Source organism: Vibrio cionasavignyae (assembly GCF_050337155.1).
GTDB lineage: Bacteria > Pseudomonadota > Gammaproteobacteria > Enterobacterales > Vibrionaceae > Vibrio > Vibrio nomapromontoriensis.
In genome coordinates, this window is sequence record NZ_JAKJSR010000018.1 from 115343 (window position 1) to 173013 (window position 57671).

Annotated in this window: 48 protein-coding genes (1 of these 48 cut by a window edge); 27 read left to right on the top strand and 21 right to left on the bottom strand. The window is 45.1% G+C overall.

Going from position 1 to position 57671, the window contains the following annotated elements; translation table 11 throughout:
* Positions 1–189: 189 nt before the first annotated feature.
* Both argF and L4D74_RS14795 read left to right on the top strand, forming a co-directional pair.
* Positions 190–1236, top strand: coding sequence for an ornithine carbamoyltransferase (argF, locus tag L4D74_RS14790; protein WP_265675720.1), 1047 nt, complete (start codon positions 190–192; stop codon positions 1234–1236).
* A 145-nt stretch (positions 1237–1381) separates the two neighbouring features.
* Positions 1382–2653, top strand: a complete 1272-nt coding sequence (locus tag L4D74_RS14795; RefSeq protein ID WP_428752900.1) for a RidA family protein — start codon at positions 1382–1384, stop codon at positions 2651–2653.
* Between the two features lie 100 nt (positions 2654–2753).
* Here the strand turns inward: L4D74_RS14795 and L4D74_RS14800 are convergent, their stop codons facing one another.
* Positions 2754–3413: a TetR/AcrR family transcriptional regulator gene (locus L4D74_RS14800; RefSeq protein WP_428752901.1), complete on the bottom strand. Its 660-nt coding sequence runs from the start codon at positions 3411–3413 to the stop codon at positions 2754–2756.
* 325 nt (positions 3414–3738) lie between these two features.
* Between L4D74_RS14800 and L4D74_RS14805 the strand changes: the two genes are divergently transcribed.
* On the top strand, positions 3739–5142 hold the full coding sequence (locus tag L4D74_RS14805; RefSeq protein WP_428752903.1) for an APC family permease: 1404 nt from the start codon (positions 3739–3741) through the stop codon (positions 5140–5142).
* 78 nt (positions 5143–5220) lie between these two features.
* On the opposite strand, the gene L4D74_RS14810 is transcribed toward L4D74_RS14805, so the two are convergent.
* Positions 5221–5730 (bottom strand): glycine zipper 2TM domain-containing protein, encoded by a 510-nt coding sequence (locus L4D74_RS14810; RefSeq protein ID WP_428752905.1) that lies wholly within the window; start codon positions 5728–5730, stop codon positions 5221–5223.
* Positions 5731–6067: 337 nt separating this feature from the next.
* Between L4D74_RS14810 and L4D74_RS14815 the strand changes: the two genes are divergently transcribed.
* Together L4D74_RS14815 and L4D74_RS14820 are read left to right on the top strand one after the other, a co-directional pair.
* Positions 6068–6370 carry a hypothetical protein gene (locus L4D74_RS14815; protein ID WP_428752907.1) on the top strand — a complete coding sequence of 101 codons (303 nt, stop codon included), beginning with the start codon at positions 6068–6070 and terminating at the stop codon, positions 6368–6370.
* A 64-nt stretch (positions 6371–6434) separates the two neighbouring features.
* Positions 6435–7034, top strand: a complete 600-nt coding sequence (locus tag L4D74_RS14820; protein ID WP_428752908.1) for a thiol:disulfide interchange protein DsbA/DsbL — start codon at positions 6435–6437, stop codon at positions 7032–7034.
* A gap of 156 nt (positions 7035–7190) precedes the next feature.
* Here L4D74_RS14820 and L4D74_RS14825 read toward each other — a convergent pair whose 3' ends face one another.
* The 3 genes from L4D74_RS14825 to L4D74_RS14835 form a co-directional block, all read right to left on the bottom strand.
* Positions 7191–8423, bottom strand: coding sequence for a DUF1552 domain-containing protein (locus tag L4D74_RS14825; protein WP_428752909.1), 1233 nt, complete (start codon positions 8421–8423; stop codon positions 7191–7193).
* 4 nt (positions 8424–8427) lie between these two features.
* Complete coding sequence (locus L4D74_RS14830; RefSeq protein WP_428752910.1) at positions 8428–11157, bottom strand: DUF1592 domain-containing protein; 2730 nt, start codon at positions 11155–11157, stop codon at positions 8428–8430.
* A 1135-nt stretch (positions 11158–12292) separates the two neighbouring features.
* Entirely contained in the window at positions 12293–13465 is a 1173-nt protein-coding gene (locus L4D74_RS14835; RefSeq protein WP_428752912.1) for a MerR family transcriptional regulator, read from the bottom strand.
* A 186-nt stretch (positions 13466–13651) separates the two neighbouring features.
* Here L4D74_RS14835 and L4D74_RS14840 point away from each other — a divergent pair, with 186 nt between their 5' ends.
* Entirely contained in the window at positions 13652–14128 is a 477-nt protein-coding gene (locus tag L4D74_RS14840) for a peptide-methionine (S)-S-oxide reductase (RefSeq protein WP_428752913.1), read from the top strand.
* A gap of 83 nt (positions 14129–14211) precedes the next feature.
* Here L4D74_RS14840 and L4D74_RS14845 read toward each other — a convergent pair whose 3' ends face one another.
* Both L4D74_RS14845 and L4D74_RS14850 read right to left on the bottom strand, forming a co-directional pair.
* Positions 14212–15423, bottom strand: a complete 1212-nt coding sequence (locus tag L4D74_RS14845) for a multidrug effflux MFS transporter (protein WP_489686468.1) — start codon at positions 15421–15423, stop codon at positions 14212–14214.
* Between the two features lie 85 nt (positions 15424–15508).
* On the bottom strand, positions 15509–15937 hold the full coding sequence (locus tag L4D74_RS14850) for a MarR family winged helix-turn-helix transcriptional regulator (RefSeq protein WP_428752915.1): 429 nt from the start codon (positions 15935–15937) through the stop codon (positions 15509–15511).
* A gap of 226 nt (positions 15938–16163) precedes the next feature.
* Between L4D74_RS14850 and phnC the strand changes: the two genes are divergently transcribed.
* From phnC to phnE (L4D74_RS14870), 4 genes are all read left to right on the top strand, one after another.
* Positions 16164–17003 (top strand): phosphonate ABC transporter ATP-binding protein, encoded by an 840-nt coding sequence (phnC, locus tag L4D74_RS14855; protein ID WP_428752917.1) that lies wholly within the window; start codon positions 16164–16166, stop codon positions 17001–17003.
* 64 nt (positions 17004–17067) lie between these two features.
* Entirely contained in the window at positions 17068–17991 is a 924-nt protein-coding gene (gene phnD, locus L4D74_RS14860; protein WP_428752918.1) for a phosphonate ABC transporter substrate-binding protein, read from the top strand.
* A gap of 130 nt (positions 17992–18121) precedes the next feature.
* The gene (gene phnE / locus L4D74_RS14865; RefSeq protein ID WP_428752919.1) at positions 18122–18997 is read left to right on the top strand and encodes a phosphonate ABC transporter, permease protein PhnE; all 876 of its coding nucleotides are present in this window, start codon (positions 18122–18124) and stop codon (positions 18995–18997) included.
* On the top strand, positions 18994–19863 hold the full coding sequence (gene phnE / locus L4D74_RS14870) for a phosphonate ABC transporter, permease protein PhnE (protein ID WP_428752921.1): 870 nt from the start codon (positions 18994–18996) through the stop codon (positions 19861–19863). The genes phnE (L4D74_RS14865) and phnE (L4D74_RS14870) overlap by 4 nt, the downstream gene beginning before the upstream one ends.
* A gap of 166 nt (positions 19864–20029) precedes the next feature.
* Here the strand turns inward: phnE (L4D74_RS14870) and L4D74_RS14875 are convergent, their stop codons facing one another.
* A complete protein-coding gene (locus L4D74_RS14875) occupies positions 20030–20404 on the bottom strand; it encodes a hypothetical protein (protein ID WP_428752922.1) in 375 nt (124 codons plus the stop codon).
* A gap of 482 nt (positions 20405–20886) precedes the next feature.
* Between L4D74_RS14875 and L4D74_RS14880 the strand changes: the two genes are divergently transcribed.
* The 10 genes from L4D74_RS14880 (at position 20887) to L4D74_RS14925 (ending at position 34626) form a co-directional block, all read left to right on the top strand.
* The gene (locus tag L4D74_RS14880) at positions 20887–22287 is read left to right on the top strand and encodes an alpha-amylase family protein (protein ID WP_428752924.1); all 1401 of its coding nucleotides are present in this window, start codon (positions 20887–20889) and stop codon (positions 22285–22287) included.
* Positions 22288–22553: 266 nt separating this feature from the next.
* Positions 22554–23114 carry an HdeD family acid-resistance protein gene (locus tag L4D74_RS14885; RefSeq protein WP_428752926.1) on the top strand — a complete coding sequence of 187 codons (561 nt, stop codon included), beginning with the start codon at positions 22554–22556 and terminating at the stop codon, positions 23112–23114.
* 192 nt (positions 23115–23306) lie between these two features.
* Complete coding sequence (locus L4D74_RS14890) at positions 23307–23963, top strand: Qnr family pentapeptide repeat protein (RefSeq protein WP_428752928.1); 657 nt, start codon at positions 23307–23309, stop codon at positions 23961–23963.
* A gap of 441 nt (positions 23964–24404) precedes the next feature.
* Positions 24405–25040: a response regulator gene (locus tag L4D74_RS14895; protein ID WP_428752930.1), complete on the top strand. Its 636-nt coding sequence runs from the start codon at positions 24405–24407 to the stop codon at positions 25038–25040.
* A gap of 96 nt (positions 25041–25136) precedes the next feature.
* Complete coding sequence (gene uhpB / locus L4D74_RS14900) at positions 25137–26696, top strand: signal transduction histidine-protein kinase/phosphatase UhpB (protein ID WP_428752990.1); 1560 nt, start codon at positions 25137–25139, stop codon at positions 26694–26696.
* A 90-nt stretch (positions 26697–26786) separates the two neighbouring features.
* Positions 26787–28115, top strand: coding sequence for an MFS transporter (locus L4D74_RS14905; RefSeq protein WP_428752991.1), 1329 nt, complete (start codon positions 26787–26789; stop codon positions 28113–28115).
* A gap of 167 nt (positions 28116–28282) precedes the next feature.
* Entirely contained in the window at positions 28283–29317 is a 1035-nt protein-coding gene (locus L4D74_RS14910; RefSeq protein WP_428752932.1) for an ABC transporter substrate-binding protein, read from the top strand.
* 169 nt (positions 29318–29486) lie between these two features.
* Positions 29487–31583 carry an ABC transporter permease gene (locus tag L4D74_RS14915; protein ID WP_428752934.1) on the top strand — a complete coding sequence of 699 codons (2097 nt, stop codon included), beginning with the start codon at positions 29487–29489 and terminating at the stop codon, positions 31581–31583.
* Between the two features lie 18 nt (positions 31584–31601).
* The gene (fbpC, locus tag L4D74_RS14920) at positions 31602–32666 is read left to right on the top strand and encodes a ferric ABC transporter ATP-binding protein (protein ID WP_428752936.1); all 1065 of its coding nucleotides are present in this window, start codon (positions 31602–31604) and stop codon (positions 32664–32666) included.
* Between the two features lie 286 nt (positions 32667–32952).
* Complete coding sequence (locus L4D74_RS14925; RefSeq protein WP_428752938.1) at positions 32953–34626, top strand: amidohydrolase; 1674 nt, start codon at positions 32953–32955, stop codon at positions 34624–34626.
* A gap of 134 nt (positions 34627–34760) precedes the next feature.
* Here L4D74_RS14925 and rodA read toward each other — a convergent pair whose 3' ends face one another.
* From rodA to L4D74_RS14940, 3 genes are all read right to left on the bottom strand, one after another.
* Positions 34761–35843, bottom strand: a complete 1083-nt coding sequence (rodA, locus tag L4D74_RS14930) for a rod shape-determining protein RodA (RefSeq protein ID WP_428752940.1) — start codon at positions 35841–35843, stop codon at positions 34761–34763.
* A gap of 189 nt (positions 35844–36032) precedes the next feature.
* Positions 36033–36710 carry a DedA family protein gene (locus tag L4D74_RS14935; RefSeq protein WP_428752942.1) on the bottom strand — a complete coding sequence of 226 codons (678 nt, stop codon included), beginning with the start codon at positions 36708–36710 and terminating at the stop codon, positions 36033–36035.
* 56 nt (positions 36711–36766) lie between these two features.
* Complete coding sequence (locus L4D74_RS14940) at positions 36767–37159, bottom strand: hypothetical protein (protein ID WP_428752943.1); 393 nt, start codon at positions 37157–37159, stop codon at positions 36767–36769.
* A 420-nt stretch (positions 37160–37579) separates the two neighbouring features.
* Between L4D74_RS14940 and L4D74_RS14945 the strand changes: the two genes are divergently transcribed.
* Complete coding sequence (locus L4D74_RS14945; protein ID WP_428752944.1) at positions 37580–39787, top strand: collagenase; 2208 nt, start codon at positions 37580–37582, stop codon at positions 39785–39787.
* Positions 39788–39914: 127 nt separating this feature from the next.
* Here L4D74_RS14945 and L4D74_RS14950 read toward each other — a convergent pair whose 3' ends face one another.
* The 10 genes from L4D74_RS14950 to L4D74_RS14995 form a co-directional block, all read right to left on the bottom strand.
* The gene (locus L4D74_RS14950; protein WP_428752945.1) at positions 39915–41699 is read right to left on the bottom strand and encodes an aminopeptidase P family protein; all 1785 of its coding nucleotides are present in this window, start codon (positions 41697–41699) and stop codon (positions 39915–39917) included.
* Positions 41696–42694, bottom strand: a complete 999-nt coding sequence (locus L4D74_RS14955; RefSeq protein ID WP_428752947.1) for an ABC transporter ATP-binding protein — start codon at positions 42692–42694, stop codon at positions 41696–41698. Before L4D74_RS14955 ends, L4D74_RS14950 begins: the two co-directional genes overlap by 4 nt.
* A 9-nt stretch (positions 42695–42703) precedes the next feature.
* Positions 42704–43693, bottom strand: coding sequence for an ABC transporter ATP-binding protein (locus L4D74_RS14960; RefSeq protein WP_428752948.1), 990 nt, complete (start codon positions 43691–43693; stop codon positions 42704–42706).
* 12 nt (positions 43694–43705) lie between these two features.
* Complete coding sequence (locus L4D74_RS14965; protein ID WP_428752949.1) at positions 43706–44638, bottom strand: ABC transporter permease subunit; 933 nt, start codon at positions 44636–44638, stop codon at positions 43706–43708.
* Between the two features lie 8 nt (positions 44639–44646).
* On the bottom strand, positions 44647–45567 hold the full coding sequence (gene oppB / locus L4D74_RS14970; RefSeq protein WP_428752951.1) for an oligopeptide ABC transporter permease OppB: 921 nt from the start codon (positions 45565–45567) through the stop codon (positions 44647–44649).
* A 94-nt stretch (positions 45568–45661) separates the two neighbouring features.
* The gene (locus tag L4D74_RS14975) at positions 45662–47272 is read right to left on the bottom strand and encodes a peptide ABC transporter substrate-binding protein (RefSeq protein ID WP_428752953.1); all 1611 of its coding nucleotides are present in this window, start codon (positions 47270–47272) and stop codon (positions 45662–45664) included.
* A gap of 214 nt (positions 47273–47486) precedes the next feature.
* Positions 47487–48266: a transcriptional regulator gene (locus L4D74_RS14980; RefSeq protein WP_428752954.1), complete on the bottom strand. Its 780-nt coding sequence runs from the start codon at positions 48264–48266 to the stop codon at positions 47487–47489.
* Between the two features lie 72 nt (positions 48267–48338).
* A complete protein-coding gene (locus tag L4D74_RS14985) occupies positions 48339–49013 on the bottom strand; it encodes a GntR family transcriptional regulator (RefSeq protein WP_265676486.1) in 675 nt (224 codons plus the stop codon).
* A gap of 149 nt (positions 49014–49162) precedes the next feature.
* Entirely contained in the window at positions 49163–50695 is a 1533-nt protein-coding gene (locus L4D74_RS14990) for an aldehyde dehydrogenase (NADP(+)) (RefSeq protein ID WP_428752956.1), read from the bottom strand.
* Between the two features lie 21 nt (positions 50696–50716).
* Positions 50717–51718, bottom strand: coding sequence for a 4-hydroxyproline epimerase (locus L4D74_RS14995; protein ID WP_265676482.1), 1002 nt, complete (start codon positions 51716–51718; stop codon positions 50717–50719).
* 134 nt (positions 51719–51852) lie between these two features.
* Here L4D74_RS14995 and L4D74_RS15000 point away from each other — a divergent pair, with 134 nt between their 5' ends.
* The 6 genes from L4D74_RS15000 to L4D74_RS15025 all read left to right on the top strand — a co-directional run.
* Positions 51853–53085 (top strand): NAD(P)/FAD-dependent oxidoreductase, encoded by a 1233-nt coding sequence (locus tag L4D74_RS15000; RefSeq protein WP_428752958.1) that lies wholly within the window; start codon positions 51853–51855, stop codon positions 53083–53085.
* A gap of 148 nt (positions 53086–53233) precedes the next feature.
* Positions 53234–54289, top strand: coding sequence for an ABC transporter substrate-binding protein (locus tag L4D74_RS15005; protein WP_428752993.1), 1056 nt, complete (start codon positions 53234–53236; stop codon positions 54287–54289).
* A 65-nt stretch (positions 54290–54354) separates the two neighbouring features.
* Positions 54355–55362, top strand: coding sequence for a bifunctional Delta(1)-pyrroline-2-carboxylate/Delta(1)-piperideine-2-carboxylate reductase (gene lhpI / locus L4D74_RS15010; protein ID WP_428752959.1), 1008 nt, complete (start codon positions 54355–54357; stop codon positions 55360–55362).
* A 55-nt stretch (positions 55363–55417) separates the two neighbouring features.
* Positions 55418–56332, top strand: coding sequence for a dihydrodipicolinate synthase family protein (locus L4D74_RS15015; RefSeq protein ID WP_428752960.1), 915 nt, complete (start codon positions 55418–55420; stop codon positions 56330–56332).
* Between the two features lie 61 nt (positions 56333–56393).
* Positions 56394–57530: an ABC transporter ATP-binding protein gene (locus L4D74_RS15020; protein WP_428752962.1), complete on the top strand. Its 1137-nt coding sequence runs from the start codon at positions 56394–56396 to the stop codon at positions 57528–57530.
* Positions 57527–57671, top strand: partial view of an ABC transporter permease gene (locus L4D74_RS15025; protein ID WP_428752963.1) — the start only. It continues 1136 nt past the right edge of the window; the window shows 145 of its 1281 coding nt (coding positions 1–145); its start codon is at positions 57527–57529; the stop codon falls past the right edge of the window. The genes L4D74_RS15020 and L4D74_RS15025 overlap by 4 nt, the downstream gene beginning before the upstream one ends.

Below are 57671 nucleotides of genomic sequence, written 5' to 3' on the forward strand. Positions count from 1 at the left end.
TGCAGATCTGTCGTGTCCATATTATTTTTATCCATCATTTGTTGCTTCAAAACCGATACCAAATTCTCATCGCAGTTTTAAGTGTGTATTTACCGTTAAATAAATCCCGTACCAGATAACGGACTAAAACTAATTACCCATAACTTTATGAATATAAAGTGAATTAAATTCTGAAATGAGGGACATGTTATGAAATTACCGACTTCTAGCGCTACTGAACTCAAAAAAGCAAACTTACAGCACATGGTGTCAATGAAAGACTTCTCTGTCGAAGAGATGGATAACATGATGGAGCTGATGGCGTATCTAAAACAAGCGCGTAAAGACAACGCAGTACCACAGCTATTTAAAGGAAAATCAGTTGGGATGATCTTTGAAGCTGGGTCAACACGGACGCGTGTGTCGTTTGAAGTTGCTGCGACGTTATTGGGCGGTCATGGCTTATTCCTATCACCAAAAGATATTCACTTAGGGGGCAAAGAGTCAATTGATGATACCTCACGTGTACTTTCTCGCATGTGTGACATCATTATGGCACGTACCAATAGCCCGGAAACATTAGATGGTTTACTTGAAATGTCGACCGTACCGGTTATTAACGGCCTAGATACTCGTTTCCACCCAACGCAAATGCTCGCCGACTTGTTTACCATTAAAGAGCATATTACCGATGGCCGTAAACTGTCTGACTTAACGCTGGCCTTTATGGGTGATGCGACTGACGTATGTCGCTCCCTAATGTTGACGTGTGCCAAATATGGTATGGGCTTTAAGCAAATTGGTCCGAAAAAATATCAGATGCAGCAAGAATGGGTGGAAATGGCGCTGAATTTCTGTGAAGAGTCTGGCGGCACCATTGAAATTACCGATGATGTAGAACGCGTGGCCGATTGTGACGTGGTTTACGGAGACAGCTTCTACTGGTCTACGCAAATGGATGAGAAAGAAGAGCGCCTTGCCGCTTTCATGCCTGATTACGTGATTTCAGAAGAGTTGATGGCGAAAGCCCGTCCGGGAGCAATGTTACTTCACTGTCTGCCCGCTAATGACAAAGAAGAAATTACACGTGGCGCATTAGAAAGTGAATATTGTGTGGCGTTTGATGAATCAGAAAACCGTCTCACGGCTCAAATGGCAATTCTAGTATACTTTACCCACAAAGATGAAGTCATTCCTACACAACAAACCATTAAATATCATGAAGATAAAATTACTGGATTCCTTAAAACCTTGTAATCAATTTATTGGCGATATTTAGCTAAAGCCAAACCAGTTTATCTTCCTTTAGCTGGTTTGGCTCTCTTTTGCCTACGATTACTCAACTTCATAATATTCATGTATTGAACTGGATATTCACGCATTAATTTGGAGATAGAATGCGATGACAACTAGTATCATTAAGATTTCAAGAAATACTGAAAAGGCTCCATTGAATGTTCACTCTTCTCAATCCGTTGCTTTTTCCCATTATAATAATATTTCTGCCCAATTGCCGATCGATCCAAACACTAATACGCTGGTTTTTGGCGGTGTCGAAGAGCAGGCCAAACAGTGCTTGAGTAATATTAAAACGATTGTTAACAGTATCGACCACACCATGAGCGACGTGGTGAGAATCAATGTCTATCTGAAAAATATTTCCGATTTAGATAAAGTGAATGAAGTCTATTGCGGATTTTTCAATATGTATGTTCCTACTCATACTTCTCTCGCTGTCGCCGCATTGCCTTTAGAAGGGGCGTTAGTACAAATGGACGCCGTTATTTCCAATGGTGAGGGAACCTATCCGCAAGAAGCGTGTGACTTAGTAAAATTGGCAAGAAATACACCAAATGCGCCAGTGACGTCATTGTCTACACAAAGCGTTGCTTTCTCTCATTACAGTCACGTGTCAGCACAGCTACCGATTGAGGCGACAACAGGTAATGTGATTGCGGGAGGAGTGCGAGAGCAAACGCAACAATGTTTAAAGAACATTAAAGCCATATTGGAAGGTATAGAGGTGCCTGTTGATGATGTTGTAAAAATAAACGTTCATCTAAAAAACCTTGCGGACTTGGATGCCTTTGATGAGGTGTATACCAGGTTCTTTCCTGACTCATCGATCGCAAGAGCGGTGAATTATATGCCTGCGCGTTCGGTGATAGTGGCAGAGGGGTTGCCCATGAATGCCTTGGTGCAAGTCGATGCTACCGTTTCTCATGGTGATGGGACTCCGCCGCAAGTGGTTGAAGATCGCCATGGTATTGTGATTAGAGCTCACAATACTAACAAAGCACCTGTTAGTGCTTTGTCGTCGCAAAGTGTGGCTTTTTCTCACTACAATAACCTTTCCGCTCAACTTCCTATAGACCCGTCGGTAGGGGCGATTGTGGCCTTTGGAGTGAAAGAGCAAGCCATGCAGTGCCTGAACAATATTAAGTCCATTGTAGAGAGTGTTGGTCATGTTATTGATGACGTGGTGAAGCTCAACGTTCAGCTCAATAACATGGAAGATTTAGCGGCATTTAACGACGTGTTACCAAGCTACTTTGATAACACATTGCCTGCAGTGACGGTAATTGGCGTGTCTAGTCTACCCAAGGATGCGGTAATACAAATGGATGCCATTGTGTCTAATGCTGAGGGAACGTCACCGACGAAATCTCAGTAAGTCATATAGTGAATATGACTAAATGGGGCACATTAACATGTGCCCCATTTGATCTGACCTTAGTCTTTAAATCTAATTTCAACACCTTGGCTATTTGCCTCTAAACAAGCTGGCTAAGATGATGAGGTTCGGCTGGCCGCTCACTTGTTGGCTCAATACGCTGTAGATACTGTGGCAAGTAAACGGAGAGATAAGCAAGCGCTAGTCTGTACCCTTCTTTTCCTGCTTCCGAGCTGATCTGGTTTCTTCCCGTTGCGTTATAAAATGTGCTGTAAACCTTATCAGCCGCCTGAAGTGCTATCGCAAAAATATTGTAGTTATTAGGTAAAGCTGGCAGTACAAAATGCTGTTGGTAAAGATTACGAATACGTTCACCCAGCGCTTGGTCATGTTCAAAGTCGGCCTTTCTTAGGTCATAAAATTTATGTTGTCCAAGCACGAGCTTCGTCGCGACTGGATTATTTTGGTAGTATTGAAAATAAGCACTTTCAATACGCCATGTAATAGCTTGCCAGTTATCAAAAAATGGCGTTTTCTCAATGTTAGCGAGCATGTGGTCAAAGTCACGAAATACATCATCAGCAATACATAGAAGTAATGCTTCTATATTAGGATAATGGTGATATACCGTTGAAGTGGCTATTTTGGCATGTCTGGCAATATCATAAATAGAAATGTTATTAATATCACTGCGTTCAATTATTTGAAATGTGGCTTCTTTTATTTTCTTAATTTTTTCTGTTTTTGTTATTGATGTCATTGTTAATATCCTACTGCCGTTGGATGAAGGGAGTTGAATTTGACCGATAGAATATATTTAGCCCATCAATGTAAGGCAAATATTAAGATAAACACTACGTCAATATATGTTGCAATGATTGATTAGAATCAATCATTTTCAAAGTAAATGCATGGCTTGTTAATACTGGTATGAAGGTCACGATTTGCCGGGTTAATGCGCCACTATTACCGATGTCAGATTCCAAGCTCGGTAATAGTGGCTATGGCTTGGTTTAATTGTCTTAAGGCTACACATAACGCCGATTAATACTACTTACCTTGCTGGTTCCATTGGAGAATCTATTATGGAAGAGAAAACAAAGAAAAAACTAGGGCTTGTCGATATTGTTCTTTTTGGGGTATGTACCGTACTGGTTGTGGATACCGTTGCGGCGACCGCAGTGGCTGGGCCGGGGGGAATATTCTGGTGGTTGGTCATTTTGATTTTGTTCTTTTTACCTTATGGCTTAATTACCGCGGAGCTTGCGACAACGTATCCAGCCGAAGGTGGGATCTACGATTGGGTGAAACGCGCATTTGGTCGTAACTGGGGAGCAAGAACGGCGTGGTTCTATTGGGTCAACTATGCCTTGTGGGTGCCTGCGGTATTTTATCTCTTTGCGGTTGTTTTAGCGCAGGTATTAAATACGGAGTTTTCACCATGGCAGATAGCCGGTGTTTCCATTGCAATGAGTTGGTTGTGCTCTTATATCAGCACCAAACCGGTTGCCGACGCTAATTGGATATCTTCTCTTGGCGCTATCTTGAAAGTGCTTATTATGTCCGTTTTGGGTATTGGTGGGCTCATTCAGGCGTTTAACGGTGAAGTGGCGAATGACTTTAGTGCCAGTGCGTTTGCGCCATCATTTCAGGTTGGTTTTGCCATTCTTTCCGTGATGTTGTTTAACTTGTTGGGTTTTGAAGTGGTGTCTGCGGCATCGGATTCCATGGAAAACCCGAAAAAAGACATTCCGAAAGCGACGGTACTTGGCGGTATATTGATTGCTTTTTTCTATCTGCTTGCCACGTTTGGCGTACAAGCTGCGTTACCTCTGGATCAAATTTCAGCGTCGGCGGGCTTGTATGAAAGCTTAGTCATCTTATTTGGTATTGAAGGTTTTACTGGTGTGGTTATTAATATTTTGGCGATTTGTTTTATGTTTACCTTGGTCGCGAATATTACCAACTGGTCAGTGGGGGTTAACTATGTGGCGCTTTACGCGGCCAAAAATGACGATATGCCGAAAGTATTTGCTACCACAACTCAGTCGGGTACGCCGAAGGGTGCCGCGATTTGGAATGGTATTGTCGCCACGATCACTATGATTGCTTATGCACTGATTGCCACATTTGGCGGTAACGAAGATCTATTTTGGAACGTATTTTCACTTGGCGCTATCATTCTATTATTGTCTTATGTGGTTATGTTCCCGGCATTTCTTAAGTTGCGTAAAATCGACGCGACACTGCCACGTCCCTATAAAGTGGCAGGGAAACCTTGGTTAATTCGTTTAATGTGCTTTGTGCCAATGTGCTTGTTGATAGGTGGCATCATTACTTTCTTCTGGGTACCGGGTACACCATTTGATTGGAGCTATTTCTGGCAAGTGGGAACGGGTATCGGTATCGCGATCTTGTTTGGTGAGGTGTATATCTATAGAACGACGAAACCGCAGCAAGACTCACAACCCGTATTGGGTGATTCATAGCGTAGAAAATCAAGCCAGAGCGAATGCTCTGGCTTGATTCAATTTGCGACAGACTGTCTGCTACTAATTAGTTGCTGCCTATTGAGGGAGCACAACTTGCCCAGCCACAATTGCGAAGACACTTGTTTGTGGCTTTTTGTCCATGTGAACGGTTGTTTTTTTACCTGCAACGTCATACGTGACATCGTACCCAGAGATTTGAGTCGAAGTGACATATTCCGTTTGGCAACGTCGTTCTGTTGTACTTACGGTGCTATTTTTTTGTGCGTTTTCTTGAATCTTTCGACCTGTCATTGCTCCGGCTACAGTGCCAACCGCAGTGGCGACAGTTTTTCCAGAACCTCCGCCGACTTGGTTACCTAATGCTGCGCCTGCAGCGGCGCCACCAAGCGTACCAAGCAGTTTATCTTCATCTTTTATGTCAGCTTGGCGCGTTACGACGACATCGTTGCAAACTTGTCGCGGCGTTTTTACGGAGCTGGTTACCGCTTCAACTAACGTGACCGTTGCGTGTGTTGGTGCTTCTTCTTTACAGGCTGAAAGGACAAGCATCCCTGTTGCTGCTAGCACCACTGCTTTCATCTTCATGGAAAATTCCTAATTATGTTTTTGTATAGGCAGTATGGTAAGGATAAAAATGATAGATAAATCAGCAGCAAATGAAGTCTGTGTCAGTGTCTGGTGAAGAGTCAGGGCAGTATGAGCATTGTGTAAAAAGGCGACACGGTAAAGGGTTATCGTTTTATATTGACTAAACAGTCCCCGGCGCTAGGTGATTTGATCATCTTAAGAGTTCACGACTGATCTTCTGTGAAAGCAAACCAGTTTTTCTATTTTTGTTGAGGTATGATGCTTGCGTCTTAAAAGTAGTTTGGTGTGCATGTTTTCTTGTCGTTGTCGCAATAGTTACCGGTGGTCTCTCTTAATGTCAGTCATGTTGCTGGTATTGAGTTTTTTTGCCGTTAGCAATGAAGCGAATGAGGCGATGTCGCACCAGGGCGCTCTCAACTTCAGCCAAACCCCTATCTCATTTACCACGAACTCACACAAACTGGAAACAGCCACGCAATCTCATTGCTGCGCTTCGTTTTGTTTGCTTAAAGTCCCCTGTGGTCAGTCGGTCACTTTTCTAAATCAACATCGAGTAACACGAGCGCTTATGCCAAAGGATGAAGCAGAAAAGGCCATTGCTCGCATTCAAACCTTGTTCCGCCCTCCTATTGCTTAATTTTTATTAATATCAATTTATTGCGAGTTTTCGCACATCATTAATATTTTTGGAATTATGCCCAATGAAAACACTATTTACTTTATTTACAGCGCTTATGCTGAGCGTGTCTGTGCAAGCGTCAACCTTTGAAGAGGGGACGCATTACACCGTTTTGGATGTTGATAAATCGACGATGCCAAAAGTGACGGAGTTTTTCTCGTTCTATTGTCCACACTGTTACAAATTTGAAGCCGTGGTTGAAAATTTAAAGCCCGCACTTGCAGAAGGGGTTAAGTTTGAAAAGGTACACGTTGCCTTTATGGGTAATGACATGGCTGTGCCAATGGCGAAATCGTACGCGACGATGGTGGCACTCAAGGCGGAAAAAACCATGGTGCCCGCGATGTTTAACCAAATCCATGAGATGAACAAGAGGCCGAACAATGAGCAACAGCTCCGTCAAATCTTCTTAGATAATGGTATTGACGCGAAAGCCTTTGATTCGGCATACAGCAGCTTTGTGGTTAACTCAATGCAGAAGAAGTTTGATAAGCAGTTTGAGGCTAGTACATTGACGGGCGTACCGGGCGTGTTGGTAAACAATAAGTACATTGTTCAGCCGTCTGGAATCAAAAGCTATGATGAATACAATGAGCTAGTGAATTACTTGCTCACCCTTTAATGGGGGTTACACATCGTTGATAAGGAAAACCAGAGCTTTGACTCTGGTTTTTTATTTGAGGCGAGAGCCCTATAACAGACCCCGAGGATGCGTTAGTTAATCGCCGGGGTAAACTATTATTAATAGGCTTGGTTTCATGATTTATGTTGAGGAGAACTAACCATGAAAAAGGCCGCTTAGAGGGGCATTTTTATAGGGAATACTGACGCCATACGCTTTACTGTAAGCGGCGAGAATTTGACCTATTGGCCCAACATTTTCCATTAATCGTCCTCCTTTTTCCGTGGCGAGCTTTGTATTGTTTCCCCCTATCAGGACAAACGGGAGATCGGATGAACTGTGCGCTTGGCCATCGTCCATTTCTGATGTAACCATAATAATGGAGTTATCAAATAAGGTACTGCCGCCAGTATCTGGCATTGTTTTTAATAGCTCTATCAAGCGCGTCACTTTGCTAAGGTACCAACGGCGATGTTGAATATAAATCGGTAGCGTTGCTGAACTATAGTGCGATGCATCATGGGGTACTGTCCTACTGACGCTCTCGACGACCTTTGAGTCATTTGAAGTGCCGAGTTGTAAAGATACAATGCGTGTTTTTTCACACGATAACGCTAGGGCAGCATTGGCGACCTGTAGGTCTGCTCGCCTGTCACGACCTTCTGCGGTACTTGAAAATATACTTGTGTTGCAGGTTTTCCCTGCGTTACCAATAGCATTATTCAATTCGGTGTTTACGTCTTGTGATGTCGTTCTGAAAGCATTCGTTTTTGCTGCTTCTAAGCCGCCAAGTTGTTGCTCTAAAAGCTCAATATCTGGAATGGATTTGGACAGTAGCGCGAGTTTTCTGCTCTCAATCGAGTTGCCCTCCGATATGTCTCCCCCAAATAAGTCGTTAAAGATGGCTTGAGGATCATCATTGTGCATGAGAGCGCCATTTAAGTTACGGCTTGTGACAAATCCGCCATGGCCCCAATAGTTCGTATCTACCCCGAGGCGTAAAGCCCTTTTGGGCATTCCTGAGGAAAAGTAGTTCTCAAAGTGAAAATCAATAGAGCCTTGACCGACATTTTCCTGCCAAACCCCTTTATAGCCATCATGTCCGGTTCCTCCGGTACTTTTACATCCCGAAAAGAACACGATATGGTCTTTGTACTGCTCCAACTCAGCGGTGCAGTCATTCATTTCTAGACCATTTGAGCTTTGTTTAGGATGCCATTTTCCTCTAGGATAACCATCAGAAAAGTTAACAAAGATAAACTTGGTATCTGAATTGTTTGTTGTGGTACTTTTTGCAAAGGTTGGGAGAGTGCAAAACCCTAATCCGACACCAGCCGCTATACTGGTTTTCAATAAGTTGCGTCGCGATTGATTAAAATGATTTGTCATGTTGTTACTCCTCGCGCTCTAGCACTGTATCGGAACTTAAGATATTGATAATTAGCTGTTTAAACTGTTCAAAAGATGCAAGCTTGTTGTATAAAGTACTATATTCAGGTGAATTAGAGCCTAATGTGTAAGTCATGTAATTTTTCACAAAGGTTTTTTTAGCATCAGTACTGATGCTCAGCGCTGTCGCCATATCACCAAGTCCACTAATTGCGACATCTTGGTTATCAATACCGCTAAGTGTCCCCGATGTCTCTAACAACACATTTGGATATTCTTCGCCGGATAAAGAGATATAGTCTTCGTAGGTACGATAACGACCATTTTTGTCTAGTACGTCATAAGCAAAGCCGATATCGTTCATTTTTACATGACAGCCCCAACAGCTTTGACTTGGCCCTGTAGCTTGAGTCCAGAAGTCACGCGTTGACACCTCACCGATTACATCATCGGGTGCGGCCCCTGAGGGGACAGATTGATTCCAGCCAAGTAAAGAGTGTTGCACCATGCGGCCACGAGGAATCACTCGAGTTTTATCACTGGTACTATATGCCACGGCAATTGCTCCTAAGCTTAGTAAACCTTTACCGCGCGTTGGTGGGATAGGGACGGCCTTGAAATCAGCGCCAAATGAACCAGATAGGCCATAGTGCTGCGCAAGGGAATGGTCGACAAAGGTTGTTGTGGAAGACATTAAATCTTCAAAGCGCCCTTGATTATCGTCAAATACAGCATGCTCAATGTAGCGCCTAAACTCCTCTAGCATGGCGGTACCGATTTCTTTACTAAGGCCTTCTCGATCGACAATGACTCGGTCATCACTAAATTCGAGCGTTTGCATCATAAAGTTAGCGAACTGCCTTTTCGCATTGTCATGGTTTAGCATGCGAGTAATTTCGTTTTTGAGAACGTTAGACTTAAGTAACTCGTTGTTCTTAGCAAGAGCCCATAGCACATCATCGGGCACGCTTCCCCATAAGGTATAGGAAAGAATCGTAGCCAGTTCATAACTGTTTAAGCTGTAGCGGTGGTTAGCATTAGAGGTGCCCACCTCTCGACGATAAAGAAAGTGTGGTGACACCAACATTGCACTTAGGTTTTGTTTTGTTGTAGACACATCTTCGCTGATATACGTTTTGAGCTCACTATCAGTGAGTGGTCGATGGAACAATTTTTCTGCGGTATTTGTTAGCCATTTAGGTAGGCAATCTGAGTCACCTTCGCCGTGTGGGCCAATGTATTTCCAATGGTCACCGGGTCGATACTCCTTCTTAATCGGTTCAATATTAGGGCCGACCCAGTACATAGATTCATAAATATCACCTTTATGAGAGACTCGAGTCCCTGAAGTTGGATAGTTGATTTCGCTGTTCCAAGGTTCAACGGAGCCGGTATTGATGTCACACCCGCTCGCGGTGGCAATATCGAGATTGTCCTGCACAAAGAGTGCGGAATTCAGGTACGCATTGAGCTTGTCACTTGTTAGGTAACCGAGGGATGGAGGGTTGTCATAGAGAGAAGACACGGAACGTTCATCTAATGGCAATACATTTGGGGGAACGTGAACCCCTAACAGATCTTGTATGGAGTTAATGTACTCTTTACGCGTTAACATACGAATATGTCGCTTGCCATAAACATCGTCACGTGGTGCGATATTTCCTAATGCTTCAGACCACAGTTCGTCCTCTAAGTAACGAGACATCGTTTTCTGACACTGTACGTCGCAAGTGACACCAAATCGAATCGCCATTTTGTTCAGCTTCTGACTGATAATGTTTGGATTGGTCGCGTATTCAGCTAACAACCCTTCACTAGGACCATCATTTAGCTTTGATTTATACCCACCATTATGACAAGCCGAGCAACTCTGAGAGTCCATTTGTTTGAAGTAAGATTCATCAGAGCTGTGCTCGTTATAGCGCCAACTTAGTGAAGCTGGGTCTGTTTCTGAAATGGCAAATGTCGCAGACATTGGATCAGGGATAGCGGACTGAGTGAAAGGCAGCACGGTGTTGTAATTGGCGTTTGGTATCGTTGCATTGGTTGTCTTGCTCCAATCAACTGAGATAATTTCGACCGTTCCTGTATCAGACGTTAAAAAGAGCGAAGCTTTATCAGGAGCATTGCTCGGTTTAGCTGGCGTTTTAATCGTCAATGAAGACGATGAGCTTTCAGCTTTACCGGTTATCTTCACTTGAGCTGAAGTTTCGTCTTCGCCATCACTGACCATGACTTGAAAGAGGTATTCCGTATCTTGTGATAGAGGAGGAATAGAAAAGTAGGCGATAGCTTGATCGTGATTGTTGATAGCGACATCGGGACCACGTTCCTGTGTCCAGTAGTAAGATAATGGGTTGCCGTCTGGATCGAAAGACTTACTCGCATTCAGTTCGACTTGTGGGGCTGGAGATTGAACGGAAACGTCACTGCCTGCGTCTGCGACTGGAGGGGTGTTACTTGGGGGAGGCTCTACCGCACTGCATTGTTCTGAGTCCAGCAAGGGAAGCCAAGGTGCTACTCCCCAGTTTGGTTGTGTGTCCTCTGTAGGGCCGTTCACGTCAGGTACATCGCTACTATTTGCCCACCATTTCGCTTGGAAATGATTGGATTGGTAGCAAACTTCTGCGCCACCACTATAGTTTTGGGGTTGCCAATCTTCTATAGCGAGTACATTACTAGAAAAGGAAAGTAATGCTGTAGTGACTAAAGCACTTATTACGTTCTGCTTCATAACATTTAGGTATCCTATTTTAGGTGAAATAGACCAGCTATCCCTCAGGCGTATTTAACACGAATACCATTAGAAATAATGGTATTTTACGATGCCGTTATTGATATTAATGGCATTAATGTTTGTGTGGTCTTTATACAAGTGACTTTATAGACTGAAAATTAAAATATGCTAGTTTAATTGAGGTTTTATTCTTTCTGTGCGTGAAAAATGGAACGAAGCCCAAAGGTTTAATCTAATTGTATTAATGTCAATAATAGTGATTACGGCATAATGTGCATGTAAGCTAATGTTTGTGAATATAAGTATAATGTTTCCATAAAGTTTGTATTTTGTTTGTCTATGAATATTTACACACGGTTAGCGACCATACGTGTGAGTTGTCTAAAAATATGTGAGAGGCTTATTTCTATACCAGACTGATACGTTAATGATGTTATTGTTGCTATATGCAATCTTTCGTATTTGGCTAAACTTCAATAAAAACATATAGTTAATGTGATGGTGGTTGTTGGTGTGAACAGGCCGCCTCGAAATAGGGGACCCTTAAGTTGGCTCTTAAACGTATTCATAAACGTAGCGGATTATTGGTAATGATTTTCATTGATATGTTGCTAGACGTTATTTTAAGTATTCTATAAATAGTGGTATTGGTTGTGATTTGAAGCTGTACAAGAGAAAGTAGAGGTCATGCTGCCAATGGTTAGTGAGTTGTTAGTCGTGAGTGTATAATTTACTCACTTTTCGTTATTGTTTAATTTTGATGTAGAGTTCGTTTGGCTGCTAAATATGTAACACAATGTTAATGCAACAGGTTGTTGAATAGAGGTGAATGTATTTGTCTAACTTAATGTGCTATTTACTATTATATATGGTGTCTCGTTATCTTTGAATCTATTGTTAGAAACTCGAACCTTACGTTATATAAATATGTGTGCTCAATGCAGAATAAGTTCGATAAGTAATTTTAGGCAAGCGTATTGATAGGGATTCCTAGTGTACAGTGAGTAATAAGTGCGTTGTACTGGCATCAAAATCGATGGTGACGACAATAGTTAGTGAATTACCGATATTGCCCCTAGTGATTGTCGCCACTCATTGAAAGGCCAGAGCTTTTACTCTGGCTTTTCTTTCTCTATGTTTTTTTCTTCAGCGTAAACATCTGATAGCCATACTCACCTATCGCATGGCTAAACACGTCAACTTCTCTAGCAATGTCTTTCAACGCGCTTGACTCACCCATACTTGGAGCAAGCGCTTCAATACGACGCTTCAGTGGTTCATAGTAATTCTGCCATGCCTCAAGGCTGAGTGTGAAGTGGCTTACCACTTCGTATCCCGCAGCCGTCATTTGCTCAAGGCGAGTCTCGACAGTTTGCATGTCGGGGTATTCACTTTGGAAAAATGATTGTGCTTCTTGGCTTGGCGAATCGGTTAACCACACCATGTCACTAACCATAAGCAGACCATCGCGCTCTAATAACGGCTTCCATTGCGATAACGCGTTGGTGACACCCATGATATAGGCGCTGCCTTCTGCCCAGATTAGGTCAAAGCTTGAATTCTCAAACGGAAGCTCCGTCATGCTGGCGCAAATCGGGGTAACTTGTGATGATAGCGCTGCGGTTTCTAGTCGCTGTGTAAGTTGTTCTAGAGCGCTTGGCTCATTATCTACCGCGGTAATTGCCGCGTCATTATTGGTTGCGAGTATTGTCGTCGCGAGCCCTTTCCCACAGCCGATTTCAAGAATTTTCTTGGGAGTGCTTGGAAGCGCTTTCAGGGCGCGTAAGGTTTCGCTTTCACTACCAGGACCCCATCGCTCGAGTGTTTCAAAGACAGTCATAAAGTCTGCCATGTACTGTTCATGTTCGTTCATGTTTTTTGATAACCATTTTAATCGCAGGGCTTCTTTCTCGTTAAAGCCTTGCTTCTTTAACCAATCTAAATGTGCATCGGGGGCAAGTTTGTCGGTTTGCTCATGCCAGCTTCGGGTATCCCCTTCACCCAACATTGCCGCCAGCAGCTGACGAGATTGTTGCTTTTGCGCAATCTCTTCATCTAGTGCTTTTAGCCGCTCTAGTAGCAAATGCCGATCAACCTTTGCTTGCAAGCAGGACTGACACTCTTTAAGTGTTAGCCCACCAGCTTGTAAACGCTGAATTAAGCGAATTCGTTGAACATCATTGTCGTTATAAACCCTATATCCATTATCGAGTCGGCGTCCTTGGATAAGGCGTTGCTTTTCGTAATAGAGCAGGGCGCTGCGGGATAGCCCGACTTTGTTCGCTAACTCTGAGATTCGATACACGTTAGTACTCCACATCATCGATGTATAAGATGGACTGTAAACTATGAAGTTATAGACAGGTCAAGATTAAATTAGCGTTGTTATGTGACATTGTCTAGGCGAGGCATTGTCCTTTTTAGTTATGCTTTTCGACTATTTTTGCTACAGTTCGTCGCGAGTGATAGAGGTGAATGATGGGAGTTACAGGTGGAAGAGATTTACTTTGCTGGTGGTTGTCTATGGGGCGTGCAGGAATTTATGCGCCATTTACCGGGCGTAATGTTAACGCAGGCAGGGCGAGCGAATGGCTCTTCTGAGTCGACTTTAGCCAACTATGACGGTTATGCCGAGTGTGTTCGGACACAGTTTGATCCGAAACAGGTGTCGGTAGAAGAGTTAATGGACTTCTTTTTTGAAATCATCGATCCATACAGCGTGAATAAACAAGGTGATGATGTTGGCGAAAAGTATCGAACAGGGGTATATAGCCTTCACTCAGAGCATTTAGTTAAGGTGAAGCGTTATCTACAAGCACGAGAAGATGTGGATAGGATAGCGATAGAAGTGCTGCCGTTATCAAATTATGTGAAAAGTGATGATGAGCATCAAGATAGACTTACACTACATCCTAATGATTACTGCCATATTCCGCAAAACATTCTGCATAAATACAAAAAGCGTTAGCGACGACTTTTCTTCTCTGTGAACGTAAAGAAGAATACTAAGCTTAAAAAAGAACACCGGCGGACAAGCCGCCGGAGTATTACTTATGGCTTATTGTATTTACTCAAGCTGCCGACCACAAATGAACGATGGCGCACTAATAGCCACAAGAGCCCTCCTGCTATACCGACAAACAGCTGAATTGCGCCTAAGTTATTGATAAGGGATTCAGGATGAAGGGACACCAAAACCATGCCAATAGAGCCGCAAATCATGGCGAAAAACTGAATTAAAGCGACGGCAGAACCGGTGTCATGGTCTTGTTGGTCTAACATTAAGTTTGTTCCCGGTACTCGCATAGCAATAACCATCACTGTGGCTGGCGCCGCGATACAAGCAAAAAGCCAAGGAGAATTGTCGCCAATGGTGAGAGTGAGAGTGCCAGCAATCGCGAGTAGTGCAAAGCATAACGAAATGACGTTTTGTACCGATATGTGGCGTGACAGCTTCATATAGATTGTTGGACCAAAAGAAGCGCATAAGGCATTAAAAGCAAAGGCGTAGCTAAACTCTTGTTCCGTTAGACCAAACCCATTGATATAGATATAAGATCCACTCGCAAGGAAGGCCATGAGTGCCATCGGAGTCACGGAGAAAATGGCGAGCAATGCAACAAATCGTGGGTTTCTCATGACAACACCGAGTCGGCTCCATGAGCGAAGCATTGAACCATCGTATTTGTTTTCGAGCGTTTCTCTGTAGCAAAACGCAAGTATAGAGGCGAACCCCCCAAACACCGCGAGTGTGACAAACATCATTCGCCACGACGCGATCTGTAGTAAAAAGGCCCCAAGCACTGGTGCAATCATTGGCGCGATGATCACCAGTGACATAATGGTGGCCATTATCTTTTCTCGTTCCCTACCATCATAAAGGTCTTTAACAATGGCGGTTGCCACCACGGTAATTGCACTGCCAGCAAAGGCTTGCAGAACGCGTGCAGTAATGAGCTGCTCAATACTACCCGCTAAGGCGCAATAGATACTCGCAAGCATATAGCCCCCAATACCCGTTAGTAATATCGGTTTGCGTCCAAACTTTTCACTGAGCGGCCCCCAAAATAGCAGGCCGATAGCGTAGGTAATAAAATAGCTGCTCAAGGTTAAGTTGACCATGGCTTGCTGGGTATCAAATACCTCAACCATTTGTGGTAATGCAGGTAAATATAAATCGATGGTGAGCGCTGGAAAGGCACTAATAATAACCAGAAAAAAGAGCATGCCTTTTTGACCTAGTATCGGTTGAGGTTTTTTCAAATGGTAACTCCTGAATGTGTCCGTGAATGCTTTGCTGTTGAGACGTTTGAATGGCGTATTAATTGATGGGCACTATGGAACCTAACTAATAAGTAAGGTTGTCGTTTACGCGTTTAAGAAGGGCGCGTAAGGTCTCGGATTCGTCATCCGAAAAACCGGTGAGCATATCGTTGATCATGCCCATTTCCACTTCGTCTAGTCGCTCAAGCAGTTTTAACCCTTTGTCACTGAGCATGAGTTCTACTGAACGTTTATCGGTAATGCTTGCGTGTTTGATGATCAAATCTTGTTTATGTAATCGCGCGACGATACGAGCAATTTGGGCTTTGTCGCGGTTCATTGATTCCACCAGCATTTGCTGTGACGCCCCTTGGAAGTTTCGAATATCACTCATCGCTTTATGTTCAAGCGGAGAGAATTCAACTTTCTGGCGAGTGACTTCCGCCACCATTTTCCCACGAGTCTTCATGCGAATTTCACGCAGGGTATGACTGATTTCTCGGTATGTTGTCATTGATTGCTGAGATATTTGGTTGACTTAGTCAACGATTGTCGGCTTTTTAGTTGATTTAGTCAACTACTTAACTGGGGAGGTCGCTTATGTTCGGTATCGAACTGCAAAAATATCAAAGTCGTCTATTGATAACGTTCATACCATAGTCATAAAAACATCGAAAAACCGTCAACTATTTGCGTTGAAATAGCTGTCAAATAAATGAAAGGTGATTCGGAGAAACGTTATGGCGATGATTGCGCCGGAGCTGACCGTTGTCAGTGAAACGAGTAATGTAGTCACACCCCTATTAGGGCGTAAGGTGCTAGAGACTCGCGCACTTACTAAATCGTATCAAGACGACAAAGTGGTGCTAGATGGAATTGATCTTACGCTGCATGCGGGAGAGTTTGTCGCGATTGTTGGCCGCTCTGGTGCGGGTAAGTCAACGTTATTACACACACTTAATGGCACAATTACGGCGACCAGTGGTGAAATTCTTAATGTTCACAAAGATCTATCTACCGATAATGTCTTGTCGATGACGCGTAAAGAACTCCGCGATTGGCGTACGCACTGTGGCATGATTTTCCAAGACTTTTGTCTTGTTCCTCGTCTCGATGTTATTTCGAATGTACTGCTTGGACGCCTCAGCCACACTTCAACATTTAAGTCGTTATTTAAAGTATTTAGTGACGAAGATAGAGCAGAAGCCATTCATTTGCTGAAGTGGCTAAACATGCTGCCTTATGCACTTCAACGAGCAGAGAATCTGTCGGGAGGCCAGCAGCAACGGGTCGCCATTTGCCGAGCCATGATGCAAAACCCCAAAATATTGCTGGCTGACGAGCCAGTCGCCTCTCTTGATCCTAAAAACACCGTCCGAATTATGGAAGCGCTGCAAAAAGTCAGTACTGACGGCATCGCAGTGATGGTGAATCTTCATTCTATTGAACTGGTTCAACAATACTGCACACGCGTTATTGGTCTGGCAAAAGGGCGAGTGATATACGACGGACACCCGTCAGGATTAAATGATGATGTTTTACATCGCCTGTACGGTGATGAACTGGATCAGGTTGGCTGATCATAAACAAATTTGCTGACTGGCACCTCGGTCACCAGCGATCATAATGAACAAGGAAGACAAAATGAATAAGCTTTTTTCAGTAGGTTGTGCCATTGCGGCTGCCCTTTCTTTTAGTGCGCAAGCGGCGGCACCCAGTGAAATTAATCTCGGTATTTTAGGTGGTCAAAATGCGGCGGATCAGATTGGTGATAATCAGTGTGTCGCAACGTTCTTTCATAAAGAGCTGGGCGTAAAAACCAACATACGAAATTCAACCGATTATAACGCGGTTATTCAGGGGTTATTGGGTAAGAAGATTGATTTAGTGATTAACATGTCACCAAAGTCATACGCTGAAATCTATTTAAATGACCCAAATGCTGTAGATCTTGTGGGCATTACCGTTGATAACAGTGACGATTCTCGTGGCTACCACTCGGTCATTTTGGTTAAAAAGGACAGTCCTTATCAGTCTATTGATGACTTAAAAGGCACGGCTTTTTCATTTGCCGATCCTAACTCAACATCCGGCTTTCTTATTCCTAACAATCAGTTAGAGACTCGTTTGGGAGGCAATATGGATAATAGCTTCAATGACTACTTTACGTCCGTGAGCTTTTCTGGTGGTCATGAGCAAGACATCGTCGGTGTGCTTAACGGGCAGTTTGATGCTGCGGTGACATGGTCATCCATGCTAGGAGATGCCAAGCAAGGCTATACAGCTGGAGCTTTGCTTCGCTATATGACCCATGACCCTAAATTAATGGACAAGATCCGCATTATCTGGGAATCGCCATTGATTGCGAATGGTCCGACGATTGTGAGCAATCAACTTGACCCTCAATTTAAAGAAGACTTAGTCGCGGCAGTGAAGAAACTCGCTAAAGAAGACAATGAATGCTTTAGCAAGGCTGCTGGTGGACAGCTACATCTTGCTGATACTAGCGTTGCCGAATATCAGTCGATCATTGATTTGGTGAAGGCGACGAAGTTTGCGCAGAGATAGTCGGTCTACTCAAAGATGATACGTTTACTTAAAAATAAAACGTTTGCTTCGCGATAATTACTTTTCCCACCTATAGCGGGAGATATGCCTACTTGGTTTTTGACCCCGCTATCTCATTTTGGTTTTCATCATGTTGTTTGAACACTATTACCAACAGATTCGACGTAAGCAGAAAATGGACGCATTCATGTGGTCTGCCATGTTTATGGTGTTGTATTTGATTTCTGGGCACTATGCTGAGTTCAGTCTTGGTCAAATTATCAATAACGCACCGGCTTTCTTCGACTATATATTGGATACCGTTCCTAATCTTTCGTGGGACGTCTTGTTTGCGAGCCGAGATGAAGCGGGGCACGCAGTGCCGGGCTCCCTCATTTACTGGGGTTATAGGCTACCAATTCAGCTACCGCTGTTATGGGAAACCATTAATGTTGCGATGGCCGCTACCTTAGTGTCTTCCGTTATTGCGCTTATGTTAGCGTTTCTTGCGGCTGGTAATGGGTATGCCCCTCCATCGGTTCGTATGGCGGTACGAGCCTTTGTGGCCTTCTTGCGTACGATGCCGGAGCTGGCATGGGCGGTGATGTTTGTCATGGCGTATGGCGTGGGCACATTCCCAGGCTTCGTGGCGTTGGCACTGCACACCATCGGCAGCCTGACTAAGTTGTTTTATGAGTCTATTGAAACGGTATCAGATAAACCCATTCGGGGTTTAACCGCCGCTGGTGCAAGCCCGTTACAGCGTTTACGGTTTGCGTTTTGGCCTCAGGTCAAACCGATTGTGCTTTCCTATGTATTTTTGAGATTTGAGATTAATTTTCGTTCGTCAACGATTCTGGGATTAGTCGGGGCCGGAGGGATTGGACAAGAGTTGATGACCAATATTAGCTTGGGACGTCATGATCAAGTCAGCATGACACTATTGCTGATCATTATTGTTGTCGCACTGATTGATATGTTGTCCGGTTTTTTGCGTAAACGAGTCATTAGCGGAGAGTCAAAATGAACGCACAAACGTTGCAACAGATAAAACAAGAGAATGGCGAGATCTTTGGCAGCCAGGGCCGCTATTTACGCGTGGTTATCCTATCAGCATTGGTTGTATGCGCGTACTACCTAACATTTTTCGCTTTTTATGGTGTGACACAGCAGCAATGGGAAATGGGTAATAGCAAAATCAGTAGTTACTTTTTGCACATGTTCATTTGGCGTGACTTTTGGAACTGGCCATTTGCGTATTACTTTTCTCAGATTGGCATCACATTAGCCATTGTACTCGGTGGCACGTTAACGGCATCGGTCGTCGCGCTACCTCTTTCGTTCTTTGCTGCCCGTAATGTGATGACGGGGCCATTTGCTATCATTGCTATCCTCATTAGGCGTATTTTTGATGTACTGCGTGGTATTGATATGGCGATTTGGGGCATGATTTTTGTGCGCGCCGTAGGGTTAGGGCCATTAGCGGGTGTGATGGCGGTATTTATTCAAGATTTAGGGCTGTTTGGAAAATTATTTGCAGAAAGTCATGAAGCTGTGGATAGAAAACCGACCCGAGGTTTAACTTCATTAGGAGCGAATCATATTCAAAAGCATCGGTTTGCTATTTTTACTCAATCATTCCCGACTTTTTTAGCACTTACCTTGTATCAATTAGAGTCTAATACGCGTTCAGCAGCGGTACTTGGCTTTGTTGGAGCGGGAGGAATTGGATTGGTCTACGCGGAAAATATGCGCTTGTGGAACTGGGATGTTGTGACCTTTATTACCTTGATATTGGTCGTTATTGTGATGGCGATGGACAAGGTATCGAGTGTGCTGCGTCAAAAGTACATTATTGGTGAGAATGTACCGTTGTTTGATAGCAAGTCTTGATACGGTAAACACTCATAAGAAAATGCTGCGACTGTCGTCGTGCATTGGCTCAGCCGATATCGGTAAAGTGTACGTATAATGAATCCGAGAGGGCTGAAACAGAGAGAGTCTTGTTTCAGCCTTTTTTCGTTTTCCCAGCGGCTTATTGGTGCTGAAAAATGGCGCGTTATTGCGTTTCTTTCATCGCAGAGATAACCGAAGGGTCATTAAGAAGATTGAATAGTAGGCTCTTAGCGGAAGAACGTTGAGAGTCGGAGAGCATTTTCTTTGGGTTCTCTCTGGACTGGGTCAGGATATTTTTGACAAATCGGCTGTTGGTGCCGGAGAGTTCATACACATAACGAAGCGTATCGAGTAATTCATCTTGAGCCAGGCTATAAACGGCCATTTCACAACTCAGGTTGTCCATCGACAGAAAGTTGTTCACCACGATTTGACGCTCGGCATTAAACTTCTCTTTAGCTTCAAAGGCGTCAATCAAAGCTTGAACCCTATCGGCAATCGCGACAGGTACTTCCATTGTCTTTGTTTCATGAGTCATTCTTGATTCTCCTTTTCTAACTGGGACTAACCACCAGCGCCCAGTGTGGTAACGGTCTATTTCTGGTGGTTGTAGATGCGTCGCTCTTGGCTGCTTTTCATCTGGTTGTTCTGCCCAAGTTTACGCTGTAGTTGTTATTTCAGCATCTACTTTAGGGAGATTGTGAGGGAATGCAATGGATATCAGGTGAATTACAATTGTTTGCGTCTATTAACACCTTAAAAGGTGATACCCCAAGCAATGGGTGATGGAATTGTAAGCACGAGGCGTGGTGCACATTTGCTGAATTGTTTGGATCACTCTGATTGATACCATGGACTTTCATTTTAAGTATGCCGTCTCTCCTAAGGATAAATAGCGCACAGATTCGTGAATATGACCTCTACAGAAGGCGACTTGAATTAAAATCTGATTAGGTTTTAGTTTGTCGAGGCGCTTGGTTTTATATCATCTTGGTGAATAAATAATAAGAGAGATATATTATGAAACGGACAGAGGCTTTTATCATTTTGGCGTTCGCCTTTAGCGGATACAGTGCCGTCAGCCATGCTGACACTATTTTGCATGCTTTTAATTGGAAGTATGCTGATGTCAAAACCAATGCGACTGAAATTGCGCAAGCAGGGTATAAAAAAGTACTGATATCGCCGGCGATGAAATCGAGTGGTAGTGAGTGGTGGGCGCGTTATCAGCCACAAGATCTTCGTACTATCGATTCTCCCTTAGGCAACAAACAAGATTTGCAACGCATGATTGATGCCTTGAAAGCTGTGGGTGTCGATGTGTATGCGGATGTAGTACTTAATCACATGGCCAATGAAAGCTGGAAGCGTAGTGACTTAAATTACCCAGGAGTTGAGGTACTAAGCGACTACGCTAATCGTTCGGATTACTACGCTAGTCAGACCCTTTACGGTAATCTTGAACACGGCTTATTTTCTGAAAATGACTTTCACCCCGCGGGCTGTATAAGTGATTGGAATAACCCCGGTCATGTTCAATATTGGCGCTTATGTGGCGGTGATGGAGATGTGGGATTGCCTGATCTCGACCCTAACGATTGGGTGGTTTCTCAGCAACGTTTATACCTTAATGCGTTAAAGAGTATGGGCGTGAAAGGTTTTCGCATTGATGCCGTTAAACACATGAGCCAATATCAAATAGATCAGATATTTACTGCTGATATTACCGCAGGCATGCACGTATTTGGTGAGGTGATCACGAGTGGTGGTAAGGGTGATGGAGGCTATGAAGCTTTTCTTGCTCCTTATCTTAATAACACTAATCATGCAGCTTATGATTTTCCTTTATTTGCCACAATGCGCTCGGCATTTTCTATGAATGGTGGCTTAAATCAGCTACATGACCCAAAAGCCTATGGTCAAGCGCTTGATGATTCTCGAGCGATTACCTTTACCATCACCCATGATATTCCCACCAATGACGGCTTTCGTTATCAGATAATGGATCCGCAAGACGAACAACTCGCCTACGCCTATATTCTGGGTAAGGATGGGGGAACACCGCTTGTTTATAGTGACGATTTACCCGACTCCGAAGATAAGGACAACGGTCGTTGGGGGCAGGTATGGGACAGTGCATTGATGAAGAGTATGTTGAGTTTCCATAATGCCATGCAAGGAAAGCCAATGACGGTGTTGCATAGCGATCAATGTAGTCTGCTCTTTAAGCGAGGTAAGGAAGGGGTAGTGGGCATTAACAAGTGCGGTGAAGCTCGAACTGTTACTGTGGATACGTATCAACATGAGTTTAACTGGTATGTGGAATACCACGATGTATTGAGTGATGCTAAAGAGACCGTCACGACTCGTTACCATGCGTTTTCACTGCCAGCGCGCAGCGCCAGAATGTTTAAGTTATGAGGTAAATCGTGGTGAACAGCTAATGATAAATCGTTAATGATGGTTAAGTCATTGCTTGTTCATTGAATACGATACGACTAAAGCGCTCTTAAGTATGAGAATACAGAGCGCTTTATTATTTCGCTTAAGGGTGGCGGATGGCTGCCATCATGGTTGAATGAATACCTTGAACTAATGCCTTGAACCAAAGCAACCTCTAGGGAGCGAATGTAACTTTCTTGAACTAGACTCATTGTGCAGTCAGCACATTGTTTAAGAGGCTTTCAATGGAAAATTCAAACCCATCACCAAACTCTACTTTTTTGTCTAAAGGTTGGAAGTACTTTGTCATCGTTGGGGTCGTTATTTCATTGGCTGGCATAGGGGCGATTAGCTTGCCAATACTTGCCGGCGTGACGATTTCAACACTTATTGGTGCCGTATTACTTTTTAGTGGTTTAGTGCAGGCCTATCACACATTGTCAATCCATTCGTGGAAGGATAAGTTGTGGTATGTATTCAGTGCTGCGTTGTACATTATTGGTGGTCTGTTTATTTTATTTAAACCACTAGCAGGGTTGGTCACCATTACCATGTTGATGGTGGTAGTCATGATATTAAATGGACTGACTCGAGTGTTTTTTGGTCTTGGCAATCAAGGTTTACCCAGTCGGGGTATTATTATTGCCAGTGGTTTAGTCTCGGTAGTGATTGGTGGGTACTTCTTTTTGTTACTCGATGACCCAGCATTCTCTACGGCATTACTGGGTACGTTTATTGGGATTTCGCTGTTAATTGAAGGCATCAGCTTTATGTTTCTAGGCATGAAACTAAAGAGCCTCTCTTAGCGTCATAGTGAAGAGGAATTATTTTCCAAACTCGCTCATGCCAATAAAGGAAAACCCCCTGTTTAAATTGCTTATTTGGTGCCTTAAATTGGCGATTTAAGCGCTTTGTAACTTACTGTTTTTAATGAGCTTCTATTTCTAGGTGTTTAGATCGCTGGATGTTAGTCTTCCTCTGAAGGTAGGAGCACTAACATGATTTTTAAAAATAAACATTTTGAACACCACGATTTTTCTAACCAAGATTTATCTGATCATCAGTTTGACCATTGTCAGTTTACCCATTGTGATTTTTCTAGAGCCGATCTACGTGATAGCGCTTTTATTCATTGTAAGTTTGTTGAAACAACGGATTTAGCAGGATGCCACTTTGATTACGCAAACTTGAAAGACGCGAGTTTTAAGCAGTGTCAGATGGCGATGTGTAACTTTGAAGGTGCTGAGTGTTTTGGGATTGAGCTGCGTGAGTGTGACCTAAAAGGCGCGAACTTTTCACGAGCCAGATTTGCTAACCAAGTTAGTTACAAAATGTACTTTTGTTCTGCGTATATCACCGACTGCAACTTGTCTTACACCAACTTCGAGCGTGCGGTTATTGAGAAGTGCGATTTGTTCGAAAACCGTTGGGTGGGCGCTAATCTTCAAGGTGCGTCATTTACAGGATCAGACTTGAGCCGAGGTGTATTTTCCCCAGATGTTTGGCGTCAGTTTCGCTTTCAAAACGCTAACTTATGCCATGTTGATCTAGAAGGGCTCGACCCACGACGTGTTGATCTAACGGGTGTGAAAATTTGTTCATGGCAGCAAGAGCAATTGCTAGAACCACTTGGGCTGGTGGTGATGCCAGATTAATACAAACGGTGAAGAGTCTTTAATGTTGCTGGGCATTAAAGGCTCTTCAATGCTTGGGAGGATTCCTGCATTAGAGCTGAAGAGAGAATATGGCTCGAAAGTAATGTCTGAATATAAGTAATAAGCGAGCCCCCAATTTTTAATCACTAAAGGGGGATTAAAATACAATTAAATCAAAATACAATATATGAACTCAATGTATCGCTATTAACGGTGTCCCACTTCCCTTTCTCATCAATTTATTCCTGGTAAGTAATTAAATGAGAAGTAAATTTAATTCGATGACAGTAAGGGAAACCTAACTCAGAATTTTAGTTCGCTAAAATAACACGCAAGCGCCTGACGTACGTCTTTTCGCGATAACAATCACATCCCCTCGCCTTAATTTTGAATCTAACTGACAGATTTGCGAGTATCATTATAATCGCATAGGACATCATTATGATTTCAGTAGCTCTGGTCGACGACCACATCATGGTTCGCTCTGGTTTTGCCCAATTGCTGGCGATGGAACCCGATATTCAAGTACATAGTGAATATAGCAATGCTCGCGACGCGTTTCGTGTGCTCGCAAGTACCGATATCGACGTGGCGGTCATCGATATATCTATGACCGACGAAAGTGGTTTGGTGCTCCTTGAAAAATTACGTAAAGAACAACCTCATTTTCGCGCCATTATTCTGAGTATCTACGATTCGGCTTCTTTTGTTAGTAAAGCCATTGATGCGGGTGCTTATGGATATTTGTCTAAACGTTGCGGTCCTGGAGAGTTGGTCACTGCAATTAGAAAAGTGGCACAAGGAGACCGCTATTTATGCGCGGATGCGTTGGTTAACTTGAGTAATGCCTCGGCAGGCCCTTCTGTATTAGATGAACTAACTAAGCGTGAGCGAGAAGTGTTCGATCACTTAATCCAAGGCGAGGATGTAAAACATATTGGCGTAAAACTCTCAATTAGCCACAAAACTATTCATGTTCATCGCGCTAATATTTTGAGTAAGCTGGGTCTTTCAAATAATGTTGATCTGATCCGTTTTGCTATTCAACATAAATTACTCAGTGACGAGCCTGCGTAAAGGGAAGATGTGAATATCCCAGATAGTAGCCTAAATCCAAAGCGGCATCTCCCTAAAATACTGCTTACGCATGGCTTTACTTATGCGTTTGCGGCCATGCTTTATAGCATCAGTTGGTTTTGCTTGTGGAACATCAGCCGCTACTTGACTTCCGATCTTCTGTTAGCGGGTTTGTTGCTGCCGAGCGGTCTTAAACTTGCGGTCTATGCTCTTGCCCCACGCCAACAATGGCCACTCTATATCATCAGCGAGCTGACTCTGATTGGGGCGCTACTCTATTTAATAGACCAACCCCAGCATGAGTATCTGTTGATACTTTTCTCTCTATTTGCCTATTGGATGGCGATTCCTTTTAACAAGATCTGGCAACCTCTGGATACCTATTGGCAAAAACTGCTCGCGCTCACGGCACTAACACTCAGTTATGGGTTTGCGTGTGGGCTGGCGACTTTATTGCTCATTAAGCCGCTTGGTTTAGACCTTCACTATGTATTTGAAGCGACCATTTCAACCATTACTGGAGGGGTATTGCTTGCGCCATTTTTGTACCTTCTTTATGACTATTTGCACAAGCAGATCTGGCAACCACTTTCGCCAACGTTAATTCACCAAGAAGTAACACTTCGTTCTTCTGCCTTGCTGTGGTGCTTGTTGTTTTTTTCTGTCGGGCTTATTGCTGAATTAACGCTGCTAGATCAGATTCAGCCGCTTGCTTTACTGATTTTTTTGCTACCCAACATTTTTATGGCTTACCGCTATGGCTGGCAGGGTGGCGTGCTGGCAAGCATGATGAACAGTATCTTGCTTGCCACTGCACGGCAAGTCACAGGTTCTTTTGATAGTGATTTGGAGCTGCAAACTTTTATTGCGACCCAGGCGTTGGTCGGGCTCGGGCTTGGTATTGCGATTAGTCGGCAATATTTGCTCGCTCAGCGCTTAAAGCAAGCCAACCATAAACTGGCGGCTGAGCTTGAAAGCAAGCAGCAACTCGCTCGTCAGTTAGTCCATGTTGAGGAAAATATTCGTAAATCTGTTGCTCGTGAGTTACACGATGAAATTGGCCAAAACATTACTGCCATACAGATCCAATCGATGCTCGCTAAAAGGCTGGCGAGTGATGCTCGAAGCGATAAAATTGCTGATACCATCAATCAACTCGCGATGCGAATCCACGCTTCTACTCGCCAACTTCTTACTCAACTTCGTCCTCACGCTCTTGATGAGTTAGGGCTGGAAAATGCGATTCGCCAGTTGGCTGAAGAGATGAAATTTTCCGAACGCCATATCCGCTTTCACCTTAATTTTGGAATTTTTGCAGAAAGACTTGATGATATCACCTCGGTCACTCTGTATCGCATTGTGCAGGAGCTACTTAATAATGTCTGCAAGCATTCAAACGCCACGGAGGTCAAACTTTCATTGGTGCCAGGAGATCTATTTAGTCTTGAGCTACGAGATAATGGCTGCGGACTGCCATCTAACTGGCAACATAAAGGGCAAGGATTGCGCGGTATTGAAGAGAGAGTCAGTGCGCTAGGCGGTCACATGAGTGTTGACAGCGCTCAAGTCTCTGACCTGCCTGAAGGTATTACCACACCTGGTACCCGTATAATTGTTAACTTGCCCACAAAACCCATCGGTACTTCGCCAAACTAGGAAATTTTCCTAGTCATTTATAAATTAGTCTCATTCATTTCACTAATTCGTTCCGTACTATTCATTTGCACTAGGGAGAAATGCACCATGATGGGTTTTCTTATATCAGAACAACCTGCAAAACCGATGACGGATCAAGCGCAGATCAACGCCACTTATCGTTACTGGCGATGGCACTTGATGGTGTCGATGTACCTCGGTTATGGCGTATTTTATTTCACCCGGAAAAGTTTAAATTTCGCCATGCCAGCAATGCTTGCTGATCTTGGTCTAGAGCATTCTGACATCGGCTTTATGGGCACGCTCTTTTACATTACTTATGGCGCTTCTAAATTTGTTTCCGGCATGGTGAGTGACCAATCGAAACCTCGCTATTTTATGGGGTTAGGCTTAATAGCGACTGGCATAATTAACATTGCATTTGGGTTGAGCTCTTCATTGGTTATGTTTGCGGCACTGTGGACTTTAAACGCGTTTTTTCAAGGTTGGGGTTGGCCACCATGCGCAAAATTATTGACCACTTGGTACTCGCGCTCAGAGCGGGGTTTTTGGTGGTCGATTTGGAATACTTGCCATAACTTAAGTGGCGCGCTTATCCCTATCAGCATTGGCTTTGTAGCCATGACGTGGGGCTGGCGATACGGGTTTATTTTACCGGGGGTTTTGGCGATAGGTGTTGGCACACTAATCTGTTTTCGGATGCGTGATAAACCAACCAGCATGGGGTTACCTAGTGTGGGTGAGTGGCGCAATGACGAGCTAGAAAAGCGCCATGAACGGGAAGGCCAAGGGTTGGCGTTTAAGCAAATATTGAGAACCTACGTATTAGGCAACAAATACATTTGGTTGTTGTGCAGCTCTTATCTTTTGGTTTATGTCGTTCGTACTGCGATTAATGATTGGGGCAACTTGTATTTGACCGAACGTCATGGGTTTGAGCTGTTTTCTGCCAACGCCGCAGTGTCGATGTTTGAAATAGGCGGATTCATGGGGTCGTTGTTTGGTGGTTGGGGCTCGGATAAGTTTTTCCGTGGAAACCGAGCGCCAATGAACTTGATTTTCGCACTAGGCATATTTGTTTCGGTGGCGGCCCTGTGGCTCACACCACTGGATAATTTTTTTGTATTGTCGGGCTGTTTTTTTGCGATTGGATTTTTCGTTTTTGGCCCGCAAATGATGATAGGAATGGCTGCGGCGGAATGTTCTCATAAAGATGTCGCAGGTACGGCAACTGGGTTTGTAGGCTTATTTGGTTACCTTGGCGCAGCGCTTGCGAGCTATCCGATTGCCATTATCATCGAACAATTTAGCTGGGAAGGGTTCTTTAGCGTTATTACGCTGTCCGCCGCCTCTATTGGGCTGCTGATTCTGCCCTTCGTCAAAGCTCAACAACGTGCAGGGATAGCGACTTCATCATGAGCCTTTCTACCTAACCTTACGTTGTTTCCAGAATTTGACTGGTGGGGGCCGTATTACGGATTACCACCAGCAAACAAGCTTATCGCAGGATTGTGATAGGAACTCAATGTCCGTACACCTACATAACTTAACCGCATTGAGTTCATAATAAAAGCAGAGGAAATAACATGAAAGTTAGAACACATCGTAGCTTATTAGCGGCTTGTATTCTTGGCTCTATGCTTGCAGCACCACAGGTAATGGCGAAAGGCCGCCTAGTGGTTTATTGCAGCGCTACCAATGCCATGTGTGAAGCAGAGACTAAAGCGTTCTCTGAAAAATTTGATGTAAAAACATCATTTGTACGCAACGGCTCAGGCAGTACCTTAGCAAAAATTGAAGCCGAGAAGAAAAACCCACGTGCAGACGTATGGTACGGGGGGACACTCGATCCTCAATCACAAGCTGGTGAAATGGATTTGCTTCACGCTTATCAATCGCCCCAGCTTGAAAATATCATGGAAGACTTTAAAGACCCGGCAAAACGAAAAGGTAACTACTCTTCTGCGGTCTACATGGGTATTTTGGGCTTTGGCGTTAATACTAAGCGTCTAGAAGAAAAAGGTCTGCCTATTCCGCGTTGTTGGAGTGATTTGACCAAGCCTGAATACAAGGACGAAATCCAAATTGCTGACCCACAAAGCTCTGGTACGGCATATACTGCGCTCGCAACCTTTATTCAACTTTGGGATGAAGACAAAGCCTTTGACTATTTCCAGTCTTTAGACAAGAACATTTCTCAATATACCAAATCTGGCGTAACCCCTTCTCGTAACTCAGCTCGTGGTGAAATTGCCATCGGTATTGGCTTTTTACATGACTACTCATTAGAGCAGTCGAAGGGCGCACCACTTGAGCTTATCTCTCCATGCGAGGGAACGGGTTATGAAATTGGTGGGGTGAGTATCATCAAAGGTGCTCGTAACTTAGACAATGCGAAGAAGTTCGTTGATTTCGTAATGTCGAAAGAAGGCCAAGAGCATGCTTGGAAAAAAGGCAAGTCATTCCAAATCCTGACCAATACCAAAGCTGAACAATCGCCAAACGCACTTGATCCGAAACAGTTGAAACTCATCAGTTACGATATGGACAAATACGGCTCTTCTGCAGAGCGTAAGCGTCTTATCAATAAATGGGTTAACCAAGTGAAAATGGGCGGCTAACTCCAGCCAACTACTCAGGTAACTTAGAGCGGTGAACGCCACCGCTCTCACTTAATTAAAGACAACCGTACAAGCGTTAGCTTGGGGCTTTTTACACCCTGAATGTTGTCATGAGTTGAATCTACTCGTGGGTTCGACAACGATTTATTTTACATTTTTGGTAATCACAATGAATGATATTGCAGCTGACTCAGCACCTCGCCAGCGCCAAGAATCTCACCAACGCGACCCGATTTTTTACTGGGTAATCGCGCTTATCGCCGCATTCATCTTGCTGCCTGCTTTCTCTCTTGACTACGGCGTGTTTGAATCGACCCCGGAAGAGTTCCGAGAAGCGATGGGCTGGAGTGGCATGAACATCTCTTGGTTATGGTTTGCTCTACCCATAGCACTACTTTTTAGACCAGCGAAAGCGCAAAACAAATACGCCAAATCTCGCCACTATTTCGATATTGGTTTTTCGGCGGCGTGCATGCTGTTTGTATTTGTTTCATCTTGGTACACCGAGCAAGGGATGGGCTATGCGGCCATTGTATTGTTTGTTGCACTTGGCGCAGTGATGACTCTGGCATTTTCTCGGCTAGAATACCTCGGTGGCGATACCTTTGTTATTGGTGCGCTGATCTCAATTGTCTTGCTGATCTCCACCTTTATCATCTACCCAAGCATCGCAATCTTCGTTCCGATGTTTAAAGATGACATGGGTAACTTTGTCGCTTGGCAGTTTTTAGAGATTCTAGGCCGCGCACAGATCATTCAGATCATCCTAAACTCGGTCATGCTTGGTACTTCTGTTGGCATTGGTGCGACGTTCTTTGGGCTTATTTTCGCAATATATACGACTCGTATTGCTAAACGCTCTGCGTTTGTTGCGCGTATCTTCTCCATCTTACCTATTGTTACTCCACCGTTTGTTGTTGGCCTTGGGGTGACGTTAATGCTCGGTCGTTCAGGGTATATTACTGAGCTTATGGTGGACTGGTTTGGATTGCAGCAAACCAACTGGTTATACGGTTTTACTGGGATCTGGATGGCGCAAGTCTTAGCGTTCGCGCCCATGTCGTTTATGATCTTAGATGGCGCGATGAAGTCATTGCATCCATCACTTGAAGAGGCTTCTTATACTCTGCGTGCCAATCGCTATCAGACCTTCTTCAAAATCGTTATGCCGCTGCTCAAGCCAGCATTGGCGAATTCATTCTTAATTATTTTCGTTCAATCGCTCGCTGACTTTAGTAATCCATTAGTGCTGGGTGGTAGCTTCGATGTATTGGCGACTCAAATATACTTCTACATTGCAGGCGCTCAGCTTGACTACGCCTCAGCAAGTACGTTAGGCGCAGTATTGTTATTATTCTCACTGACGATTTTTGTGGTGCAGTATTTATGGATTGGTAAACGCTCTTACGTAACAATTTCTGGCAAGTCTTACCGCGGTGATGTTCAACCGTTACCACCTACATTGAAACATGGCGTATCGGCGCTGCTTTACTTTTGGATGGCGTTTAATGTACTGCTTTACGGCAGCATTATCTTTGGCAGCTTCACGGTCAACTGGGGGGTGGATTATAGCTTAACCCTAGCTAACTACGTTAACTTGTTCGGCATGGGAATGACAGAAGGTGCGTGGCCATCACTCATCACTACCATGACTTACGCAGGGATTGCAGCACCAATTACCGCTTTCTTTGGTTTGCTCATTGCTTACATTGTCGTTCGCCAACAGTTCCACGGTAAGAAGGTCATCGAGTTTGCCACTATGCTCTGTTTCGCAGTACCAGGAACAGTGGCAGGTGTGTCTTATATCCTCGCCTTTAACGACGCGCCGGTGTACTTAACGGGTACCGCCGCCATCGTGGTAATTTCGATGGTGATGCGTAACGTTCCTGTTGGTATTCGCGCAGGTGTCGCAGGCCTTGGTCAACTGGACAAGTCTTTAGACGAGGCTTCGTTGAGCTTACGTGCCAACTCTTTAAAAACCATCACTCACATTCTACTGCCGCTACTACGGCCAGCAATATTATCTACTTTGATTTACAGCTTTGTTCGCGCAATGACCACGGTGAGCGCCATCATCTTCTTGGTGACCCCAGAAACACGCGTAGCGACCTCTTATATCCTGAACCGTGTAGAAGATGGGGAGTATGGTATTGCTATCGCCTACGGCTCTATTTTGATTGTCGTGATGCTATCAATCATTCTGATTTTTGATTTCCTTGTCGGCGAAGCACGCGTCTCTCGCTCTAAAGCCAACAATGACGAATAACCCTTGGAGATATGAATAATGGAAAATGAAAACTTTGTAGTTCTAAAAAATGTCTGCAAGAAATTTGGAAACAATACCGTTATCGGTGACTTAGATTTGGAGATCAAGAAAGGCAGTTTGGTCACGTTACTTGGCCCTTCTGGCTGTGGTAAAACGACGGTGCTGCGCTTGGTCGCGGGTCTCGAAAAACCGACCAGCGGTAGAATTTTTATCGATGGCGAGGACGTGACGAACACTTCGATCCAACAACGCGATATCTGCATGGTGTTCCAGTCTTACGCTTTGTTCCCACACATGTCACTGCATCAAAACGTCGGTTATGGCTTGAAAATGCTCGGTCTATCTAACGATGAAATTGAGCAACGAGTTGATGAAGCACTTCAACTGGTCGACTTAGAAGGTTTTGGCAGCCGTTTTGTTGACCAAATCTCCGGCGGCCAGCAACAGCGTGTTGCTCTTGCTCGTGCGTTAGTACTTAAGCCCAAAGTGCTGCTGTTTGATGAACCATTGAGTAACCTAGACGCAAACTTACGCCGTAACATGCGCGATACCATCCGCGACTTACAGCAGCGTTTTAATATTACCTCGCTATACGTGACTCACGACCAATCAGAGGCATTCGCGGTCTCTGATACGGTAATCGTGATGAAAGATGGTGACATCATGCAAGAAGGCTCTCCTACCGATTTGTATAAAAGCCCAGCCTCTATGTTTATGGCTAACTTTATGGGGGAAGCCAACATTTTCGAAGGCTACTACGATGGAGATAACCTCAACATTAATGGTTATCTTATTCCTGCGAAACCAGATGTTGTAGAGGGCATTGAACCTGGGGCTTATCAAATCGGTGTGCGCCCAGAAGCCATCTTACTCACTGACCATGGTGAAGCATGCCAACAGTGTATCGTGAGCAACATCTCTTACATGGGCTCTATGTATGAGGTGATGGTGAAATGGCACGATGAAGAGTTATTGCTACAACTTAACTCTTCACAGTTTGATTCGAGTTACGCCGATCATGCCTACCTCACTATCAATCCAAATGGTTTATTCTTGCTTCCACCCGAGGTGGTAGCAGTGTGATTGAAACCTTAGCTTTAGGCGCTCATTATGTAGTGGAACATTAAATTCGGCCTCCGTTGTGGAGGCTTTCTATTTATGGGGAGTTATTCATATACGATTACTTGAATGGTTCATTCATCACCAAGTAATTAGGCAGCACTCACCATGAGGGTTCTAAATGTCTAAACTATCCCAATATTCTTATACTCACTGTTTTCCTTTTACTTCAGTGTTGCCGTAAGCTTTATCTAACGCCAAAAATCACCCCTATATTCAAAATGATTGTGGGACATGGAAGGAGTAACTGATGAATCGAATTTCCCCTTTAACACTAATAGCGAGCTTAATGATGAGTTTGAATGCATTAGCTGTTGAAAAGGCCGACATACTCTTAACAAACGCTAAAATTTACGGCCATGACAATGCGGATGCGATTGCCATTCATGATGGAAGTATCCAGTTTGTAGGTAAAGCTGCAGAAGCAAAACTATATCGTAATAAAAACACTGAAGTTATCGATCTTGAACAAGCGTACGTGATGCCAGGTTTTATTGATAACCATAATCACGTATTTGAAGCCGCTTCTGAAGCTGGCGGTAACTGTGAACTTAGTATGGATGCTTCGCTTGATGGCCAAATTCCTTATTTAAAGGCTTGCAGCAGAAATAGTAAGTCTACAGGTTGGCTGATGGGTTATGGCTTTTCATTAGAAAGCCTTCTCAATGAAGATAATCATCAAACGCCTCTCGAAGTGATTGATCGTGTTTTTCCGGCTCGTCCTGTTGTGCTCATGGAGCAGACTTCGCACTCGATGTGGGTCAACTCAGCAGCGCTCGAACTTGCGGGTATTACCAAGGCTACACCTGAGCCTCAAGGCGGAAAGATTCTTAAAGACCCAGACAGCGGAGAGCTGAACGGCATTTTGTTTGATAATGCCGGCGATATCGTGATGGAGATGGCGTGGAACAGCTTAGAAGGTCAATTTGAACAAAGCTATACTGGCTTACTGGCCGGTCTTGAAGAATCAGCAGCATATGGCATTACGACGATTGGTGATGGTCGACTCTATTGGAAACGTGGTTGGTATGAGGTGTGGAAGCAAGCAGAAAAAGACGGTAACTTAACCGCTCGAGTGTCGCTTCGGCCATGGATTTATCCTGCTGACTCCATGGCGCCACAGTTGGCCTTTTTGAAGACAATTCAATCAAGCGACACTTCAAGCTTACTGTTGATTGATCAGGTTAAAATGTATAGCGATGGTATTACGATCAACGGTACCGCAAAAACGTTAGCACCGTATTTAGAAACTTACCTACCAGATGAGCCTTACGGCATTAATTATATTCCACCAAGTCAAATGAAAACTTGGTTGGATGCATTGGATAACGTTGGTTACAGCGCACATATTCATGCCATCGGAGATGGCGCGGTTCGTGAATCACTCAACGCGGTTGAACATGCTCGTCTCAACGGTTCGACCAAGCCGTACACACTGACCCATGTTGAGCTCGTAGATCCACAAGATGTAAATCGCTTTGCTAAGTTGAATGTTACTGCGGACTTTCAGGTGGGTTCTAATTATGTTGTTGAGCAAGATCATTCCTGGGCTAAACTCTTTCTAGGAGCAAAAAGGGCCCACGCGTTGATGAACCTTAAAGCTATCTTTGCTACTGGTGCAAATTTAACCCTCAGTAGTGACTGGAATGTCCATGAATTAAATCCGCTTGTTGGCATTGCTAATAGTATAAGAATGGGGGATTCGGGACTGCCTAATGTAAAAGCGGCGATTGATGCATACACTATTAACGCGGCGGTGAGTCTAGGGATAGAAGACGTCACAGGTTCAATCGAAGTAGGAAAGTCAGCAGACTTTGCTATCTTAGGGCAAGACATTACCCGCTTGTCACCTGACAATATAGCAGACACTGAAATCTTAATGACAGTATTACAAGGTCGTATTGTGTTTGATGCTGAAGAATAAAATGCTTAGGAAAAAAAAGGACAGGCACCTTAAAATGAAGAAGAACGAATGCCACGTTCATACTTTTGGTGCCTGTCCTTTTAATCCTTCCGTACCACTAGCTCGCATAAATGGTACTGACCACCAAAGTAACACTAAGCGAATCGAGAAGGTGCTCGACACAGAGACATGATGATGCCAAAGCAGATGCCTTGCGTGATCATAGCGGTGCCACCATAACTAAAGAAAGGCAGTGGACTGCCCATTACGGGGAGCAACCCACTAACCATACCTGTGTTAATAAAAGCGTAGAGAAAAAAACTCAACGCTAACGAACCGCAAACCAGTCTACCAAAGGCGTGATGACAGTGGCACGAGATCCACAGCGTGCGCAGAGTAATAAAGAGGTACAAAGACAACAGCAGTACGCAGCCGACAAATCCCCATTCTTCTGCATAGGAAGAAAAAATAAAGTCGGTATGACTTTCGGGAATAAACCCCAACGCGCTTTGTGTGGCGTTCGCCCAACCTTTACCGGTTATCCCACCAGATCCAATGGCGATATGTGATTGGATAATTTGATAGCCAGCGCCTAAAGGGTCACTCTCTGGGTTCAAAAACTGCAAGATTCTTTTCTTCTGATAGGTCTCAATAACGAAGAACCATAGCAGCGGAATAAGGGTGGCAATTGAGCCGATAAAACCGCCAATAATCTTCCAGCTCATACCAGCAAAATACAGCACAAACAGCATGTAAATGACGCCGAAAATGGCGCCGTCGAGATCCGGCTGAACAAAGATGAGTCCGGTGGGTACGGCGGTGAGCAACAAGGCATAGAAAATTTTGCTGCCAGTTGGTCGCTCGCCGTCTCTTTGTACAAACCAAGCCACCATCATAGGGATGGCAAGTTTAACTAATTCGGAGGGCTGGAAGCGAAAACCTGCGATAGACAGCCAGCGCTGAGAGCCATTTGTACTGTCGCCAGCGAACACTACCGCCACGAGTAGGCTCACCGTGACTAAATATAGGTAAGGTGAAAAGCGGCGATATTGTTTCGCGGGGATGGCCGACATAATGACAATACAAGCTAACGAAATAGCGCATCGAATGAGGTGGTTAGTAATCACAGACTCACTGAATCCACTGGCACTCCATATGGTGATGGTGCTAAGCAGCATGAGCGCCAAAATGGCCATTACAATGGATAAATCAAGTTGAGGGAACAGGTACTTTTTCAATTTATTGCCCGGTGAAGTGGCACTGAATATGGCCACAACTATTAGTTGAGTATTGAATCAGTCGACATTGGGTTAGGCTGATTCATTTACGGTTTAGGTGTTGGAGAGTTATCGTGAGGCCGCTATTGGCCTCACGAGTTAACGGTATAAGTAAGCGAATGGTTTACGCATTGGTTTTGTTTCACCACATTAACTTTTTTTCATCGCTTGCTTGAACCCGCGAATAGCGTGACGAGCTCGCCAAGTGAGAAAGGTAAAAATAGCAGCGCACAAGGTAATGATAGGCGCTGCCATTAGCGCCATGGTTGTGAAACGGCTGATGGGTTCTGGTAACGATGGTAAGAGAAATCCTACACCGGCTAATAGCCCAACCCACAAGGTGGCACTGAGCCAGGAAAAATAATGGAATCGTGGTGTTTCTTGGACGCGCATTCCCATGACCATAGGAACCAATGAACGCACGCAAGGAATAAAGCGAGCACTAAATAACGCCACTAAACCATGCCGACAGAGTAGGTTGTCGACCATTCGCATATTGCTTTCTGGCACTTTTGCCAACCAACCTTTTACGATGGGCAGTTTGTTTAGCCAACGTCCTTGCAAGTATGCTAACCAGCTGCCTACCGCTGCCGCGATAATGAGTAGCGAAAACGCCGCAACAGGATTGAGTACCCCAACGGCAGAGAGCGTTCCAACCAAGACCACCACGCTGTCACATGGCAGAGGCGCTGCGGGCAAAAAGCTGCTTTCTAGTGCGATAAAAAAAGTCACGAGAACGTAAATAAGGATCGCGCTTTCTGGCGCGAGTAACGCGTTAAAGTCTTGATGCCAAAGGGCAATCAAGACGTCTTGGGTAGCTTCAAACATAGTTGCTCCAATGAACCGACAATAAAATTAAGGGTTATAGTAGGAAAATGAAGCGGTTAACGTGAATGAATAAAACGAAATTGAAGGTTAGTATCTTGCCAGCCCGCGAGTCGGCTGTTCTCAAAAAAAAGATAACTGCGTGGGGTGAAGTGAGTGAATCGATAACTCGCGGTAAATAGAGCTATCGCTGACATCATCATTGGCCACGGAAGCGTTGCTTTAGTATGCGGTTGTGCTTTTTGCTGTGCAACGCGCAGAGTTGAGCTACGCAGCAGTTGGGTACTGTTGTCGATATGAGGCGCGCGCTCAGGGCTGACAATCGTGATTGGATGCAAAGACACGCCAGAGTCACTGATATCGGCAATATAGCTAAATAACAATATCGTCGTGCATAGCGATACTGTAAAAAGTGCCAAGATAAAAGGGAATGTATCGAGTCGTCGTTGCACGCTAAGCGCCTAATAAGGGAATCTGCTTATATGTACTGCTAACCACGAAAAAAAGCAATCTTTCTTATCTTAGCGTGACTACGCATCATTTTTGTGTATCAGTTCTGAGGAGGTAAAATGAAAAATGATGAGAGAGACTGACACAATGATTGCGCGGTTTTGTTGCCGATTAAGGGCGTAAAATGTGGGGTGGAAAGTCATGACAAATGAGGGAATTGAATCGATAGTTCAAAACACGGCCAACATGATTTTATATTTTATAAAATCAGCAATTGGGTCGGTTGGGCTCAGAATATGAACCTACATTCTGATTTGTTAATTAAATGTTTCATCCTTCTATTGAAGACTCTAATTTGAGATGGGAACCGCGATGCATGACGGCATGGCGATAACATCAATATAAACAAGAGAAACGAATAGATGGAACTAAATAAACTCACAGTGGCACTGGTAGCATCCTGCACAGGGTTCTACGCACAGGCGGATAGTGCGCCAATTTCTCAAACGGTCGAGATTAACCCCTATCACTCCCATGAATCTCATTCGCAAGAAACTCATTCACAAGACGCTTCCGTAGACGTAGGGCCTTCGCCAAAAAGGTCGGAATCGAACGATCTTACTCCGGCCTTAGACGCATCGCCCAGGGTCATGACGTTTAGTCAGCAAGCCGTGGTAGAGTGTGATGTTTCTGGGTTTGCTACGACCAATACTAATACCCTGATTTCTCAAATCACCTCGCAAGGGGCGGAATGTGTCAATGATTTGTTCGCCGCCAACAGCGCCACTCAAATCACCGCCTTTGATTCCAATAACATGTACTACGTTGCAAAACATGCGACAGAGTTGTCTCGAGCCTATCAAGGTGGCGGCAGCGATGAACTGGAAGCGTTATTCCTTTACTTACGTGCGGGCTATTATGCGGAGTTTTACAATGACGGTGTGAGCTTGCTTTCATGGGTAACAAGCGCAGTGAAAGAGGCGGTGGATACCTTTGTGGCGAATGAGCATTTTTATGATAGTAATGACGCGCACGGCAAAGTGCTTGGTGAGGTCATTACCACCATGGACAGCGCAACGCTGCAACATGAGTATTTGGATGTGATCAACCAATGGCTGTTGCGCTGGAATAGCGACTATGAGCAGCATTGGAATATGCGTGGTGCGGTCAACGGTATCTTCACGCTTTTGTATCGTGGACAGTGGAACAACGGGTTTAAAGTGGCCATCGCAAAACGTGATGACTTAGTTAAAAACTTAAGCGCGTTTGCCAAAGACGCCACAAAGCTGGGGTCAAATTCAGAGTTTATGGCGGTGAATGCGGGAAGAGAACTCGCGCGAATGACCCAGTATACCAATACTCAGATTGAACCACTTGTCACAACGGAACTATCAACCTTATTTACTCAGTACTCCATGTACGGCACGGGTGATGCGGTGTGGTTAGCTGCCGCCGATGTTGCGAGCTATTATTCGGATTGTGCCAACTTTGGGATTTGCGGTTTTGAGGCTGAACTGAAGGGTTTGGTGCTGAGTCAGACCTATACATGTAGCGATACGATTCGAATATTGTCTCAAGATCTTACGGCCATTCAACAGCAGGCTGCCTGTGACAAAATGGGCTTTGAAGAAACCTATTTTCATGGTGAGTTACAGACGGGTAATCAGCCAGTGGCGGATGACCACAATACGCAGCTTCAAGTGAATATCTTTAATTCTAGTGATGATTATCGAAAATACGCGGGGCCTATTTTTGATATCGATACCAATAATGGTGGTATGTACCTAGAAGGTGACCCGTCTATCGTTGGTAATGTGCCAAATTTCGTAGCCTACGAGGCAAGTTATGCCAATCCGGATCACTTTATTTGGAACTTGGAACATGAGTATGTTCACTATCTAGATGGCCGTTTTGATATGTATGGCAACTTTACTACTCCAACAGAAAAAGTGGTGTGGTGGAGTGAAGGGGTGGCGGAATATATCTCTAAGGAAAATGATAACCAAGCCGCGCTGGATACCATCGAGGATGGGACACATTTCACCCTAAAAGAGATATTCGAGACGACGTATGATGGCTTTGACGTTGACCGAATTTATCGTTGGGGCTATTTAGCCGTAAGGTTTATGTTTGAAAAACATGAGGCGGAACTGGCAAACATGCTAGTTGAAACGCGTCGTGGGGACTGGGCAGCCTACAAAGCGCACACAGAACAATGGGCCACCCAATATCAATCTGAATTTGAACAGTGGACACAGCAGTTAGTCGGCGGCATGTTATTACCACAAGTGTGTGATGGTAGTAATGCAGTTAGTGATGGCCGTGTTACGGCTGGTGAGCCTATTTGTTTATCCTCCTCTGAGCCATTATGGTTGAGTATCGAAGGGGTGAATGCGGTATCTAACATCGCGATTTCTACCGCACATGGTAGTGGTGATTTAACGCTGTCATACAGCAATGGTGGATGGCCGACAGGTGATGCGAGTGATGTTGTGTCTAGCAATATCGGCAATGGCGAGTGTATTGTACTTAGCGCTCAAAGTGACTACTGGGGTTACATTAAGGTAGCGGGTGAATACAGTGATGCTACGCTAGTGGTGGATTTTGATGCGACGACGTGTCGTCGATAAAAATTGAATGTAAATCAACAAGCCCAACTTCGGTTGGGCTTTTTAGTGCGCAAAAAAAAGCCAGCTTTCGCTGGCAAAATGGGAGAGGAAAAGTGACAAATAAAATCGCTTAAATCGCTTAAATCGCTTAAATCGCTTGAGTTGCGACTTGTAGCCATTGTGACAGCGGCTTATCTAAATGAGGAGAAAGTAACTGGAAGACACGCTGATGATATTGGTTAAGCCAAACCTTGTCGGTGTTGTCTAACATGGATAGTTCAAGAGCATTGGTCGCAATAGGGGCGATGGTAATGGTCTCAAATCCGTAGAATTCACCGAACTCATTCGTCTCGACTTCAACGACCTTCATTATATTTTCAATACGAACCCCATACTCCCCCTCTCGGTACACGCCCGGTTCATTGGTGATGACCATGCCCGTTTGTAGAGCGACCTCTTTGAGATTTTGCGAGAAGTTTTGTGGTCCTTCATGAACGTTTAAGCCAATACCCACACCATGTCCCGTTCCGCATTTGTAGTCGATGCCATGCTGCCACAGAATGCCACGTGCCAAAATATCAAGATTGGATCCCGTTGTTCCCTTGAGAAACTTGGCTTGGGTGAGGCGAATCACCGCTTTAAGCACCAAGGTATAATCTCGGCGCTGCTGTAAGGTTGGGGTTCCAAAATGAAACGTACGAGTGATGTCTGTTGTCCCGCCGTGATATTGGCCGCCGGAATCAACTAAAAAAAAGTTGCTTTCATCAACGAGCGCGTTGCTCGCTGTATCGGCGGCGTAGTGCATTTTCGCCCCATGCTCTGCAAAGCCGGCAATGGTTCGAAAGCTGTCTGAAATGTAAAGGGGAATGGATTTTCGGAATGATTGGAGGGTTTGTTCAGCCGCTAATTCTGTGACTTGCCCGCCAGGTACTTGTTGCTCTAGCCAATACATAAACGCTGTCATGGCCACGCCATCTTGAATCAATGTGTGTTCCATTGAACCTAACTCAGTCGCATTTTTTTGTGCTTTCATTTGGGTTACGATACAAGGTTCGTCGACCAAGGTAAGGCTGGAATGAATACGGCTCACCAACAAGCTATCGGTGTGTGTGGCGGAGTAATGCATCACAGCCTGATGTGGTAGTTGATTGATGCTGTCTGCCACATTGTCATACTCAAGCGTGACGATACCTTGCTCTAGTAGCTGTTTTTCCAACGTGGCATTAAGTTTTAATCGGTCAATAAACAGGTGGCACGTATCGGCAGTCAGTAATAAGTACGACTCAGATATTGGGCAATACGGTGTATCTCCGCCGCGAATATTTAGTGTCCACATCACGTCATCTAGTGTCGAAACCAACAATCCATCACTGCCTTTATCGTTGAGGTAGCGACGTAATCGAGACAGTTTCTCAGCGATAGACTCGCCGCAAAACTGCAACTCATGCTCAAAAATAGCGGAGTCCGGACGACTAGGACGGTCTTGCCAGTTAGCGGTGATGAGATCCTTTAACTCTAGTTTGATCTCTTTCGGTGTTAATGCACTGACAAGCTCTTGATGAAACGCCGCACTAATTGAACGACCATCTACGCCAACAACGGACTGTGCAGGCAAGGTTTGTGCAAGCCACTGCGCAATACTGGGGGTTGCGGATTCTTTGGCTTTAAATAGTGATAGAGACGAGCCAGTCAGTTGTTCTTCTGCTTGAATATAGTAACGCCCGTCAGTCCATACTCCACCAGCATCGGCTGTCACGACGGCATTGCCTGCCGAACCGGTAAAACCGGAAACCCAGTTTCTCGCTAGCCAATGGGAAGCAGAATATTCGCTGCTATGTGGATCGTTATTTGTCACGATAACTGCGCTGTATCCATGTTCGTTCATTGAGCGACGAAGTGAGGCCAAACGTTCACTAACGGAGGTTGTCTTCATAGAGGGTGGCTTCCTAATGTTGAATGAGTACAAAAAATATGGTGATCATTGAGACCAGTTTTGGTCGGCGCTTGCTCTGCGCATATTGCGGTTGCTTCTGGGCAACGGGTGCGGAATACACAACCACTGGGCGGGTTTAACGGCGAGGGTAAGTCGCCACTCAGCAGTTGGACGTTACGGTTTTTAGCCTGTGCAGGATTGGCAATGGGCACTGCAGAGAGCAGTGCTTTGGTATAAGGGTGGTGTGCATGATCAAAAACATGTTGGTAATGACCCACTTCCATTGGTTTTCCTAGGTACATTACCATGACACGGTCACTGATATGCCGCACGACACTGAGATCATGGGCAATCATGACTAAGGTTAGCCCCATCTCTTTTTTAAGATCGTCAAGCAGGTTAATCACTTGAGCTTGAACGGAGACATCAAGCGCACTAACGGGTTCATCGCACACTACTAACTCTGGGTTGAGTATCAGTGCTCGAGCTATTCCAACCCGTTGGCATTGGCCGCCAGAGAACTCGTGAGGGTAACGATTTCGCTGGCTGGCCAACAGGCCAACTTTGTCCATCATTGCGATCACGCGTGCTTCAATTTCCTGTCGCTTGAGTTGAGGCTCGTGAGTGAAGAGAGGCTCGGCAATGCAATCGGCAATGGTCATCCTTGGGTTTAAGCTTGCTGAAGGGTCTTGAAAGATCATTTGGAACTCGCGACGTTTTTTGGTGAGCTCACTGCGCCCAAATGCACGCATGTCTTCGCCTTTCCAGACCAGTGCGCCACTTGTCGGTTCAATCAGACGAAGCAATGCTCTTGCTAATGTTGACTTGCCGCATCCAGATTCCCCCACAATACCAAGGGTTTCGCCTCGGTAGACATCAAGGTCGATACCGTTGACGGCTTTGACCACTTTACGCTTGCTGGGCAAGAGATGTTTTTTGACACTGAAATGCACGTGGAGATCTTGCGCCGCGAGCAGTATTTCTTTGCGATTCATATTGCCTCCTTAAGCGGTCTGTAGAATAGGCGTAACGGTTTGCTGACCAAAGACATGACAAGCAATGGATTGATTAGGTCTTACTGGTAAAAATGCTGGCATCGCGACGCTGCATTCTGGTTTATAGTGTTCACAACGTTCTTTGAACGGGCAGCCTTTATGATTAATGAGTGCGCTTGGTGGGCTACCGGGGATAGTTGGGAGGCGATCCATATCTTCTGTTACGGAAGGGATAGCGCGCAATAAACCTTGTGTATAGGGATGAGAGGGCGTGTTAAACAGACTTTCAGTATCGGCTTGCTCCATACGATTACCCCCATACATTACCAATACTCGATCGCACATTTCCGCGACGACACCCATATCATGAGTAATCAGCAAAATGGCGGTGTTGAACTCTTGTTGCAGCTCTTTAAGCAGCGTGAGTATTTGCGCTTGTACGGTCACATCAAGCGCAGTCGTAGGTTCATCTGCGATGAGCAGTTCAGGGCGACAAAGCAGTGCCATCGCGATCATGACCCGTTGCCTCATGCCTCCAGAAAGTTCATGAGGGTATTGGTTTAGTCGTGTTTCTGGAGAGGGGATACGCACGGCATCTAACATTTTTATAGACTCGTGCCTCGCCTCCCTTTTCGTGAGGCCTTTATGTATTATCAGCACTTCACACAACTGCTTGCCAATCTTCATAAACGGATTGAGTGACGTCATTGGATCTTGAAAAATCATGCTGATTTTTTCTGCACGAATGTGATTGAGCTGAGCTTTAGACATGGTGAGCAAGTTTTCACCATGCAAATTCGCTTCCCCAGATACTCTACCGTTATGTGCGGTCAGCCCCATTAGCGCGAATACGGATTGGCTTTTACCTGAACCAGACTCGCCAACGATACCGAGGGTTTCACCTGCGCTAATGCTGTAATTAAGGTTATTCACGGCTTTCACATTGCCGTCGGCCGTTGCAAAGTCGACATTCATATTGTTAATGGTCAGTATTGTCATAGCAGTGCCTTCCTAGCGGTCTTTGGGATCAAGCGCATCTCGCAGCCCGTCACCAATAAAATTGAAACAGAACAGGGTCGCGACCAAAAATGTTGATGGGAACAATAACAACCAAAGTGCCACATCGATGGTTTTTGCACCTTCAGCAATGAGAATGCCCCAGCTGGTATCAGGTGGTTGTACGCCTAAGCCTAGAAAGCTAAGAAAAGATTCAAACATGATAAAGCCAGGCACCATTAGGGAGGAGTACACCATCACAATTCCCAGTACATTCGGTAAAATATGGCGGCGAACGATGGTGAGTTTTGATACGCCAATCGAGTGTGCGGCTTCAATAAATTCACGCTTTTTAATGCTAAATGTCACGCCCCGAACCACGCGGGCGATGCCAAGCCAAGACACCATGCCAATGACCACGAAGATCAAATAAATATTGTTGCCAAACAGGGTGACAAAAAGTATGACCATAAACATGAATGGGACGGAGTCGAGGATTTCAATTACTCTCATCATTGCGCCATCAACCGCGCCACCAAGGTAGCCAGAAATACTGCCCCAGATCGTGCCAATGACAACGGCAACCAGCGCCCCCATAAAGCCGACCATGATGGAAAGTTGACCGCCTTTCATGGTGCGAGCAAACAAGTCCTGGCCTAAATCATCAGTACCAAAATAGTGCTTGGTCGCAACGGATGGCTTGCCAAGTTCATAAGGGTCACTAACGACATTCCAGTCAATCTCGTCATGGCTAAACGGGGTGAGGTGAGGGCCAAGCGTAATACATAAAACGATAAAACCCAGTAAATAAACGGAAGTCATCGCGGCGCGGTTTTTTCTAAATCGCCCCCATGCATCTTGCCATAAGCTGCGCCCTTCAACGGCGTCGATATTGCTAACAACTTGCTCTGAAAATTGAGAAGCGTCGAGTTTTTTAGTGGTTATCATAGTGCCACCTAAACTTGGATTCTTGGGTCAATCACGGTGTAAAGCAGATCGACAACTAAATTAAAAAAGATCGTGAGAGTGGCGACAATCAAGGTAATCCCCATGACTAATCCGTAGTCTCGGTTAAGTGCGCCAGAGACAAAGTGTTGTCCCATCCCTCCCGTACCAAAGAAAATATCGATGATCACTGAACCCGTGACGACAGCGACAAAGGCAGGACCTAACATGGCAATCACAGGAATGAGTGACGGGCGAAGAGCATGGTGAAATAACAGGTAAGCCGTTGATAGCCCCTTGGCTTGCGCGGTGCGAATATACGGCTGATTCAGGGTTTCTATCATGGCGCCGCGCATAACACGCGCAATACTTGCCACTGACCCAATAGCTAAGCTCAGTACCGGTAGAACTAAAAATGCCGCCGAGCCGTTTTCCCACCCTCCCGCAGGCAGCCACCCTAAATGAATGGAAAACACCGTGACTAACACGGGGGCGAGAACAAATGCAGGGATCACCACGCCAGTCATGGAAAGTGACATCAGCAAGTAGTCGAGGCGGCTATTACGATTTAATGCTGCGATAGTGCCGAGTAACATGCCAATTGGTACGGAAATACAAAAAGAAAGTACGCCAAGGACGGCGGAAACTGGCCAAGATTGAGCTACCAGTTGGGTGACTGTAAAGTCATGGTAGACGAAGCTTGGGCCTAAATCACCCTGCACGAAGTTCTTAATGTAGAGGAAATACTGCACCAGAAACGGTTCATTAAGATGAAATTTCGCTTCAATATTAGCGCGAACAATTTCGGGCATCGGTCGTTCCATATCGAATGGTCCACCGGGTGCGATATGCATCAGCCAAAATGAAACCAGTGCGATAAAAAGTAAGGTTGGAATAGCGATGCAGACTCGCCGTAAGATGTACCACAACATAATCACCTCCATATAAAGTGAAAAAGGGGCCTACCCACGTCGCTCATTTCGTTATTAGAGACGTTGCTGTCAGGTAGGCCCAAGCGTTATGCCTTTATTGCGCTAGGACGTAGACATTCTTTCGGTAATAGGAAGATTCAGGATTGGTGCGTTCATACCCGCCAATATGGGGTTTAACCAAGTATTGGTCATTGCCAGGACGGTAAACGGGGATGATCGCCATTTCGTCAATCAACAAGGTTTCTGCTTGGATGTATGCCTGAGAAGGATCAGCCAATACTTTTGACTCGCTCATTAGCTTGTCGTACACGGCGTTATTGTATTTTGAGTCATTGTACTCACCGTTGGAGACAAAAATATCCAGCCACGTTGACGCTTCATTGTAGTCGGCTGTCCAACCCCCTCGGCTGACGTTACCGGGATCTTTTAGGGCGTAAAATACTTTAGGTTCGAGTTGCTGAATGTCGATTTGCACACCTAAGACACTTTTCCACATACCAGCCATCGCCGTTGCCATCTTTACGTCGTTAGAAAATGTCGGCACGGTGAAGGTGAGTTTTAACGGATTCTCTTTGTCGTAACCCGCATTTTTGAGCAGCAATTTAGCTTGTTCGTTACGCTGTTTTTGTGTCCAAGTCGCATAGTCGGGCGTATGACTTTTGAAGCCATCGGTTTGAGGTGGCACCAGCGTGAACATAGGGATGCCGCCATTTTTCAAGATCGCTTTGGTGAGGATAGTACGATCAATGGCATAGGACAGCGCGGTTCTGACTCGAATGTCTTTGGTTGGCCCCTTTTCAGTATTGAGGTAGTAAAATGTGGAGCCAAGAGATGCACTGGTATCGGCGACCTGCTCAGGGTATTGTTTTAACAGTTTTTTCTTTTGAGCGGATGGAATAGATAGCGCTTGGTCAATATCACCCGCAAGGTAGCGATTAAGTGCCACATTGGCATCTCCAATCGGAAGCCACGTCACCTTATCTAAGACCACATTGTTAGCGTCCCAATAGTGCGGGTTTTTGGTCATCACCATTTTTTCATTGACCTTCCAGCTAGACACTGTGAACGCGCCGTTAGTGACGATATTCTCTGGTTGAGTCCAATTACTGCCGTGTTTTTCAATGGTCGCTTGATGCACTGGCGCTAAGACAGGATGCCCCAGCAGTTTGATAAAGAAGGGGACGGACTGCTCAAGGGTGACTTCAAAGGTATAATCATCGATTGCGCGAACACCTAGCGTATCTGGCGCCATTTTTCCTTTCATGATAGCGGCGGAGTTTTTGATTTTTGGTATCGCAGCAAACCATGCATAAGGGGAGGCGGTGTTAGGGTCGAGCAGTCGTTGCCAGCTGTACACAAAATCATGAGCGGTGAGCGGCTCGCCGTTAGACCATTTAGATTGGCGAAGCTGAAAGGTATAGACGGTATTGTTATGACTGGCGTGCCAAGCGGTGGCAATACCGGGTATGGTTTTACCGGTTTTATCTTGCACGGTGAGCCCTTCGAACAAATCTCGACCGAGATTAAAGGCAGGCTCTGCAGCTTGTTTTGCAGGATCGATTGAGGTGACTTCCGCGCCATTATTGAGTGTAATCGCTTGCTCTTTTGCGAGTTGAGTTCCTTGTGGATACGGTTTTGCAACCGCGGTTCCGGCGAGCGCGCTTGCAACGATAGCGCTTAATATCAACAGTTTACTTTTATTCATCACTTCCTCGTTGTGTCGTTATGGTTATCCAACAAGGAAAAGGTATATTGTATAAAATCTTCGCGCAATGAGTTGTTAACATTTTATTAACGAGACGTCATTCGGAGAGCTTGTTGGTCTCAGAAACTGAGACCAAGATAAATAGTGTGAGAGAAGTTTGCGCTTTATTGAACTTGGTGTAGCACCAGCGGTGATGAAATAAGTGTCTTGATCGTTATTCGGCTTGGTTTTTTATTTGATTGAAGCGTTCTGAAATTTGTTTGAGCAGTGTGCCGTCAATGTTAGGAAGCCCATCTGAAAAGAGAATTTGTTTTCCGGGCGTAAATCGCATCAGAATATTAGTGAGTTCTCCTTCTTCACATGATGTGTTCATGGCATTTAATTCGATCAATTTAGCGTAGAAGTCTTGTTCAAGTTGGTCGATTTGAGAGGGCGTGAGGCGAATACGGCCAATACAAAAATTTGCAGGGATTGGGTGTGATAGGGATTCGTCTTGGAATCGTTGCCTAAATAACGCATCTAGCTTAGAGCCTTCTTCGGTAAGAAATCGGCTGCCAGAGCGGTAGATCACACCATCGCCAAAGTCTTCGATATACCCCAAGATTTCAGCGATACGCAGATAGAACCTTAGACTGATATCGTCGAGGTCATGTGTCCGTGCAATAGCGTCTGGGGAGAGGTTGCGTGCGGTGAGCATGTAAATAAAATCAAGTAAATAGGGGTGGTCCAAAAACAAATCACTTAAATCGCCGCAGATAATTTGTGCATTTTCATGTTGAATTTGATTGGCGATTTTAGACAGTTCAATTAAATCGGTGTTGAGATAGTTTACGTACATTAAAATTTTGTCTAACCCAAGGGTAGGACTGTGTAGGTGACGTTTAATCGTAGAGAGAGGAATCCCGGTTCTATCGGATAATGCGCTATAACCGAGACCCTCATCTTTTATTTTTTTCCGTATTGCAGCGAGTATAAATCGTGGTCCTACATGCATCTTTGATCCACTCCTTAGGTTAACGACTGACTAACGACTGTTCATACTTAGGTTTGCTATGCCTTAGGGGCATTATGTTTTAGGGTTTTGCCGTTCAAGTAGTAAGTTTCTAATGGCGGTACCCGCTTCGATAATGTGCTTTTTGAGTAGGTATTTAGCACCGTCTACATCTTTGTTTTGGCACATTTCAAACAGGGCGAGATGTTCGTCTTCCGCTTTCTTAATACCGGTAGTAAACAGCAGTTGTAGCCGAATATACCGATCACATTTGGTGTTAAGGTTGCTAATAATATCCATGGTTTCAGGCATGTTAGCTGGGCTGTATAGCGCTTTGTGAAATTCGTAGTTGTAGTTGCTCCACTCTTCTACCTCATCACCACTATTGACGATACTTTCAAATCGTTCGCGCACTTGTTGAGCTCGATTGAGATCCGCTTCTGTCATGTTTTGAATCGCGCGTTCTAGAATGTGGCACTCTATAACTGCCCTGAGCTCAAATAATTCATCAATTTTATCGGGAGAAAGCTCAGTTACTGTGGCCCCTTTATGGGCTTCAAAGCTCACTAACCCTTGCGCCTCTAGTTGTACTAGCGCTTCTCGTACCGGAATACGACTGACATTAAATTCTTGAGCCAATGCATCTTGTCGCAATGGTTGACCTGTTTTGAACTCACCTTTGAGGATCCGGGTACGAATGGCTTCTTCTACTAGTTGAGTACGGGTTTTAAATATGGGTTTTTGTGACATCCAAGTCTCCGGGAAATCGATATTTTATCCAATATACACTGAGTGTAGTGATTATTGCGACGGTTCTGGTCTTGATGGCGATTTTTTGAGACGTATGCGATAAGAAAGGCACCAATTGGTGCCTTTTTAGTCGGTGACTTATTTTGCCATCAACCTTTTACCATCCACGTTTTACCATCAACTAATCTCGGTACTGATAAAGGGTTTGATGAACTTAATGCTGGTGGCAGTAAGGCTTCAGGGAGTGATTGATAGGCGACAGGTCTAAGCCAGCGCTCAATAGCGCTTGCCCCGACGGATGTCGACGCCGCATGAGTGGACGCAGGGTAGGGGCCACCATGTATCATGGCATAACTGACTTCTACACCCGTTGGCCAGCCATTAAAGACGATTCGCCCGGCCATTTCTTCCAACCTAGCTAATAACCGCGTGACTTGCGGATAGTCTTTGCTATCGGCATGAATGGTGGCGGTGAGTGATCCAGCTAATTGCTCACTTAATGCTTGCATATCGTCGATATCACGGCAAAGGACAATCATGGATTGGGGACCAAAAATCTCCTCTTCCCACTGTGGGTTATTGCGCCATGCTTGGCTATCGGTCACAAATAGTGTACTGGCGACGCCTTCACTAATATTTTGATTTCGGCTATGCAATAAACCGGCATCTTTTGCTCGTAGCTGGATGTGTTGGCAATACGCATCACGAATGCTTGGGGTTAATAGCACATGACCATTTTGCTGGCTGATGAGGTGTTGAGCCGTCTCAATAAACGCACTGGAGTTAGCGTCATCAACCACAAATATAACACCTGGCTTAGTGCAAAACTGTCCACAGCCTAGCGTCATGGATTGGACGAATTGCTCGGCAAGGCTTTGATAGTCATTTAGGGCATTCGGGAAAATAAACGTTGGGTTGATAGCACCTAATTCCCCATAAAATGGAATGGGAATAGGGCGCTGCTGAGCTAAATCAAACAGAGCGCGTCCACCGCCGACTGACCCGGTAAACCCAACCGCCTGAACAAGTGGATGAGAAACCAGTGAGGTACCTAATTCGCGTTTGTTTCCTTGCAACAAGGTGAAAACAGCTTGCGGTAGTTCGCATTCGGATAGCGCTTGTTGAATACATTGTGCGACCAATTCACTGGTTCCCGGGTGGGCGCTGTGACCCTTGACAATTACTGGGCAACCAGCGGCAAGTGCAGAGGCGGTGTCGCCGCCAGCGGTAGAAAAGGCCAGTGGAAAGTTGGAGGCTCCAAATACGGCGACAGGACCTAAAGCAATATGCTGCTGACGAATATCGGGCTTTGCGAGCGGCTGTCTTTGTGGATCTGGCGTATCAACAATGGCTCGGTGCCAGTGACCTTGACGTAACACGCTGGCAAATAATCGTAATTGATTGGCGGTTCTGCCCATTTCACCATTTAAACGAGGAAGGGGCAGTGCGGTTTCCAAATGCGCGCGCGCCGCAATTTCATCGGTGCGTAGCAACAGTTTCTCTGCGATGATGTCAAGCAGTTGAGCACGTTGTTCACTGGAGGTGTATCGGTATTCTCGCGCAATCTTATGGGCGCTCATGCATGCTGCATCTACGTCATCTTTGCCTTGTATTGGAAATGAGCCGATGATTGGCTCCCCAGTAAAGGCGTTAATGGCTTGAAAAGTATCGGGCTTAACCATGATTGTGTTGTCCTTTGTTGATTATTTTACTTCAAATCCGTAGGCATAAGGGTCGTTGTCGTCGACCCAAATTGTGTTGTGGCCATACACTTGCGCCCATCCTTCGATACTCGGCAAGATCGCCGCTTTGCCATTGACGCTGGTCTCTGACTCAATACGACCATGGAATAAACTGCCAATGATACTCTCATGGATAAAGTCTTCTCCTTGGGCAAGTCGGCCTTTGGCATGCCATTGCGCCATGCGAGCGCTGGTGCCTGTTCCACAAGGTGAGCGGTCCAATGCTTTATCACCGTAGAAAACCGCATTTTTCGCAGTCGCTCCCGGTTGCGTTGGTGTGCCTGTCCACAGAACATGTGAGACGCCTTTGACGGTGGGGTCGTCGGGGTGCACGCACTGCACCGCATCAGAAACGGCTTGGCGTACTTTAGGGCTAAGGATCAGAATTTCATCGGGTGAGTAATGCTCTAGTCCCAAGTAATTTTCTTGGGGATCGACAATGACGTAGTAGTTTCCTCCATAGGAGACATCCACACTAATTTCACCCATTCCCTCCACATAGACTTTGACATCTCGATGGGCGAGGTAGGCGGGTACATTAAAGATTTTCACTGATGTCACTTTGTCGTCGTCCATCTGATAGTGGACGGTAATTTGCCCTGCAGGCACGTCGAGAATAAGTTGTCCCGGAACCTTAGGATGAATGAGTTTGTTCTCGATGGCGGCGGTGACAGTGCCAATCGTGCCATGTCCGCACATCGGTAAGCACCCGCTCGTTTCAATAAATAAGATCGAGGCGTCAGCATTACTGCTGCAAGGAGGCAGCACCACAGAACCTGACATAATCGAATGACCGCGTGGTTCAAACATTAATGCCTGACGAATCCAATCATAGTGCGTGAGAAAGTATTGACGTTTTTCACTCATGGTATTGCCTTCGAGCGGTGGTACCCCACCAGCAACCAATCGTACGGGATTGCCACAGGTATGAGCATCGATACAAAAAAAGGTGCCTTGTCTCATTTTCAGGTCCTCTGATAACAAAGTGGTTGAATTATGCGCAATCAATGTTAACTTAATGTTAAGTATATTTTATACAATTTATATTGTGAAGTGTGATGCGAAGCAAGATCATGAATAATTCAGGAGGATCGAAAATGCAGAAAGTTGCGGTGGTTGGAGGGGGAGTCATTGGTCTTACGATTGGGCTGCATCTTCAACAGCAAGGCCATCAAGTGACAATATTCGATAAACAAGGCCCTGCTGAGGGGTGCTCGAAAGGCAACGCCGGTCATATCGCCACAGAGCAAGTTTTCCCACTCGCGACCCCCAGTCTTTTGTTGCAAATACCGAGCATGCTCTTTTCTTCTCAGAGCCCATTATCCATTCGTTGGAGGGACGTTTTTGCAACGTTACCTTGGATGATTCGTTTTTTATTTAGCGCAAGAAAGAGAACCTATGAACGCTCTACCAAGGCGATAAGTAGCTTGAATCAGTCAGCCGTTGATAGTTGGTATCGGCTGCTTGAGTCTATCCACCAACAAGAGTTAATCAAAATGGATGGGTCGCTTTTAGTGTTTGAAAGCGATGCTTTGTTTCACGCTTATCAAGCGACCTTATCGTCACTTGAACATTGTGATGTGGAGTATGAGGTTTGGGATAAAAAGCAGCTACGAAAAAGGTTGCCAAAATTAGGGTTGCAAGTACGTCACGGGGTGTTTTTTCCTAATACCGGGCATACCCTAGAGCCTTATGAAATGTGCCTTACAATAGAAAAAGCGTACACTTCACTCGGTGGAGAATTCGTTCAGAAAGGGGTTGAAAAAATCACCTCAAACGCCGAAATTCAAAGTGCTGGTACCACCTTGGCTTTCGATAACGTCGTGATTGCTGCTGGTGTTCATTCTGGTCACTTCGTTGAGTCCTTGACCGGTATTAAAGTGCCTATTCAAGCAGAAAGAGGCTATCACGTCATGGTTGATGATCACCAGGATCGGTTGCCGATACCGGTAAGCAGTGCGGATCGAAAATTTATCATGACTCCGATGAAATATGGTTTGAGATTAGCAGGGACGGTGGAATATGCGGGAAGCAGTGCACCTTTCAATAACAAGCGAACTCGGCTACTGGCAGAGCAAGGCGACATCATGCTTCAAGACGGCATTGATAAAGCGATGTTGGGAGAAGAGTGGATGGGCTGTCGCCCAACAATCAGTGACTCATTGCCGGTTATTGACTCGGTCTGTGATGGCAATATTTTGCTGGCTTTTGGGCATCAACACTTAGGCTTGACCCATGCGGCCATTACTGCGGAGTTAATGGGGCAGATGATCGAAAAGCAACCTACTTCGTTAAATGTGGCGCCTTTCACACTACGCCGATTTAGTTAAAATTTTTTAATATTAAATATTGTATAAAATATACTTAACAATTATGTTAATAAATAGTTAATGAAATGGCGTCAAATAGTCGTACCAAGATGCCTTAATGGGAAAGACAAAAAAGGAAAGAAATATGTCTAGAGTGAACTTGGTGCCGATGACAATAATGCTGTCTGCAATCACTGCGGCGGCGTCGTTTAATGCATCAGCAGAAGATAAATTAACCGTTGTGTCTTGGGGGGGCGCTTTTACAAAGAGCCAAGTAGAGGCTTATCACAAGCCATTTATTGCCAGTACAGGAACGACCATTGTTTCAGAGGACTTTAGCGGTGGCTTGGCAGAAATTAAGGCACAAGTTGAGGCGAATAATGTCCGTTGGGATTTAGTTTCCCTTGATAAGCCAGACATCGTACGAGGTTGTGCAGAAGGTTTATTAGAACCGTTTGATCCGAGCATCTTGCCAAAAGGAAGCGATGGAACCCCTGCTGAGAAAGACTTTATTGATGGCGCGATTCATGAGTGTGCGATCAACACTATTGTCGTTTCCACCATCTTAGCGGTGAATGAGGAAGCTTTTGCAGGAAAGCCGGTTCCTAGCAAATTGGTTGATCTCTTTGATTTGCAGAATTTTCCTGGTCGTCGCGCACTACAAAAGCAACCGCAAGGAAACCTTGAATGGGCGCTGCTAGCCGATGGCGTTAAGCCAGAAGAGGTATACAGCCAGCTTGAAACGGAAGAAGGTCGAGCGCGAGCGTTTGCGAAGCTCGATACGATTAAACCTGAAGTTTTATGGTGGACGACGGGCGCACAACCCCCACAAATGCTAGCGGATAAAGAGGTGGTGATCGCCTCTGCATTTAATGGGCGTATTCACAATGCGGCAAAAGATGAAGGGCAGCCATTTAAGATTATTTGGGATCGACAAATCGGCTACATGAACGGTTGGGCGATTCCGAAAGGCAGTAAGAACCTTCAAAAGGCGATGGACTTTATCGTTTTCTCATCTGGCACAACGCCACTGGCAGAGCAAGCGAAATACGTCGCCTATGGACCCACAAGAAAGTCTTCATCAGCGGTAGTTAGTCCAGAAATTCTTGCCAGTTTACCCACCGCGCCAGGTAATTTCGACACGGCCTTTCTTATCAATGATGAGTGGTGGTCAGATTATGCCGATGAACTCAATGAAGAGTTTAATACCTGGTTGTTGAACTAGAACTAATCCTTACAAGCTGAGGTGTGGGTTAACTCCGATACCTCAGCAGGAACGACGGAGGACAGATGGACACTTTTGAGTCGGAACAGATAGAGCGCGCGCTAAGTATGAGTTCGCTGATCAGCGCCATGAGACATGTGTATGCACAGCCGGCAACGGTACCGCAGCGAAATGTGATGCACTTATCAAAAGAAAGTGATGATGCATTAGCGTTATTACCGGCTTGGAATGAGGAGCTGATTGCCGTGAAGGCATTCACGTATTTTCCAAGCAACATCTCAGATAGTAAAGACGTGTTGTCATCAAGATTGTTGGCTTTTCGCCGTCAGGACGGTACGCCATTGGCTTCTATGGATGCGAAAGTATTGACGTACTGGCGCACGGCAGCGGCGTCGGCATTAGCGGCCGATTATTTGGCGCGCTCGGACGCAGATACTCTTCTGATCTGTGGTAATGGTCATTTAGCGGCTTATTTTGCTTGGGCGTATGCCGCTATCAGACCGTTGAAGCGGGTGCTGATATGGGGTAGAGACCAACAAAAATCCGCGATGACAGCAGAAAAAATTGTTCATGGTGCGGAATATCAGGCGCTACCAAGAGAGCGGCAATACCAAGTGAGTATTGTCAGTGATGTTGAGCAAGGCTTGCAGTGTGCCGACATGGTGTCGTGTGTGACGGGCTCGCCAGAACCGCTTTTTAAGGGAGAAAAGGTAAGGGCGGGTACGCATGTGGACTTGGTGGGTAACCATCATCACGATAGGCGTGAGTGCGATACACAATTGGTGTTGCGATCTAAGGTGTATGTCGACAGTCGTATCAATGTTTTATCTGAAGCTGGCGAGTTACTCATCCCCATTGCAGAGGGCGAGTTTTCACCGGAACAGATCATCGCTGAGTTACCAGAGCTATGCAGCGGTAAAGTTTTGGGTCGCGGCAAGGTCTCTGGTTACAGGAAAGGGCTTAATAGCCAAGAGGAAATAACACTATATAAATCAGTTGGTAGTGCGCTTGCCGATTTAGCAGCAGCGCATGTGGTACTTGAAAACTCATCCCAACTTGAGGTTGGGGCATGATGGGCTTTTGGCTCGAACTTTAAATTGCATACAATATACAAATGGAAGGAATTGAATGAATATTGATTGGAAAGGGGTATACCCAGCAGTAAGTACTCAGTTTAGACGCGACCTTACGATTGACTTAGATGCCACGCAGACTGTGATTGATAATCAGATCAATGATGGGGTGAATGGCATCATATGCTTAGGAACGGTAGGTGAGAACTGCGCGCTGTATCCAGAAGAGAAACGTCAAGTATTGCAAGCGGCTAAAGAGGTGGTGGCGGGTCGAGTGCCATTAATCGCCGGAACGGCGGAGTCGATTACCTCGGCGGCCGTTGATTATATGCAAGATGCAAAAAAAATAGGCGTTGATGGTTGTATGGTGATGCCAGCGATGGTGTATCGAACGTCAGATTCAGAAACGTACGAGTACTACCGCACGTTAGCGGAAGCGACACCCGAAATGCCAATGATGATTTACAACAACCCAGTCTCTTATGGTGTGGATGTGAATCTTGAAATCATGGCAAAACTGGCGCAGTTCGACAATATTGTTGCGATAAAGGAGTCCACAACCGATACCCGTAGAATCACCGAATTGTTCAATGAGTTTGATTCCCGCTTTACGGTTTTCAGCGGTGTGGATGACATCGCATTAGAATCATTAATGCTGGGTGCGACGGGGTGGATTTCGGGACTGACGAATGCCTTTCCAGCTGAGTCGGTGGCCATCTATAAACTAGCCAGCCAAGGGCGCTATGCCGAAGCGCTGGAAATCTATCGTTGGTTCTTACCACTACTGAAACTCGACACCATTCCTACCCTAGTGCAATGCATCAAGCTCGCGGAGCAAGTTTGCGGTCGAGGATCAGAGCAAGTTCGTCCACCTCGTCAGCTGCTTCAAGGCGAGGAACGTCAAGCTGTGATTAGTCTTGTTGAAGCATCACTCGCTTCAAGACCTGATCTATCTAAGTACAAATTGTAAGCAACACTACCGGTGAGCACCCTTTGGGGTGCTCTGTTTTCAAATGGATGAAGGCAGAGAAATGAAAGCGAATAATACGGATTATGTGAGTTTTCAGCATGTGAAGAAAACCTATGACGGCAAAAACCTTGTTGTTAAAGACTTTAACTTAAATATCGCTCCCGGAGAGTTTGTCACCATGCTTGGACCTTCTGGTTCAGGAAAAACGACCTGCTTGATGATGTTGGCTGGGTTTGAGACCGCGACCAATGGCGAGATCTATATCGATGGCACGCCCGTTAATAATTTAGCCCCGCATAAACGAGACATCGGCATGGTGTTCCAAAACTATGCGTTGTTTCCGCATATGACGATCGCTGAGAACTTAGCCTTTCCACTCAAGGTTCGAAAGATGCCTGCTGAAGAAGTGAAGCAAAGGGTCTTGGATGTGTTGGAGATGGTGGAGTTATCACAAGTGGCGAATCGGTACCCGAAACAATTGTCGGGAGGTCAACAACAAAGGGTAGCGTTAGCCAGAGCCTTGGTCTTTGAACCTAAGTTAGTATTGATGGATGAGCCATTAGGGGCGCTAGATAAGAAGCTCAGAGAAACCATGCAGATGGAAATCAAGCATCTACATGAAAAGCTTGGTATTACGATTTTATATGTGACGCATGATCAAGATGAAGCGCTAACGATGTCGGATCGTATTGCGGTGTTTAACGATGGCGCGGTACAGCAATTGGCCCCACCAAGTGAGTTGTATGAATCACCGAGCAATACTTTTGTTGCGCAATTTATTGGTGAAAATAATCAGATAAAAGGGAAAGTGCAGTCAGTGGAGCAAACCCGCTGCCACGTGTGCGTTGGTCCTCACAAGTTGCAGGCAAAACCGGTGCTTGTTGGCGGTACGCAAAGCGACACTATGTTATCGGTGCGTCCTGAAAAAATCATATTGCGCCCATACGGAGCCGACATCCCTAACCGACTGGTTGGGCGGGTGGAAGAGATGATTTATCACGGTGATCACTTTCGGCTGATTATCGACGTGGCTGATTTGACGCGTTTAGTGGTCAAAGTGCCAAACAGTTCAGAGCACGGCTTAGGAGTCGAACTAGGTGAAGAAGTAGAGCTGGGTTGGCGAGCAGAAGATTGCCATGCGCTTGATTGTATTTCTTCGCCATCGGAATCCCCCAAGAAAGAGGAGATGATGGTATGAGTCGCGAACTGTCTTCCTTAGAATCTGTTACGACACTACACAAGCAACTGACAAGTGAAGAGCGAGATTTATCACAGCAATTAGCGAAAGCAGAGCGACGGAAACAAACTCGATCCCTTTTCCTTACCCTTCCTTTAGTTT

Coding starts and splice junctions, on each gene's coding strand:
- argF (WP_265675720.1), top strand. CDS start 190: ATGAAATTACCGACTTCTAGCGCTACTGAACTCAAAAAAGCAAACTTA.
- L4D74_RS14795 (WP_428752900.1), top strand. CDS start 1,382: ATGACAACTAGTATCATTAAGATTTCAAGAAATACTGAAAAGGCTCCA.
- L4D74_RS14800 (WP_428752901.1), bottom strand. CDS start 3,413: ATGACATCAATAACAAAAACAGAAAAAATTAAGAAAATAAAAGAAGCC.
- L4D74_RS14805 (WP_428752903.1), top strand. CDS start 3,739: ATGGAAGAGAAAACAAAGAAAAAACTAGGGCTTGTCGATATTGTTCTT.
- L4D74_RS14810 (WP_428752905.1), bottom strand. CDS start 5,730: ATGAAGATGAAAGCAGTGGTGCTAGCAGCAACAGGGATGCTTGTCCTT.
- L4D74_RS14815 (WP_428752907.1), top strand. CDS start 6,068: ATGTCAGTCATGTTGCTGGTATTGAGTTTTTTTGCCGTTAGCAATGAA.
- L4D74_RS14820 (WP_428752908.1), top strand. CDS start 6,435: ATGAAAACACTATTTACTTTATTTACAGCGCTTATGCTGAGCGTGTCT.
- L4D74_RS14825 (WP_428752909.1), bottom strand. CDS start 8,423: ATGACAAATCATTTTAATCAATCGCGACGCAACTTATTGAAAACCAGT.
- L4D74_RS14830 (WP_428752910.1), bottom strand. CDS start 11,157: ATGAAGCAGAACGTAATAAGTGCTTTAGTCACTACAGCATTACTTTCC.
- L4D74_RS14850 (WP_428752915.1), bottom strand. CDS start 15,937: ATGACAACATACCGAGAAATCAGTCATACCCTGCGTGAAATTCGCATG.
- phnC (WP_428752917.1), top strand. CDS start 16,164: ATGGCGATGATTGCGCCGGAGCTGACCGTTGTCAGTGAAACGAGTAAT.
- phnD (WP_428752918.1), top strand. CDS start 17,068: ATGAATAAGCTTTTTTCAGTAGGTTGTGCCATTGCGGCTGCCCTTTCT.
- phnE (WP_428752919.1), top strand. CDS start 18,122: ATGTTGTTTGAACACTATTACCAACAGATTCGACGTAAGCAGAAAATG.
- phnE (WP_428752921.1), top strand. CDS start 18,994: ATGAACGCACAAACGTTGCAACAGATAAAACAAGAGAATGGCGAGATC.
- L4D74_RS14875 (WP_428752922.1), bottom strand. CDS start 20,404: ATGACTCATGAAACAAAGACAATGGAAGTACCTGTCGCGATTGCCGAT.
- L4D74_RS14880 (WP_428752924.1), top strand. CDS start 20,887: ATGAAACGGACAGAGGCTTTTATCATTTTGGCGTTCGCCTTTAGCGGA.
- L4D74_RS14885 (WP_428752926.1), top strand. CDS start 22,554: ATGGAAAATTCAAACCCATCACCAAACTCTACTTTTTTGTCTAAAGGT.
- L4D74_RS14890 (WP_428752928.1), top strand. CDS start 23,307: ATGATTTTTAAAAATAAACATTTTGAACACCACGATTTTTCTAACCAA.
- L4D74_RS14895 (WP_428752930.1), top strand. CDS start 24,405: ATGATTTCAGTAGCTCTGGTCGACGACCACATCATGGTTCGCTCTGGT.
- uhpB (WP_428752990.1), top strand. CDS start 25,137: ATGCTTTATAGCATCAGTTGGTTTTGCTTGTGGAACATCAGCCGCTAC.
- L4D74_RS14905 (WP_428752991.1), top strand. CDS start 26,787: ATGGGTTTTCTTATATCAGAACAACCTGCAAAACCGATGACGGATCAA.
- L4D74_RS14910 (WP_428752932.1), top strand. CDS start 28,283: ATGAAAGTTAGAACACATCGTAGCTTATTAGCGGCTTGTATTCTTGGC.
- L4D74_RS14915 (WP_428752934.1), top strand. CDS start 29,487: ATGAATGATATTGCAGCTGACTCAGCACCTCGCCAGCGCCAAGAATCT.
- fbpC (WP_428752936.1), top strand. CDS start 31,602: ATGGAAAATGAAAACTTTGTAGTTCTAAAAAATGTCTGCAAGAAATTT.
- L4D74_RS14925 (WP_428752938.1), top strand. CDS start 32,953: ATGAATCGAATTTCCCCTTTAACACTAATAGCGAGCTTAATGATGAGT.
- L4D74_RS14935 (WP_428752942.1), bottom strand. CDS start 36,710: ATGTTTGAAGCTACCCAAGACGTCTTGATTGCCCTTTGGCATCAAGAC.
- L4D74_RS14945 (WP_428752944.1), top strand. CDS start 37,580: ATGGAACTAAATAAACTCACAGTGGCACTGGTAGCATCCTGCACAGGG.
- L4D74_RS14950 (WP_428752945.1), bottom strand. CDS start 41,699: ATGAAGACAACCTCCGTTAGTGAACGTTTGGCCTCACTTCGTCGCTCA.
- L4D74_RS14955 (WP_428752947.1), bottom strand. CDS start 42,694: ATGAATCGCAAAGAAATACTGCTCGCGGCGCAAGATCTCCACGTGCAT.
- L4D74_RS14960 (WP_428752948.1), bottom strand. CDS start 43,693: ATGACAATACTGACCATTAACAATATGAATGTCGACTTTGCAACGGCC.
- L4D74_RS14965 (WP_428752949.1), bottom strand. CDS start 44,638: ATGATAACCACTAAAAAACTCGACGCTTCTCAATTTTCAGAGCAAGTT.
- oppB (WP_428752951.1), bottom strand. CDS start 45,567: ATGTTGTGGTACATCTTACGGCGAGTCTGCATCGCTATTCCAACCTTA.
- L4D74_RS14975 (WP_428752953.1), bottom strand. CDS start 47,272: ATGAATAAAAGTAAACTGTTGATATTAAGCGCTATCGTTGCAAGCGCG.
- L4D74_RS14980 (WP_428752954.1), bottom strand. CDS start 48,266: ATGCATGTAGGACCACGATTTATACTCGCTGCAATACGGAAAAAAATA.
- L4D74_RS14985 (WP_265676486.1), bottom strand. CDS start 49,013: ATGTCACAAAAACCCATATTTAAAACCCGTACTCAACTAGTAGAAGAA.
- L4D74_RS14990 (WP_428752956.1), bottom strand. CDS start 50,695: ATGGTTAAGCCCGATACTTTTCAAGCCATTAACGCCTTTACTGGGGAG.
- L4D74_RS14995 (WP_265676482.1), bottom strand. CDS start 51,718: ATGAGACAAGGCACCTTTTTTTGTATCGATGCTCATACCTGTGGCAAT.
- L4D74_RS15000 (WP_428752958.1), top strand. CDS start 51,853: ATGCAGAAAGTTGCGGTGGTTGGAGGGGGAGTCATTGGTCTTACGATT.
- L4D74_RS15005 (WP_428752993.1), top strand. CDS start 53,234: ATGACAATAATGCTGTCTGCAATCACTGCGGCGGCGTCGTTTAATGCA.
- lhpI (WP_428752959.1), top strand. CDS start 54,355: ATGGACACTTTTGAGTCGGAACAGATAGAGCGCGCGCTAAGTATGAGT.
- L4D74_RS15015 (WP_428752960.1), top strand. CDS start 55,418: ATGAATATTGATTGGAAAGGGGTATACCCAGCAGTAAGTACTCAGTTT.
- L4D74_RS15020 (WP_428752962.1), top strand. CDS start 56,394: ATGAAAGCGAATAATACGGATTATGTGAGTTTTCAGCATGTGAAGAAA.